At 73.1% G+C, this 57,223-nt stretch carries 48 protein-coding genes (1 of these 48 cut by a window edge); 16 read left to right on the top strand and 32 right to left on the bottom strand.

Features of this window, described 5'->3' with window-relative positions:
• From WN71_RS27680 to WN71_RS27665, 4 genes are all read right to left on the bottom strand, one after another.
• Positions 1-248: the 5' portion of an ATP-dependent DNA helicase gene (locus WN71_RS27680; protein ID WP_046591623.1), read on the bottom strand. Its footprint begins 1,762 nt before the window's first position; the window shows 248 of its 2,010 coding nt (coding positions 1-248); it begins with the start codon at positions 246-248; its stop codon lies beyond the left edge, outside the window.
• A gap of 226 nt (positions 249-474) precedes the next feature.
• Positions 475-1,269, bottom strand: coding sequence for a GNAT family N-acetyltransferase (locus WN71_RS27675; protein WP_046591622.1), 795 nt, complete (start codon positions 1,267-1,269; stop codon positions 475-477).
• Positions 1,270-1,306: 37 nt separating this feature from the next.
• Entirely contained in the window at positions 1,307-3,160 is a 1,854-nt protein-coding gene (locus tag WN71_RS27670) for an IucA/IucC family protein (RefSeq protein WP_046591646.1), read from the bottom strand.
• Positions 3,161-3,419: 259 nt separating this feature from the next.
• On the bottom strand, positions 3,420-5,054 hold the full coding sequence (locus WN71_RS27665; RefSeq protein WP_079178157.1) for a diaminobutyrate--2-oxoglutarate transaminase family protein: 1,635 nt from the start codon (positions 5,052-5,054) through the stop codon (positions 3,420-3,422).
• 349 nt (positions 5,055-5,403) lie between these two features.
• Between WN71_RS27665 and WN71_RS27660 the strand changes: the two genes are divergently transcribed.
• Complete coding sequence (locus WN71_RS27660; protein ID WP_046591621.1) at positions 5,404-6,627, top strand: trypsin-like serine peptidase; 1,224 nt, start codon at positions 5,404-5,406, stop codon at positions 6,625-6,627.
• Positions 6,628-6,723: 96 nt separating this feature from the next.
• Here WN71_RS27660 and hflX read toward each other — a convergent pair whose 3' ends face one another.
• From hflX to miaA, 6 genes are all read right to left on the bottom strand, one after another.
• Positions 6,724-8,217: a GTPase HflX gene (hflX, locus tag WN71_RS27655; RefSeq protein ID WP_046591620.1), complete on the bottom strand. Its 1,494-nt coding sequence runs from the start codon at positions 8,215-8,217 to the stop codon at positions 6,724-6,726.
• A gap of 205 nt (positions 8,218-8,422) precedes the next feature.
• On the bottom strand, positions 8,423-9,946 hold the full coding sequence (locus WN71_RS27650) for a M1 family metallopeptidase (protein ID WP_046591619.1): 1,524 nt from the start codon (positions 9,944-9,946) through the stop codon (positions 8,423-8,425).
• A gap of 387 nt (positions 9,947-10,333) precedes the next feature.
• Positions 10,334-12,697 (bottom strand): RelA/SpoT family protein, encoded by a 2,364-nt coding sequence (locus WN71_RS27645; protein ID WP_052743184.1) that lies wholly within the window; start codon positions 12,695-12,697, stop codon positions 10,334-10,336.
• A gap of 283 nt (positions 12,698-12,980) precedes the next feature.
• Positions 12,981-13,850: a diaminopimelate epimerase gene (dapF, locus tag WN71_RS27640; protein WP_046591618.1), complete on the bottom strand. Its 870-nt coding sequence runs from the start codon at positions 13,848-13,850 to the stop codon at positions 12,981-12,983.
• Between the two features lie 137 nt (positions 13,851-13,987).
• Positions 13,988-14,533: a hypothetical protein gene (locus tag WN71_RS27635; protein WP_046591617.1), complete on the bottom strand. Its 546-nt coding sequence runs from the start codon at positions 14,531-14,533 to the stop codon at positions 13,988-13,990.
• Between the two features lie 108 nt (positions 14,534-14,641).
• Positions 14,642-15,580, bottom strand: a complete 939-nt coding sequence (miaA, locus tag WN71_RS27630) for a tRNA (adenosine(37)-N6)-dimethylallyltransferase MiaA (protein WP_046591616.1) — start codon at positions 15,578-15,580, stop codon at positions 14,642-14,644.
• A gap of 151 nt (positions 15,581-15,731) precedes the next feature.
• Between miaA and WN71_RS27625 the strand changes: the two genes are divergently transcribed.
• On the top strand, positions 15,732-16,055 hold the full coding sequence (locus WN71_RS27625) for an antitoxin (protein ID WP_046591615.1): 324 nt from the start codon (positions 15,732-15,734) through the stop codon (positions 16,053-16,055).
• Positions 16,056-16,092: 37 nt separating this feature from the next.
• Here WN71_RS27625 and WN71_RS27620 read toward each other — a convergent pair whose 3' ends face one another.
• The 5 genes from WN71_RS27620 to WN71_RS27600 form a co-directional block, all read right to left on the bottom strand.
• A complete protein-coding gene (locus tag WN71_RS27620) occupies positions 16,093-16,818 on the bottom strand; it encodes a class III extradiol dioxygenase subunit B-like domain-containing protein (RefSeq protein WP_079178156.1) in 726 nt (241 codons plus the stop codon).
• Between the two features lie 338 nt (positions 16,819-17,156).
• Positions 17,157-18,668: a tRNA (N6-isopentenyl adenosine(37)-C2)-methylthiotransferase MiaB gene (miaB, locus tag WN71_RS27615; protein ID WP_079178155.1), complete on the bottom strand. Its 1,512-nt coding sequence runs from the start codon at positions 18,666-18,668 to the stop codon at positions 17,157-17,159.
• A 97-nt stretch (positions 18,669-18,765) separates the two neighbouring features.
• Entirely contained in the window at positions 18,766-19,143 is a 378-nt protein-coding gene (locus tag WN71_RS27610; RefSeq protein ID WP_338058702.1) for a hypothetical protein, read from the bottom strand.
• Positions 19,140-20,879: an aa3-type cytochrome oxidase subunit I gene (gene ctaD, locus WN71_RS27605; protein WP_046591612.1), complete on the bottom strand. Its 1,740-nt coding sequence runs from the start codon at positions 20,877-20,879 to the stop codon at positions 19,140-19,142. Before ctaD ends, WN71_RS27610 begins: the two co-directional genes overlap by 4 nt.
• Before the next feature lie 202 nt (positions 20,880-21,081).
• Positions 21,082-21,615: a pyrophosphohydrolase domain-containing protein gene (locus WN71_RS27600; RefSeq protein WP_079178154.1), complete on the bottom strand. Its 534-nt coding sequence runs from the start codon at positions 21,613-21,615 to the stop codon at positions 21,082-21,084.
• 107 nt (positions 21,616-21,722) lie between these two features.
• Between WN71_RS27600 and WN71_RS27595 the strand changes: the two genes are divergently transcribed.
• On the top strand, positions 21,723-22,721 hold the full coding sequence (locus WN71_RS27595; RefSeq protein WP_046591611.1) for a TAXI family TRAP transporter solute-binding subunit: 999 nt from the start codon (positions 21,723-21,725) through the stop codon (positions 22,719-22,721).
• 170 nt (positions 22,722-22,891) lie between these two features.
• Here the strand turns inward: WN71_RS27595 and WN71_RS27590 are convergent, their stop codons facing one another.
• Together WN71_RS27590 and WN71_RS27585 are read right to left on the bottom strand one after the other, a co-directional pair.
• Entirely contained in the window at positions 22,892-24,304 is a 1,413-nt protein-coding gene (locus tag WN71_RS27590; protein WP_046591610.1) for a sensor histidine kinase, read from the bottom strand.
• Positions 24,305-24,313: 9 nt separating this feature from the next.
• Positions 24,314-25,000: a response regulator transcription factor gene (locus WN71_RS27585; RefSeq protein ID WP_046591609.1), complete on the bottom strand. Its 687-nt coding sequence runs from the start codon at positions 24,998-25,000 to the stop codon at positions 24,314-24,316.
• Between the two features lie 322 nt (positions 25,001-25,322).
• Between WN71_RS27585 and WN71_RS27580 the strand changes: the two genes are divergently transcribed.
• The 8 genes from WN71_RS27580 (at position 25,323) to WN71_RS27550 (ending at position 32,245) form a co-directional block, all read left to right on the top strand.
• A complete protein-coding gene (locus WN71_RS27580; RefSeq protein WP_046591608.1) occupies positions 25,323-26,099 on the top strand; it encodes an amino acid ABC transporter ATP-binding protein in 777 nt (258 codons plus the stop codon).
• Between the two features lie 158 nt (positions 26,100-26,257).
• Positions 26,258-27,091, top strand: a complete 834-nt coding sequence (locus WN71_RS27575) for a glutamate ABC transporter substrate-binding protein (protein ID WP_046591607.1) — start codon at positions 26,258-26,260, stop codon at positions 27,089-27,091.
• A gap of 99 nt (positions 27,092-27,190) precedes the next feature.
• A complete protein-coding gene (locus tag WN71_RS27570) occupies positions 27,191-27,859 on the top strand; it encodes an amino acid ABC transporter permease (protein ID WP_046591606.1) in 669 nt (222 codons plus the stop codon).
• Positions 27,856-28,767 (top strand): amino acid ABC transporter permease, encoded by a 912-nt coding sequence (locus tag WN71_RS27565; RefSeq protein WP_046591605.1) that lies wholly within the window; start codon positions 27,856-27,858, stop codon positions 28,765-28,767. The genes WN71_RS27570 and WN71_RS27565 overlap by 4 nt, the downstream gene beginning before the upstream one ends.
• A 298-nt stretch (positions 28,768-29,065) precedes the next feature.
• Positions 29,066-30,682: an FAD-dependent monooxygenase gene (locus WN71_RS27560; protein WP_046591604.1), complete on the top strand. Its 1,617-nt coding sequence runs from the start codon at positions 29,066-29,068 to the stop codon at positions 30,680-30,682.
• A 333-nt stretch (positions 30,683-31,015) separates the two neighbouring features.
• A complete protein-coding gene (locus tag WN71_RS43510) occupies positions 31,016-31,063 on the top strand; it encodes a hypothetical protein (protein WP_309506048.1) in 48 nt (15 codons plus the stop codon).
• 55 nt (positions 31,064-31,118) lie between these two features.
• A complete protein-coding gene (locus WN71_RS27555) occupies positions 31,119-31,739 on the top strand; it encodes a cupin domain-containing protein (RefSeq protein WP_079178153.1) in 621 nt (206 codons plus the stop codon).
• 134 nt (positions 31,740-31,873) lie between these two features.
• On the top strand, positions 31,874-32,245 hold the full coding sequence (locus WN71_RS27550) for a rhodanese-like domain-containing protein (protein ID WP_046591641.1): 372 nt from the start codon (positions 31,874-31,876) through the stop codon (positions 32,243-32,245).
• Positions 32,246-32,321: 76 nt separating this feature from the next.
• Here the strand turns inward: WN71_RS27550 and WN71_RS27545 are convergent, their stop codons facing one another.
• From WN71_RS27545 to recA, 3 genes are all read right to left on the bottom strand, one after another.
• Complete coding sequence (locus WN71_RS27545) at positions 32,322-33,284, bottom strand: sugar ABC transporter substrate-binding protein (RefSeq protein WP_046591602.1); 963 nt, start codon at positions 33,282-33,284, stop codon at positions 32,322-32,324.
• A gap of 360 nt (positions 33,285-33,644) precedes the next feature.
• Positions 33,645-34,475, bottom strand: coding sequence for a recombination regulator RecX (recX, locus tag WN71_RS27540; protein WP_046591601.1), 831 nt, complete (start codon positions 34,473-34,475; stop codon positions 33,645-33,647).
• A gap of 3 nt (positions 34,476-34,478) precedes the next feature.
• Entirely contained in the window at positions 34,479-35,597 is a 1,119-nt protein-coding gene (recA, locus tag WN71_RS27535; RefSeq protein ID WP_046591600.1) for a recombinase RecA, read from the bottom strand.
• Between the two features lie 326 nt (positions 35,598-35,923).
• On the opposite strand from recA, the gene WN71_RS27530 reads away from it, so the two are divergent.
• On the top strand, positions 35,924-36,778 hold the full coding sequence (locus tag WN71_RS27530; protein WP_240529786.1) for a hypothetical protein: 855 nt from the start codon (positions 35,924-35,926) through the stop codon (positions 36,776-36,778).
• Here the strand turns inward: WN71_RS27530 and WN71_RS27525 are convergent.
• Both WN71_RS27525 and WN71_RS27520 read right to left on the bottom strand, forming a co-directional pair.
• Complete coding sequence (locus tag WN71_RS27525; protein WP_079178152.1) at positions 36,772-38,037, bottom strand: AI-2E family transporter; 1,266 nt, start codon at positions 38,035-38,037, stop codon at positions 36,772-36,774. The two genes, WN71_RS27530 and WN71_RS27525, sit on opposite strands and share 7 nt — an antisense overlap.
• 60 nt (positions 38,038-38,097) lie before the next feature.
• On the bottom strand, positions 38,098-38,292 hold the full coding sequence (locus WN71_RS27520) for a DUF3046 domain-containing protein (protein WP_046591599.1): 195 nt from the start codon (positions 38,290-38,292) through the stop codon (positions 38,098-38,100).
• Positions 38,293-38,372: 80 nt separating this feature from the next.
• Between WN71_RS27520 and WN71_RS27515 the strand changes: the two genes are divergently transcribed.
• Complete coding sequence (locus tag WN71_RS27515; protein ID WP_046591598.1) at positions 38,373-39,311, top strand: hypothetical protein; 939 nt, start codon at positions 38,373-38,375, stop codon at positions 39,309-39,311.
• Positions 39,312-39,342: 31 nt separating this feature from the next.
• On the opposite strand, the gene WN71_RS27510 is transcribed toward WN71_RS27515, so the two are convergent.
• Genes WN71_RS27510 through WN71_RS27500 form a run of 3 tightly spaced genes read right to left on the bottom strand, consistent with a single transcriptional unit; the run spans position 39,343 to position 41,317 of the window.
• The gene (locus WN71_RS27510; RefSeq protein WP_046591597.1) at positions 39,343-39,651 is read right to left on the bottom strand and encodes an AzlD domain-containing protein; all 309 of its coding nucleotides are present in this window, start codon (positions 39,649-39,651) and stop codon (positions 39,343-39,345) included.
• On the bottom strand, positions 39,648-40,451 hold the full coding sequence (locus WN71_RS27505) for an AzlC family ABC transporter permease (RefSeq protein ID WP_046591596.1): 804 nt from the start codon (positions 40,449-40,451) through the stop codon (positions 39,648-39,650). Before WN71_RS27505 ends, WN71_RS27510 begins: the two co-directional genes overlap by 4 nt.
• Entirely contained in the window at positions 40,352-41,317 is a 966-nt protein-coding gene (locus tag WN71_RS27500; RefSeq protein ID WP_046591595.1) for an AraC family transcriptional regulator, read from the bottom strand. Before WN71_RS27500 ends, WN71_RS27505 begins: the two co-directional genes overlap by 100 nt.
• Positions 41,318-41,434: 117 nt before the next feature.
• Here WN71_RS27500 and WN71_RS27495 point away from each other — a divergent pair, with 117 nt between their 5' ends.
• The 3 genes from WN71_RS27495 (at position 41,435) to WN71_RS27485 (ending at position 48,282) form a co-directional block, all read left to right on the top strand.
• The gene (locus WN71_RS27495) at positions 41,435-46,555 is read left to right on the top strand and encodes an ATP-dependent helicase (protein WP_046591594.1); all 5,121 of its coding nucleotides are present in this window, start codon (positions 41,435-41,437) and stop codon (positions 46,553-46,555) included.
• Between the two features lie 78 nt (positions 46,556-46,633).
• The gene (locus WN71_RS27490; RefSeq protein ID WP_046591593.1) at positions 46,634-47,485 is read left to right on the top strand and encodes an Fpg/Nei family DNA glycosylase; all 852 of its coding nucleotides are present in this window, start codon (positions 46,634-46,636) and stop codon (positions 47,483-47,485) included.
• A 32-nt stretch (positions 47,486-47,517) separates the two neighbouring features.
• Positions 47,518-48,282 carry an SDR family NAD(P)-dependent oxidoreductase gene (locus tag WN71_RS27485; protein WP_046591592.1) on the top strand — a complete coding sequence of 255 codons (765 nt, stop codon included), beginning with the start codon at positions 47,518-47,520 and terminating at the stop codon, positions 48,280-48,282.
• 776 nt (positions 48,283-49,058) lie between these two features.
• Here the strand turns inward: WN71_RS27485 and WN71_RS27480 are convergent.
• The 7 genes from WN71_RS27480 to WN71_RS27450 form a co-directional block, all read right to left on the bottom strand.
• Complete coding sequence (locus tag WN71_RS27480; RefSeq protein ID WP_046591591.1) at positions 49,059-49,439, bottom strand: helix-turn-helix domain-containing protein; 381 nt, start codon at positions 49,437-49,439, stop codon at positions 49,059-49,061.
• A 109-nt stretch (positions 49,440-49,548) separates the two neighbouring features.
• Complete coding sequence (locus WN71_RS27475) at positions 49,549-50,094, bottom strand: CinA family protein (protein ID WP_046591590.1); 546 nt, start codon at positions 50,092-50,094, stop codon at positions 49,549-49,551.
• Positions 50,091-50,876: a CDP-diacylglycerol--glycerol-3-phosphate 3-phosphatidyltransferase gene (pgsA, locus tag WN71_RS27470; protein ID WP_046591589.1), complete on the bottom strand. Its 786-nt coding sequence runs from the start codon at positions 50,874-50,876 to the stop codon at positions 50,091-50,093. The genes WN71_RS27475 and pgsA overlap by 4 nt, the downstream gene beginning before the upstream one ends.
• The gene (gene rimO, locus WN71_RS27465; protein ID WP_079178151.1) at positions 50,873-52,360 is read right to left on the bottom strand and encodes a 30S ribosomal protein S12 methylthiotransferase RimO; all 1,488 of its coding nucleotides are present in this window, start codon (positions 52,358-52,360) and stop codon (positions 50,873-50,875) included. Before rimO ends, pgsA begins: the two co-directional genes overlap by 4 nt.
• Positions 52,361-52,477: 117 nt before the next feature.
• Complete coding sequence (locus tag WN71_RS27460; RefSeq protein ID WP_046591587.1) at positions 52,478-53,323, bottom strand: helix-turn-helix domain-containing protein; 846 nt, start codon at positions 53,321-53,323, stop codon at positions 52,478-52,480.
• A gap of 305 nt (positions 53,324-53,628) precedes the next feature.
• Positions 53,629-56,376, bottom strand: a complete 2,748-nt coding sequence (locus WN71_RS27455; protein ID WP_420856533.1) for a DNA translocase FtsK — start codon at positions 56,374-56,376, stop codon at positions 53,629-53,631.
• A gap of 177 nt (positions 56,377-56,553) precedes the next feature.
• On the bottom strand, positions 56,554-57,223 hold a 670-nt coding region (locus tag WN71_RS27450; RefSeq protein ID WP_071369887.1), incomplete at its 5' end, for a response regulator.

The following is a 57,223-nucleotide window of genomic DNA, read 5'->3' as shown; positions in this document are numbered from 1 at the left end:
CGCTCCACCAGCTGGCGCTGGAGGGCGAGCGTCGCGGTCGCGACGACCACCCTCTCCCCGTGCGCGAGCGCCGGCACGAGATAGCCGAGCGACTTGCCGGTGCCAGTGCCGGCCTGGACGAGCAGATGTGCATCGCCGTCGATCGCCTCCGCGACGGCTTCGGCCATGGTCACCTGGCCGGGGCGCTCCGTACCGCCGACGGCGGTGACGGCGGCGTGCAGGAGTTCGGGGAGTGAGGGCTTCGTCATAGCCCGACCACCCTACGGCGCGGCACTGACATCCGGGTGATCACGCCCCCGTCCACGGGAGCGCGGGGGCGCCTTCCACGGGGGCGCGCGGCGGCGTTCTCGGGGCCCGCGCCGGTGTTCTCGGGGCGCGCGACCGTGCTCTCGGGGTGTGCGGCAGTGTTCTCACGGCACGTGGCGCCGTTGTCCGGGCACGTGGCCGGTGGTTCCCGGCGACAAAGGCGCCTGTTCACAGCACATCACGCAGGGCGCGGTCGCGGATCATGAGGGCGGCCCTGCGCGGGGGCAAGTCGATCTCGATCTCGGCGGCGAAGCGGAACCCTCCGGTCAGGAAGGCCGCGACGGAGGGGACGTTGCGCAGGTCGGGCTCCGCGACGACCCGGCTGCAGGCCGGGCGGCGGTCCAGCACCAGGTCGGCGACGGCCCGCAGCAGCGCGGAGCCCAGCCCCCGGCCCCGGTCCTCGGCCCCACCGAGAAGGAGGTGGAGGCCGGTGTCGTGGCGCCGGGCCGGGTAGTGGCGGGCCAACGGGTCGAGATCGGCCCGGTAGACCTCCCAGTAGCTCATCGGGGCGCCGTCGAGCAGCCCCAGGCAGGGGACGCTGCGGCCGTCGCCGTCCAGCTGGGCCTCCAGGTGCGCGGCGGTCCGCGACGGGGGGCCCGCCAGCTCCCAGAACTCCGCCACCGCGGGGTCGTTCATCCAGCGGGCCACGAGCGGGAGATCGCGGTGCGGCACCACGGGCACCAGCTGGAAGGCGCCGACGGGCGTCGCGACCGGGCCCCAGCCGGCGACGCCGTCCAGATGTTCGGCCGCGCGGGCGGAGCGGAGCGCGCCGCCGGTGTAAGTGTCGGTGTCGGCGTCGGCGTAGGTGTCGGCGTCGGCGTGCCGGACGCGGTCGCGGGAGGCGCGTCGGCCGCCGCGGCCGGGCGCGCCGGGCAGGCGCAGTTCCAGCGTGTCCTCGCTGGTGCCTCCGGGCCCGGAGGGGTCCGGCTCGACGGTGGCGGCACCGGCGTCGATGGGCGGCACGCGCGCTCCTCTCAGAAGGCGGGGTGGGGCAAGGTCCTCAATGCAGCGGGTTGGCGACGGTGACGTAGACGGACTGGGTGTCGACCGGGCCGACGAGCTCGTCGAGGCCGTGCAGCCGGGTCAGCAGGTTGGCCTTGCAGCGCAGGACGGGTGTGTCGAGCAGCCGCGCGGGCAGCGGGGACCGCATCCGGGCCGGGCCGGACGCGGCCTCGGTCAGGAAGCGGCGGAAGGCCGCGAGCAGCAGGCGTTCGTCGGCCAGCCGCTGCGACCCGAACGCGCCGATCAGGCCGAGGACGTTGTTGACGCCCAGGTAGTAGGCGAACCGCTCGTCGGTGACCTCGTCGGAGACGAAGGTGTCGCTGCGCTCGCCGATCCCGGACAGCCGGGCGTCGAGTTCGTCGCGGCGGGAGGTGCGGAAGTAGTAGCCCTGGTTGTCGCGGTAGCGGCCGCCCGCGGGCCAGCCGTCGGCGTCGAGCAGGAGCAGGGTGTTCTGCTGGTGCGCCTCCAGCGCGATGCCCGCCTCCCCGTCCAGCCACAGCACGGGGCGCACGACGTGTTCGAGGTAGCGCAGGAACCACTCGGCGGCGACCGCGCCTCGCGGGCGGCCGGTCCGGCCGGCGAGCCGCGTGACGACCCGCGCGAGCCGGGAGCCCGTCGTGCCGCCGGACAGGGGCCGCGGCGCGACGAGTCCGGCGACGCAGCTCACGTCGTCGGCGGGCGCGAAGGGGTGGTGCCGGATCATCACGTCGAGACCGGGAACGGGTGTGCCCGACCGGTCGTCGACGCCGAGCCAGGCGGGGTCGCGGACGATGTCGAAGTCCGGGTGCGCGGCCCGCCACTCCTCGGCCAGACCGGCCCGCAGCAGCCGGTGCACCTCGACGCCCCGGTGGAGTTCCTTGCGCAGGTTCTCGCGGCGGGAGTTGGTGATGCGCAGGCCCAGCGACAGCTTCAGCATGGCGGGCCCGCCAGGGCGGTAAACAGTGCGCACCGAGGAGGTGGGGTGCCAGGCCTCGCCGAACGCACCGAGGTCGCGCAGCAGTCCGGCGTCGAACAGCGCCCCGATCGCGGGGCGGTGGTGGATCTCGCGGGCCTGCCACGGGTGCAGCGGCAGCGCCGCCCAGCCGTCGGGGAGCGGCAGCCCGGCGCCGGCGAACCGGGCGGTGAGCAGCTCGGCGGGCACCGGCCGGCCACGCTCGGTCCAGGCGGAGTCGGCGGCCAGGACGGAGGGGGCGACGGCCAGCCAGTGCAGCGGGAAGGAGCCGCGCGTCTCGGGCGAGTACCGCGCCGTCTCGGCCTCCGAGAGACCCTCGCGGCTCTTGGGGGTGGGGTGGAAGGGATGCCCGAACACGAGGGCCTGCTCGGCGGCGAGGAAGCGGTCGGAGCGGGCGTCCGGGGCGGCGGCTGCCGGGACGGCACCGGGGACGGTGGGACGGCCCCCGGCCGCCACGGCACCGTCGCACCGAAGGCCGTCCCCCTCGGTTTCGTCGAACCACTCCCCCGGCTCCCGCCGCCGCTCGCGCAGGAACGCGGCCGTACGCCGGACCGAGTCGGCCACCCGCCCGACGAGATCCGTGGCCTCGCCGCCCGGATCGGCCCCGGCCGGCCGGCCCGGGGTCTCGCGGGCCAACAGCGCCGCGACCGTCACCGCGTCGGCGGGCGGCGCGCCCTCGGCGAGGCGGGGCGCGCCGAAGCGGTGACAGCCCGTCGGGGACCAGTACCGCACCGGCACCAGCAGGGCGGTCCGGCTGGCGGGCAGCGGTACCCGCAGGATGCCGTCGACGGGCGCGGTGCGGCCGGTCTCCCGCACCCAGCAGCGCAGCAGGCTCTCCACGGCCGCGGCCTCGGCGGCGACACGCGGGTCCGGATGGTCCAGGAGATCCAGGACGTGCATCGGATCCAGAAAGCCGGACGGCCGCACGCCGTCGGCGGTCCGCGATCCGTCCGCGGCTCGCACGCCGTCCGCGATCCGCGATCCGTCCGCGGCTCGCACGCCGTCCGCGGTCCGCGCGTCCGGCACCGCCGTGCGTTCACGCGCGGGCTCTCGCTCCGGCTCCCGCTCACGCTGCGGGGGAACCGTCTCGGTCCGCGGGAGGGCGCTGTCGCTCCGCGGGGTGGCAGGGCTGTCGTTCAAGGGTGGTCCTAGTCGGTGATCAGTTCGGTCGAGCGGGTACGGCGGCGGACCGGCCGGTTGCCGGTCGCTCCCGGGCCACCTCCGCCACCGCGTCGGTGAGCCGGTCCAGTACGGCCGCGGTCTGTTCGTCGCTGATGGTCAGCGGCGGCAGCAGCCGTACGACGCTTGCGTGGCGGCCGCCGAGTTCGACGATCAGGCCGCGGCGCAGGCAGGCACGCTGGACGGCGGCGGCGGTTTCGGGGGCGGCGGGCCGGGGCGGCCGCTGGGACCACGCGTCGGCGGCCTCCGCCGCGGAACCGGGCGCCACCCTGTCCAGCTCGAAGCCGGGCACCATTCCGCCCGCCCCGAAACCCAGGACGCTCCCGGCGGCCCTCAGACCCAGCCCAGCCACGTCCACGTCCACGTCCACGTCCACGCCCGCACCCGTGCCCAAGCCGAGCGCAGCCCCCTCGTACATCACCGGGTCCGCCACCGAATCCGCCCCGAAGTCCGCCCCCGACACGAACTCCACCCCCAGCATCAGCCCCCGCCCCCGCACCTCCCCCACGCACGCGAACTGGGCCAGATCGGACCGGAGTCGGCGCAGCATCCGCGCGCCCAGGTCCGCCGCCCGCTCGGCGAGCCGGTGCTCGCGGACGTACGCCAGCGTGGCCGTCCCCGCCGCCATGGCGAGCTGGTTGCCGCGGAACGTGCCCGCGTGGGCGCCGGGTTGCCAGACGTCGAGGTCCTCGTGGTAGACGACCACGGCGAGCGGGAGGCTGCCGCCGATGGCCTTGGACACGACCATCACGTCGGGGGTCACCCCGCTGTGCTCGACCGCCCAGAACGCGCCCGTGCGCCCGACGCCGGTCTGGACCTCGTCGGCGATCAACGGGATCGAACGGGCCGCGGTGATCTGCCGCATACGGCGCAGCCAGGCGTCCGGCGCGGGCAGGACGCCGCCCTCGCCCTGGACGGGTTCGAGGATCATCCCGGCGGGCTGCGGGACGCCGGACTTGGGGTCGTCGAGGAGCGATTCCGTCCAGCGGGCGGCGAGTTCGGCGCCGCGCGGGCCGCCGACGCCGAACGGGCAGCGGTAGTCCTGCGGGTACGGCAGCCGCGCGACCCGTACCTCGCTCGCCCCGCCCGAGGCTTCGAGCGCCCCCGCGGTCATGCCGTGGTAGGCCCCGGTGAAGGCGAGGACGCCGCTGCGGCCGGTGGCGGCGCGGACGAGTTTGAGCGCGGCCTCGACCGCGTCGGTGCCGGCCGGCCCGCAGAACTGGACGCGCGCGTGGGCGGCGAGACCGGCGGGCAGGGTGCGGAACAGCTCGGTGGTGAAGGCGTCCTTGACGGGGGTCGCGAGGTCGAGGACGTGCAGCGGGGCGCCGGAGTCGAGGACCCCGCGGATCGCCTCCAGGACGACCGGGTGGTTGTGGCCGAGGGCGAGCGTCCCGGCGCCGGAGAGGCAGTCGAGGTAACGGCGGCCGTCGGCGCCTTCGATGGTGAGACCGCGGGCCCGCACGGGGACGATCGGCAGGGCGCGCGCATAGGTGCGGGCCGCCGATTCGCGCGCCGACTGCCGTCGCAGGATCCCCTCGTGCGCGCCCCGCGCCGCTCCTGCCACGGCGGCCTCCGCCTCCGCCTGCACTGTTCCCACCGGCTCGGTCACGGCCACGGCTTCCTGTTCTCCCTTCCGCTGCGGGCGAGTCGATGTCTCGCGGGCCCGGGCGGAACGCCGTCTCGCGTCGTCGGTCGAGTCGGCGCCCCGTGTCCCTCGGGCACCGGGTCCAGGCACGGACAGCGGACCCCCCACCGCTACCAACACCGCACGGCGCACGGGGTTACGGGTCGCACCAAGATCCTTGCCGTGACGGAACCGTTGCCGTTCCGTCGGCAGTCCCCCACAGCGAGCACATAGTGTGTGATGCCGTTCCGGGACCCGTGGCGGCGCCAAGGCCGTCAGGAACACCGGGACTTCCGGCGCCGCTCTCACAACCGTCTTCACAGCAGGGGGAATCAAGACCATGCGATCCATACGGCCGTCCACCGCCGCTCGGCGCGGGAGGAGTGCCTCCCGCCGAACCTCCCCCGTGCTGGCGGCCGTCGCCCTCGCCTCCGCGCTGGCGCTGACCACCACCGCGTGCCAGTCGAACGACACCAAGGCGGACGGTCAGGCGTCCGCCTCCGCCTCCGCGTCCTCCGGCGACGGCAAGATCCAGATCCCCGACGACATCAAGAACAAGCTCAAGGAACACGGGATCGATCTGGACAAGTGGAAGCACGGCGCCTGGAAGAACTGGGACAAGGACGACTGGCTGCGCGAGGCGAACGACTTCGTCAACCCGATCATCAAGGGCCTGTGGAACACGGACCGGATGCGCAAGGCCGACGACCCGGACAAGGCCGTCGCCAACGACATCGCCGGTGACCAGGGCGTGACCGACCCGACGCCGGCCCCGGTGCGGGCGCAGACCGTAGCGGCGCCGTACCACCAGAACGCCGCGACCTCGGGGAAGGTGTTCTTCGACTCCCCGCAGGGCACGATGGTCTGCTCGGCGACGGTCGTGGAGGACCCGGCGCATCCGGGCAAGTCCAACCTCATCTGGACGGCCGGTCACTGCGTGCACGCGGGCAAGGACGGCGGCTGGTACCGCAACATCGCCTTCGTGCCGTCGTACAACAACGCGGCCGCGTCGTCGGACCAGTTGCAGGGTGCCACCCGGGACCAGGTCGCGCCGTACGGCGTGTGGTGGGCGGACTGGGCGCAGACCTCGCAGCAGTGGATCCAGCAGGGCGGCGAGACCGGCGGCGCCGGTGCCTCGTACGACTACGCCGTCATCCATGTCACCCCGGAGCAGGGCGGCAGCGGCAAGTCCCTGGAGGAGACGGTCGGTTCGGCGCTGAAGGTGAACTTCGACGCCCCGGCGGTGCCGAAGGTGCAGAGCATCACCGCGAAGGGCTACCCGGCGGCGCCGCCGTACGACGGGCAGAAGCTGTACCAGTGCCAGGACAAGCCGGGGCGGCTGTCGCTGAACACGGGCGACCCGACGATGTACCGCATCGGCTGCACCATGACCGGCGGCTCCTCGGGCGGCGGCTGGACGGAGACCGGCGCGGACGGCAAGCCGGAGCTGGTGTCCAACACCTCGATCGGCCCGGTGACCTCGGGGTGGCTCGCGGGCCCGCGTCTGGGTGACGTGGCCAAGGGCGTCTACGACTCGGTCAGCAAGAAGTTCGCCGGGCAGTAGCCGCACGGCGTACACGCGCAGGCCCTCCTCCCGCGTCGAGCGGGAGGAGGGCCTGCGCGTTCGAGCGGGGTGCGGTCCGCTCCGGGTCTCCCGGGCTCAGAGCGCCGGGGCCGGGACGTACGGCGCGAGGTCCGCGGCCAGCTCGGCGTGGACCCGGACCTTCAGCAGGGTGCCCTCCGCGGTGTGCTCCTCGGAGATCACCTCGCCCTCGGTGTGGGCGCGCGCGACCAGCTTGCCGTGGGTGTACGGCACCAGCGCCTCGATCTCGACCGACGGCCGCGGCAGCTCGTTGTCGATGAGCGCGAGCAGCTCGTCGATGCCGAGCCCCGTGCGGGCGGAGACGGCGATCGAGCGCTTCTCGTTCCGCATGAGCCGCTGGAGCACGAGCGGATCGGCCGCGTCCGCCTTGTTGATCACCACGATCTCCGGCACCTCGGTGGCGCCGACGTCGCGGATCACCTCGCGCACGGCGAGCAGCTGCTCCTCCGGGGTCGGGTGCGAGCCGTCCACCACGTGCAGGATCAGGTCGGAGTCGCCGACCTCCTCCATGGTGGAGCGGAACGCCTCGACCAGGTGGTGCGGCAGATGCCGGACGAAGCCGACGGTGTCCGCCAGCGTGTACAGCCGGCCGCTCGGGGTCTCGGCCCGGCGCACGGTCGGGTCCAGGGTCGCGAACAGCGCGTTCTCGACCAGGACGCCCGCGCCGGTGAGACGGTTGAGCAGGGAGGACTTGCCGGCGTTGGTGTATCCGGCGATGGCGACCGAGGGCACCTTGTGGCGCTTGCGCTCCTGGCGCTTGATCTCGCGGCCGGTCTTCATCTCCGCGATCTCCCGGCGCATCTTCGCCATCTTCTCGCGGATCCGGCGCCGGTCCGTCTCGATCTTGGTCTCACCGGGGCCACGGGTGGCGAGGCCGCCGCCCTTGCCGCCGCCCATCTGCCGGGACATCGACTGACCCCAGCCGCGCAGCCTCGGCAGCATGTACTGCATCTGCGCGAGCGCGACCTGCGCCTTGCCCTCTCGGGACTTCGCGTGCTGGGCGAAGATGTCGAGGATCAGGGCCGTACGGTCGATGACCTTGACCTTGACGACGTCCTCGAGGTGGATCAGCTGGCCGGGGCTCAGCTCACCGTCGCAGACGACGGTGTCCGCGCCGCTCTCGACGACGATGTCGCGCAGCTCCAGCGCCTTGCCGGAGCCGATGTAGGTGGCGGCGTCCGGCTTGTCGCGGCGCTGGATGACGCCGTCGAGGACCAGCGCGCCCGCGGTCTCCGCGAGGGCGGCGAGCTCCGCGAGGGAGTTGTCCGCGTCCTGAGCGGTCCCGGTGGTCCAGACGCCGACGAGCACCACGCGCTCCAGGCGGAGCTGACGGTACTCGACCTCGGTGACGTCCTCGAGCTCGGTGGACAGGCCGGCGACGCGGCGCAGGGCCGCGCGCTCGGAGCGGTCGAACTGGTCGCCGTCGCGCTCTCCGTCGATCTCGTGGCTCCAGGCGACGTCCTCTTCCATCAGGGCATCGGCCTTGAGACCGTCGCGGTAGGACTGCGCGAGGCGCTGGCTCGCCTGGGAAGAGGAAGAAGAGGAGGTCATTGGGTCCTTACGTCGATGAGGATGCCGTCCGGCGGGTCCGGGACCGGAGGTTCACCGGCCGACCTGTACAACGCGCGAGTGCCCCGGGAGATTCCCGGCGTACCGTGCCGCGCCGACCCCACGATGGTCGCACGGCACGGCCCGCCACGTCACCGTGTTATCCAGGGGCGGAACCGGCTCCCTGCGACAGGCCCCGCTCCCGCCGTCAGCGGGTCGGCCGCTTCGGCGCCGGCGCCGTCTTCCAGTCCGGGTGGCCGGGCATCGGAGGGGTCTTCGCGCCGTAGAGCCACGCCTTGAAGAACCCGCTCAGGTCGCGTCCGGTGAGGTCCGAGGCGAGCTGCTCGAAGTCGGCCGTGCTCGCCGTTCCGTCCTCGTGGTCGGCGACCCAGAGCCGCTCCAGGCGTTCGAAGGCGTGCGTGCCGATCTCCTGGCGGAGCGCGTAGAGGACGAGCGCGGCGCCGTCGTAGACGCTGGGGCGGAAGATGCTGATCTTCTGGCCGGGGGTGGGGAGCTTGGGCGCGGCCGGGGGGCCGCCGGCGGCGCGCCAGGCGTCGGAGGCGCTGTAGGCGGCCTTCATCCGCTTCTCCATGGGCCGCTTCGCCTTCTCTTGTGCGTACAGCTCCTCGTACCAGGTGGCGTGTCCCTCGTTGAGCCACACGTCCGACCAGCTGCGCGGGCTGACGCTGTCGCCGAACCACTGGTGGGACAGCTCGTGCACCATGATCGACTCGATGTACCACTTGGGGTACGCGGGCTCGGTGAACAGGTCCTTCTCGAAGAGCGAGAGCGTCTGCGTCTCGAGTTCGAAGCCGGTGGACGCCTGCGCCATGAGGACGCCGTAGGTCTCGAAGGGGAAGCGGCCGACCTTGCTCTCCAGCCACGCGATCTGGTCCGGCGTCTTGGCCAGCCAGGGTTCGAGCGCCTTGCGGTCCTTCGCCGGTACGACGTCGCGGATGGGCAGGCCGTGCGGCCCCGTGCGGTGCAGCACGGCGGACCTGCCGATGGAGACCTGGGTCAGCTCGGTGGCCATGGGGTGCTCGACGCGGTAGGTCCAGGTCGTGTTCCCGGCCGCCCGTTCCCTGGCGACGGGGAGCCCGTTGGCGACGACGGTGTAGGCGTCGGGCGCGGTCACCCGGATGGTGAACATCGCCTTGTCCGACGGGTGGTCGTTGCACGGGTACACCAGGTGCGCGGCGTCGGCCTGGTCGGCCATGGCGAGCCCGTCCACCGTGCGCACCCAGCCGCCGTCCTGGTGTTCGGCGGGCACGGGGTCGCTGGTGTGCCGCACGGTGATCCGCGTCCAGGTACCGGCGGACAGCGGCGTCTCCGGCGTGACCACCAGGTCTTCCCCCGCGCGCGTGAACGCGGCGGGGCGTCCGTCGACGTCGACGGACTGCACGGTCCCGTGCGCGAAGTCGAGATTCAGCCGGTCCAGGTCGCTCGTGGTCACCGCGCGGATGGTGGTGACGGCCTGGAGCGGCTTGCTGTTGCTGCCCGTGTAGGTGAAGTCGAGGTGGTACGACGCCACGTCGTAGCCCGGGTTGCCGAGGTGCGGGAAGAGGCGGTCGCCGATGCCGAGCGGGGCCGGGGGCGCGCTCGCGCCGAGCAGGCACAGGGCGGCGGCGGAGGCGACGAGACCGGCCGCCAGACGACGCCCGCGCGGGCGCGGGTGGGGGCGGGTCGTACGGAGACGGGGCTGGTGGGCGCCGGTGCGCGGTGTGAGCGGCATGGGTCACCGCTATCAGCGCGCCCGTACCCCGTGGTGCCGACGCGCGACGTTCCCACTCGAACGGGGGCATGGGGGCGCCCATCGGGCCATGCACGCCGGGCGCGCACGCGGTGCGCGCGGGGGGCGGGATGTGTGCGAGTGGCGCGCGCGGGGGCCCGATGCACGTGGGCCGGGTGTGCGCGTGGGTGGGGCCTGGGTGGGTGTGGGGCGCGTGGGTGTGGGGCGCGTGAGCGGGGGCGCGTGGATGGGGCGCGTGGGCTCGCCGTGCGCGCGGGCCCGGCGTGCGGATCGCGCGCGGGCGCGGGGACACAGGGGTGCGCGCGGGGCGCTCGATGATCGCTTCACGCGGGGGCGTGCGAGTGGGTCCTCCACTCCGGCCCGCGGGTCTCAGGGGCTCGTCGGCTGCGGCTGGGCACGGCTCACGTCGTACACGCCGGGCACGTCGCGCATGGCGCGCATGAGGGACTGGAGATGCGCCGCGTCGGGCAGTTGCAGGGTGTAGGTGTGGCGGACGCGCTGCTGGCTCGGCGGTTCGACGGTGGCCGAGACGATCGCGACGCCCTCCAGGGCGATCGCCTCGGTGAGATCGGCCAGCAGATGCGGGCGGCCGAACGATTCGGCGACCAGGGTGACCCGGCACTCGGTGATGTCGCCCCAGCGCACTTCGACCTCCGGGCGCCCCACCCCGGTCATGCGCGCCACGGTCGGGCACTCGACGCGGTGCACGGTGACCACGCCGCCGCGCACCGGGAACCCGGTGATCTCGTCCGGCGGCACGGGGGTGCAGCAGCCGGCCAGCCGTACGGAGGCACCGGGCCGGTCCACCACGGCGGACGCCGGGGCGGGGTGCACGGGCCGGGATGCGGGACCGGCGGCGGAGCCGTTCGCGGCGGGGATCTCCCGGGCGGGCGCGCCGGGGCCGACGCCGGCCAGGTCCGCGGCCCGCGCCCCTGCCTCCGCACGCGCCCCTCCCTCAGTGCGCGCCCCTGCCTCCGCACGCGCCCCCTCCTCGGTACGCGACCTCTCCTCGCCCTCCTCGCCGCTCTCCCCGGCGCCCGCCGGGTGGGCCGCGAGCCAGCGCTGGATGGCGATGCGGGCGGCCGGGGTGTGGGCGTGGTCCAGCCACTCCCGGGAGGGTTCGGAGGCGGGGTCCTGGCCCATGAGGAGCTGGACGCTGTCGCCGTCGCGCAGCACCGTGCTGAGGGTCGCGAGCCGCCCGTTGACGCGGGCGCCGATACACGCGTGGGCGTCCTCGCCGTACTGCGCGTAGGCGGCGTCGACGCAGCTCGCGCCCTCGGGCAGGCCCAGGCTGCGGCCGTCGGGCCGGAAGACGGTGATCTCGCGGTCCTGGGCGAGGTCCTCGCGGAGGGTGGACCAGAAGGTGTCGGGGTCGGGCGCGGCCCGCTGCCACTCCAGCAGCCGGGACAGCCAGCCGGGACGGGTGGGGTCGGCGCGCTCGCCGTCGCCCGAGAGCGGCTCGCCGGGGGCCGACGGCCGGGCGCCGGAGGCGGCCTGTCCGGCGGCGGAAGCGGGGCCCGGCGGCTCGTCCGCGGGCGCCGTGTACGGGTTGCCGAGGGCGATCACGCCCGCCTCGGCGACCCGGTGCATCCGGTGGGTGCGGATGAGCACCTCGGCGACCTGGCCGTCGCCGCGCGCGACCGCGGTGTGCAGCGACTGGTACAGGTTGAACTTGGGGACCGCGATGAAGTCCTTGAACTCCGAGACGACGGGCGTCATGCAGGTGTGCAGCTCGCCGAGGACGGCGTAGCAGTCGGCGTCCTCGTTGACCAGGACCAGCAGCCGCCCGAAGTCGCAGCCGCGCAGCCGGCCGCGCTTGCGGCCCACCCGGTGCACGGAGACGAAGTGCCGTGGCCGGATGAGGACTTCGGCCGGGATGTCGGCGTCGCGCAGCACCGTGCGCACCTCGTCGGCGATCTCGGCGAGCGGGTCGTCCGTGCGGGCCGCGTTGTCGACGATCAGCTCGCGGGTGTGCGCGTACTCCTCGGGGTGGAGGATGGCGAAGACCAGGTCCTCCAGATCGGTCTTCAGGGCCTGCACGCCGAGCCGTTCGGCGAGCGGGATGAGGACGTCCCGGGTGACCTTGGCGATGCGGGCCTGTTTCTCGGGGCGCATCACGCCGAGGGTGCGCATGTTGTGCAGCCGGTCGGCGAGTTTGATCGACATCACGCGGACGTCGTTGCCGGTGGCGACGAGCATCTTGCGGAACGTCTCGGGCTCGGCCGCGGCGCCGTAGTCGACCTTCTCCAGCTTGGTGACGCCGTCGACGAGGTAGCAGACCTCCTCGCCGAACTCGCGGCGCACCTGATCGAGGGTCACGTCGGTGTCCTCGACGGTGTCGTGCAGCAGAGAGGCCGTCAGGGTCGTGGTCTCGGCGCCGAGTTCGGCGAGGATCAGGGTGACCGCGAGGGGGTGGGTGATGTAGGGCTCGCCGCTCTTGCGCATCTGGCCGCGGTGCGAGGACTCGGCCAACAGGTAGGCGCGGCGCAGCGGTTCGAGGTCGGCGTCGGGGTGGTGGGCGCGGTGGGCCTCGGCGACATGGCCGATGGCGTCCGGCAGCCGGTCGCGGGAGACGGGGCCGAGCAGGGCCACGCGGCTCAGCCGGCGCAGGTCGATGCGCGGGCGGGGCTTCCTGCGGGGCGACGGGGGCGCTTCCGGATCGAGCGGGGCGGAACGCTCGGGGGCGGGCGCGACCGGGGCAGGCGTCGCAGGGTTCGTGGCCTCCGCACTCATGGGGCACCTCCGGCTCGTGACCGGTGGACGGGGCCCCAGGGCATACGCGGCTCAGGGTTGGCGACGTTCCCCCGTCCGTGCCGGTGCTTGATGCTACCGACCCCATCACGCTCCACCGACCGCCTCTCGCCGAGCGTGAAACGGATCACCCATTCGAGCGACGAATTCGAGGTTTACGGTTTTGCGCCACCGTTCGCGCGGCGAACCATGGTTTCTCGCGGGGCTGGCCGCCGCCGGCCACGGATCGGTGGGTCCGGGGGCGCGGCGGCCACGGTTCGCGTGTTCAGCGGAGCGCGTTTTCCAGCCAGTCGGCTTCGATCTCCCCTGTGGCGACGATCACGGCCGGACCGGTCATCTCGATCTGGCCGTCGGGGTGTTCGGTGATGAGCAGGCGGCCGCCGGGCAGGTCCACGGTGTAGGTCACGGGGGTGCCGGTGACGGCGGGGTCGGCGCCGTCCCGGCGGGCGGTGGCCACCGCGACGGCGCAGGCGCCGGTGCCGCAGGACCGCGTCTCGCCCACTCCGCGCTCGTGGACGCGCAGGGCGACGTGGCGGGGGCCGCGGTCGGCGACGAACTCGACGTTGACGCCGTCCGGGTAGGCGGCGGCCGGGGTGAAGGGGGGCGGCGTGAACAGGTCGCCGGCGTGCGCGAGGTCGTCGACGAAGGCGACCGCGTGCGGGTTGCCCATGTTCACGTTGCGCGCGGGCCAGCTGCGCTCGCCGACGCTCACGGTGACCTCGCCCTCGGGCAGCCGGGCGCGGCCCATGCCCACGGTGACGTCGCCGTCCTTGGCGATGTGCACGGCCTTGACGCCGCCGCGGGTGGCGACGGCGAGGTCGCCCTCGCCGACATGGCCGGCGTGCTGGAGGTAGCGGGCGAAGACGCGGACGCCGTTGCCGCACATCTCGGCGATCGAGCCGTCGCCGTTGCGGTAGTCCATGAACCACTCCGCCTCGGACGCCATCGCCTTCGCCTCCGGGTGCGCGGCGGAGCGCACCACGTGCAGCAGGCCGTCCCCGCCGATGCCGGCGCGGCGGTCGCACAGGGCGGCGACGGCGGCCGGGGAAAGGTCCACGGCGTTCTCGGGGTCGGGCACGATCACGAAGTCGTTCTCCGTGCCGTGACCCTTGAGGAAGGCGATCCGCGTGCTCATGACTCGATCGTACGGGGTGGGTACGACACTCCGTCGCGACGGCCTCGGCCGGCACGGCGGCACGGGATGGGTACGGGTACGGCAACACGGTCCGGGAGCGGTGCGGCGCGCCGGTGGCGCTCGTGGCCCCGGAGGGGTCAGCGCAGTCGGGCCACGCGCAGGACGGCCAGGACGGCGACGACGGCCACCACGAGGACGTAGCCGAGGACGACCCGCCAGTCGGGGCGGCGGCCGGAGCCGCGGGGCGGCAGGCCGGGCCAGGTGTAGCCCACCCTGCGCGCCGCCATCATTCCCCAGCCGGCCGCGCAGCAGCAGATCAGCAGCCCCAGCATGGCGATCACGGCACCGCTGTCGCCGAAGTCGAAGGCGAGCGGGAAGGCGAACATCAGCGAGCCGACGGCCGCCAGACCAACGATGGGTGCGAGCTGCCACAGCCGCAGCCGGCGCTGCGGGCGCAGCTCGACCTCGACCTCGGGTCCGGCGTACATCTCGTCGGGCCCGGGTCCGTCGTCCGTGACACCGCCGTCGATCTCGTCGGGGCCGTCGGAGCTCAGACCGCCCTCGATCGGCTCCGGCTCGCCGAGACCGGCACCCAGGGGCTCGGAGTTCAGGGACTCGGAGCTCAGGGGTTCGGTGCTCAGGGGTTCGGTGCCTTGTGCGGTGTCGCGAGGGCCGGCCTCCATCGCCACGCGCCCTCCCAACTAGGACTTCATCTGGTCGATCGCAGCACGATGATGGCACGGCGCCGGAGGCCCCGATGACGGCCGGAGCATCCCGATGCCATCACGTGATCAGGCTGTGACCGGTCGTTCGAGCAACGCCAGCGCGAGCCGCGGAAGTTCTGTGATGTCCGCCGCAGCCCCACTGAGCCAGTGCACCCGCGGGTCGCGTCTGAACCATGAATCCTGGCGGCGCGCGAAGCGCTTGGTGGCACGGACGGTCTCCGCGCGCGCCTCCCCCATCGTGCACTCCCCCGCGAGCGCCGCGAGCACCTGCTGGTAGCCGAGCGCGCGGGAGGCCGTGCGCCCCTCGCGCAGCCCCCGCTCCGCCAGCTCGCGCACCTCCTCGACGAGCCCCGCCTCCCACATGCGGTCCACGCGGCGGGCGATGCGCTCGTCCAGCTCGGGGCGCGCCACGTCGACGCCGATCTGCACGGTGTCGTAGACGAAGTCGTGGCCCGGCAGATTGGCGGTGAACGGGCGGCCGGTGATCTCGATCACCTCGAGGGCCCGGACGATACGGCGTCCGTTGCCGGGCAGGATCGCGCGCGCGGCCTCCGGGTCCGCGGCGGCGAGGCGGGCGTGCAGGGCGCCGGACCCGCGCAGCTGGAGTTCCTCCTCCAGACGGGCCCGGACCTCGGGGTCGGTGCCGGGGAACTCCAGGTTGTCGACGGCCCCGCGGACGTACAGCCCGGAGCCGCCCACCAGGACGGGCCAGCGGCCGGCGGCGAGCAGGGCGTCGATCCGCTCCCGGGCGAGCCGCTGGTACTCGGCGACGGAGGCGGTGACGGTCACGTCCCAGATGTCGAGGAGGTGGTGCGGCACGCCGCCGCGCTCCTCGGGCGGCAGCTTCGCGGTGCCGATGTCCATCCCGCGGTAGAGCTGCATGGAGTCCGCGTTGACGACCTCCCCGCCGAGCTGCTGGGCCAGATGGACGCCCAGGTCGGACTTGCCCGCGGCGGTGGGGCCGACGACGGCGATGACTCGGGGGGCGGAAGGTGCGCTGCTCACCCCTTCAGTCTCCCAAACGCCGGGCACTCTTCACGCACGGGCCGGGCACCGGGCGTGACGCGAACGGCCCCGGCGGCGGGCCGGTCCTCCACCCGTCCGAGTACCGTTTGTCGCATATATAGGCGATTTCCTACGGTTTCCGAGGTGGATCATGGGTCTTCTGCACAACCTCAAGGACCGGCTGGGGCCGGCCAAGGAGAAGGTCTCGGACCTGGCGCAGCAGCACGGCGGCAAGATCGGGCACGGGCTGGACAAGGCCGCGCGGATGGTCGACGACAGGACCAAGCACAAGTACAGCGACAAGATCCACGCGGGCACGGGCAAGGCCAAGGGGGCCGTGGACCGGCTCGCGCAGAAGAGCGGCAACGGGTCCGGTACGGCGTCGGGTCCCGGCGGCGCGGACGGCCACGGCGGGATGGCGGGCGGCGCTCCGGAGCCCACGGACACGGACACCCCGCCGCCGCCGACGTCCTGACGGACCGTCCCGGGCGGCCGGGACGCGCCCGCGGCCGCTACGACCAGGCGGCGACCATGTAGCCCACGCCGTAGGGCGCGTCCTCGTACAGCAGGGAGCCGTTCAGGCCCGCGTCCTCGGCGGCGCCCGCGAGCACCTGCCAGGGGGCGCGGCCGGACGCCTTGAGGGCCTGGGCCAGCTCCGCGTCGAGCGCCTTGAGGGCCGGTACGTCCGCCGCCCCGAGCGCCCGCGCGGCCTCGGAGTCGAAGGGCGCGGCGCGCTCGTCGAGGTAGCCGGGCGCCTTGAGGGTGCGGCAGGCGCTGCCGTCGCCCATCACCAGCAGCGCGACGCGTTCGGCGCGCGCGGCGATCGACCGGCCGGTCTCCAGGCAGCGTTCGGCTTCGAGGGGCTCGCCCACGCCCAGGCCCTCGATCGGGGCGTCGGCCCAGCCCGTGCGCCCGAGCAGCCAGGCGGCGACGGCGAGCGACGGCGGCAGGGCGCGCGCGGCCGCGGAGCCCTCGGCCGTGCCGTCGCGGCTGCCCAGCGTGACGTCGGCGTCGACGCCGAACCCGCGGAACGACCCGGGGGTGCCCTGCGGGTGCGCGCCGCGCCCGCTGCGTTCGGCGGGGCCCACGACCACGAGCAGGTCGGGGCGGGCGGCGGCCAGCACGCCGAGCGCGTCCGCGCAGGCGGCACGGGCGGCGTCCAGCTCGGGAGCGGCACCCGCGGCGACCTCGGGCACGAGGAGGGGCGGGCAGGGGCAGACTGCGGCGGCGACAAGCATGATCGGCAGCGTAGCCCTGCCGGGGCCGGCGCTTGGTGTCCGACCGCGGCCCGGTGGGGGTTGACCGCGCAGTTCCCCGCGCCCCTGACGGGGGGCGCAGCTGCCCGGGCCCCTGAATGGGGCGCGAGGAACTGCGCGACCAGCCACGACGAGCCCGCACGGGGGCACCACCGCAAGGATCCGACTACCGGTCCGTGGGGGCTGAGCGCGCAGTTCCCCGCGCCCCTGACGGGGCGCACCTGCCCCGGCCCCTGAAAGGGGCGCGGGGAACTGCGCGACCAGCCACGACGCACCCGCACGGGGACACCACCGCCGAGTCCGCCGTCCCGCCCGGAGGGTCAGTCGCAGCCGCAGCCCGAAGCGACCGGCAGCGGAGCCGGCGCGCCGATCGTCGGGAGGCCCAGCATGACGCCCGCCGGCTGCGCGGCCTCCGCGGCGTTGCGCTTCTCCCACGCGTCGCCCGCGCGCGTACGGCGCATACCGAGGACGGCGCCCTCCGCGAGCAGGTGGTGCGGAGCGGCGTACGTGATCTCGACGGTGACGACATCGCCGGGGCGCACGTCCTCGTCGGGCTTGGTGAAGTGCACCAGGCGGTTGTCGGGCGCGCGCCCGGACAGGCGGTGCGTGGCGCCGTCCTTGCGGCCCTCGCCCTCGGCGACCATGAGGTCCAGCGTGCGGCCGACCTGCTTCTTGTTCTCCTCCCAGGAGATCTCCTCCTGGAGGGCCACCAGGCGTTCGTAGCGCGCCTGGACGACCTCCTTGGGGATCTGCCCCTCCATGGTCGCGGCCGGGGTGCCGGGCCGCTTGGAGTACTGGAAGGTGAACGCCTGCGAGAAGCGCGCCTCGCGGACGGCGTGCAGGGTCTGCTCGAAGTCCTCCTCGGTCTCGCCGGGGAAGCCCACGATGATGTCGGTGGTGATCGCCGCGTGCGGGATGGCCGCGCGGACCTTCTCGATGATCCCGAGGTAGCGCTCCTGCCGGTAGGAGCGGCGCATCGCCTTCAGGACCGTGTCCGAGCCGGACTGCATCGGCATGTGCAGCTGCGGCATCACGTTCGGCGTCTCGGCCATGGCGGCGATGACGTCGTCGGTGAAGTCGCGCGGATGCGGGGAGGTGAAGCGGACCCGCTCCAGCCCCTCGACGTTCCCGCAGGCCCGCAGCAGTTTGCTGAACGCCTCGCGGTCCCCGATGTCGGAGCCGTAGGCGTTGACGTTCTGGCCGAGCAGGGTGATCTCGGAGACGCCCTCGGCGACCAGCGCCTCGACCTCGGCGAGGATGTCGCCGGGGCGGCGGTCCTTCTCCTTGCCGCGCAGCGCGGGGACGATGCAGAAGGTGCAGGTGTTGTTGCAGCCCACGGAGATCGACACCCATGCCGCGTACGCGCTCTCACGCCGCGTCGGCAGCGTGGAGGGGAACGCCTCCAGCGACTCGGCGATCTCGACCTGCGCCTCCTCCTGGACGCGGGCGCGCTCCAGCAGCACGGGCAGCTTGCCGATGTTGTGCGTGCCGAAGACGACGTCCACCCAGGGCGCCTTCTTCACGATGGTGTCGCGGTCCTTCTGCGCCAGGCAGCCGCCGACCGCGATCTGCATCCCGGGCCGGGACGCCTTCCTCGGCGCGAGCCGGCCGAGGTTGCCGTAGAGCCGGTTGTCGGCGTTCTCGCGCACGGCGCAGGTGTTGAAGACGACGACGTCGGCGTCGCCGTCGGAACCCTCGGGGGCGCGGACGTAGCCGGCCTCCTCGAGCAGCCCGGAGAGCCGTTCGGAATCGTGGACGTTCATCTGACACCCGTAGGTGCGCACTTCATATGTTCTGACGTCCACTGCCTGGCCCCGGTCGATGCTGCTCATGGGACAAGGGTAGGCGCTCCCCGGAGTGGGTCCGGTCCGCGCCGTCGCGCAGCGCGGACCGGGCGGCCCGACGTCACGTGTCGGTGACGCTCGGCGATCAGCGGGCCAGCAGCGCGGTCGCCGAACCGGCGCCCGTGCAGAACGTCACCAGCAGGCAGGCGCCGAGGGTGTGCCGGATCCGCAGGGCGCGACGGAGCTCCGCGTAGCGGGCCTCGTACTCGCCGCGCAGGCGCGTGGCCCGGTCGGCGGTGACCTGGAGCGCCTGCCTGGTCAGGCCGAGACGCTGCTCGGTGAAGTGCCGGGTGAGGTCCTCGGCCTGACCGGTGGTGAGCCAGGGCAGGCGCGCGCAGAGCGCTTCGGCCTCGCGCTGCGCCTGCTCCCGTTCCGACCGCGCCAGCAGATAGCCCTCGACCTCTTCGGCGAGTGCGCCGTCCGGCCGGTGCGGCGGGGTTCCTCGGCGGCTCGACGGGGTCAAGACCGGCCGCTCTCGGATCCCGGCGTCGGCCGCGCGCCCGGTCCGCCCGCGTGGACGCCGGACTCGAGCTGGGCGATCTCGGGGTGGTGCAGGTCGAACGCCGGGGACTCGCTGCGGATCCGCGGCAGGGTGAGGAAGTTGTGCCGCGGCGGCGGGCAGGAGGTCGCCCACTCCAGGGAGCGGCCGTAGCCCCACGGGTCGTCGACACCGACCGGCTTGCCGTACTTGGCCGTCTTCCACACGTTGTAGAGGAACGGCAGCATGGACATGCCGAGGACGAACGAGCCGATCGTCGAGATCGTGTTCAGGGTGGTGAAGCCGTCGGCCGCGAGATAGTCCGCGTAGCGGCGCGGCATCCCCTCGACGCCCAGCCAGTGCTGAACCAGGAACGTGGTGTGGAACCCGACGAACAGTGTCCAGAAGGTGATCTTGCCGAGCCGTTCGTCGAGCATCTTGCCGGTGAACTTGGGCCACCAGAAGTGGAAGCCGGAGAACATCGCGAAGACGACCGTGCCGAAGACGACGTAGTGGAAGTGCGCCACCACGAAGTACGAGTCGGAGACGTGGAAGTCCATCGGGGGCGAGGCCAGGATCACACCGGTCAGACCGCCGAAGAGGAAGGTCACGAGAAAGCCGGTGGCCCACAGCATCGGCGTCTCGAAGGACAGCGAGCCCTTCCACATGGTGCCGATCCAGTTGAAGAACTTCACCCCGGTCGGGACCGCGATCAGCAGGGTCATGAAGGAGAAGAACGGCAGCAGCACACCGCCGGTGACGTACATGTGGTGCGCCCACACGGTCACGGACAGACCGGCGATCGAGATCGTCGCGGCGATCAGACCCATGTAGCCGAACATCGGCTTGCGGGAGAAGACCGGGATGACCTCACTGACGATGCCGAAGAACGGCAAGGCGATGATGTACACCTCTGGATGGCCGAAGAACCAGAAGAGGTGTTGCCACAGCAATGCCCCGCCGTTGGCGGCGTCGAAGATGTGCGCCCCGAACTTGCGGTCCGCCTCCAGGGCGAACAGCGCGGCGGCCAGGACCGGGAACACGAACAGGACCAGCACGGCCGTCAGCAGCACGTTCCAGACGAAGATCGGCATCCGGAACATGGTCATGCCCGGCGCGCGCATGCAGATGATCGTGGTGATGAAGTTGACCGCGCCGAGGATCGTGCCGAAGCCGGAGAAGGCCAGGCCCATGATGCCCATGTCCGCGCCGATACTCGGGGTGTAGACCGCGCTCGACAGGGGCGCGTACATGAACCAGCCGAAGTCGGGGGCGCCGTCGGGGGTGAGGAAGCTGGCCGCCGCGATCAGCGAGCCGAACAGGTAGAGCCAGTAGGCGAACATGTTCAGCCGCGGGAAGGCCACGTCCGGGGCGCCGATCTGGAGCGGCATGATCCAGTTGGTGAAGCCCGCGAACAGCGGCGTCGCGAACATCAGCAGCATGATCAGGCCGTGCATGGTGAACGCCTGGTTGTACTGCTCCTTCGAGACGATCTGGAGCCCCGGGCGGGCCAGCTCGGCCCGCATGACGAGCGCCAGCACGCCGCCGACCAGGAAGAACGCGAACGACGTACCGAGGTAGAGCGTGCCGATCGTCTTGTGATCGGTGGTCGTCAGCCACTTCACCACGACACTGCCGGGCTGCTTGCGCCGGAGCGGGAGCTCGCTCTCGTACGACTCCTCGGCGGCCGTGACACCGTGGGATTCGTTGTGGATGGTCACAAGTGGGTGTCTCCCGACGCTCGCGGTTCATGTCCCCTGCCAGCCGCCATCCTTGCGCCACCAGGGGCGACGCCGCCTTCATGAAGGGGCCGGGATACAGCCGTTCGCCTGACAGTCGGCCACGGACGGAGCAGCGACGGCGCGGCGCCGGGACCGGACGGGACGCCTGTGGGAGGAACCTCGCGGACTTCCCGTGGAGCTGTCAGGCGTCGCCCGGTATCCACCCCTGCCGGCGCAGGACGGCCGCGACGTCGGGTGCCTCGTAGTGCTCACCCTTGAGGACCTTGCCGTCGGCGCGGCGGGCCACCTGGCCGTCGGGGCCGAGCTTGGTCATGTTGGAGCGGTGGATCTCGGCGATCACCGCGTCGAGGTCGATGCCGTGCACCAGAGCGGTGCCGTACGCGACGTAGACGACGTCCGCGAGTTCGTGCGCCAACCGGTCGAGCGGGCCGCCGGCCGAGACCTCGGCGACCTCCTCGGCCTCCTCCCTGAGCAGTTCTCCCCGGTGCGCGCCGACGGCGGGCGGGACCTGCGTGGGGGTGTCCCGGGCGTCCAGGCCGAAGGCCCGGTGGAACTCCCGGACCAGAGCCGCGGGGGACCCACCGGCGGGCCCGGAGGGCGCGGCGACGGGGGCGCCGCCCGGGGCGGCAGAACCGCCGGCGAGGGGACCGGGGTCGGCGGAACCGCTGACGAGGGGGCCGGGGTCGGCGGAGCCGGTCGGCCGGGAAGTGCTCATGCGCCGACACTAACCGTCACCACTGACAACGCCCCCGGCCCCGGAATCCGCTCCCGGCGGGAAACCTCCCTGGCGGCGGCCCCCGGCTCCCTGGCAGGATCGCGCGCATGTCCAAGGTCCTCCCCCGCGTCCGCGGGCGCCGCGCGTTCCAGCTCGGCGCCGCCTGCCTCGTGGCCCTCGGGCTGCTGCTGTGGTGGCTGCTGCCGCTGGGCGAGCGCCCGCCGAGCGGGACGATCACCTTCAGCACGGGCGCGCCGCAGGGCGTGTACCAGGAGTACGGCCGCCTGCTGCGCAACGCGCTCGACAAGGACATGCCGCAGCTGAAGGTGCGGCTGGAGACCAGCGACGGCTCGCAGGAGAACGTCGCGCGCGTGGCGAGCGGCGACGCCGACTTCACCATCGCTGCCGCCGACGCGGTGGAGACGTACGAACTCGACCACGGCACGGGCGCGGGCGGGCTGCGCGGGGTCGCGCGGCTCTACGACGACTACGTGCAGCTGATCGTGCCGCGCGACTCCCCCGTCACGTCCGTCGCCGACCTGCGGGGCAAGCGGGTCGCGATCGGCCCGCAGGACTCCGGTGTGCGGCTGATCGCCGACCGCGTCCTGAAGGCCGCCGGGATCGACCCGCGCAAGGACATCACACCGGAGGCCGACGGCATCGACACCGGCCCGGACCGGCTGCGCACGGGCGCGATCGACGCGTTCTTCTGGTCCGGCGGGCTGCCGACCCGTGGTCTGGAGAACCTGGCCGAGAAGTACACCTTCCGGTTCGTGCCGATCGAGGCCGGCCTCGTCGCCAAGCTGCACGCCGAGAACGACGCGACGCGCTACTACCGGGCCACCGACATGCCGGAGTCGGCGTACCCGACGATCCAGAACGGCCAGGCGGTGCCGACGATCGCGGTCGCCAACCTGCTCATGACCCGCAAGGACATGGACCCGCGGCTCACCGAGTGGGTGACCCGGACGGTGATCAGGAGCCGCGACAGCATCGGCCGCAACGTCCACTCCGCGCAGCTGGTGGACCTGCGGACGGCGATCTACACGGACCCGCTGACCCTGCACGAGGGCGCGCGGCGCTACTACCGCTCGGTGAAGCCGTAACGCTGCCGCGCGGGCACCCGGACCGCGCTCGGTGAAGCCGTAACGCTGCCGCGCGGGCACCCGCGCCCGACCGGGACCGACCACGCGGAGGAAAACCGCCGCACCGCCACCCCCGCCGCACCGCCGCCCCCGCCGCACCGCCGCCCGCGCTGGGCCGCCCCAGCGCCCCCTCACTCCGACGGCCGCGACCTCGGCAGCGTGACCCTGACCTCCAGGCCGTGCGGCTCGTGGCGGTCGTAGGCGATCGTGCCGCCGCCCGCGGCGAGCAGGGTCCGGGTGATGGACAGACCGAGGCCGGAGCCCTTGATGTTCTGGTGGCGGCCGCTGCGCCAGAAGCGGTCGCCGACGCGGGCGAGTTCGTCGTCGGTGAGCCCGGGGCCGGTGTCGGTGACGGTGACGGTCGAGGTCTCCCCGCCGGCCAGCACGGCGACCTCCACCAGCCCGTCCTCCGGCGAGAACTTCACCGCGTTGTCGATCACCGCGTCCAGCGCGCTGGAGAGCGTGACCGGGTCGGCCCACGCGGTCACCGCCGGGCATCTGCCCTCCAGCCGTACGCCCTTGGCCGCGGCGGCGGGCGCCCAGGCCGCGACGCGCTCCGCGGTCAGCGCGCCGATGTCGGTCACCCGCAGCTCCGCCTCGGCGTGTTCGGCCAGCGCGAGGTCCAGCAGGTCGTCGAGAACCTCGGCGAGCCGCTTGCCCTCGGTGCGGACCGAGGCGATCTCCTCGTTGCCCTCCGGCAGTTCGAGGGCGAGCAGTTCGATCCGCAGCAGCAGCGCGGCCAGCGGGTTGCGCAGCTGGTGGGAGGCGTCGGCGACGAAGGCGCGCTGCTGCTCCAGGACGTCCTCGACGTTGTCCGCCATCTCGTTGAACGCACGGGCCAGCCGTCTGAGTTCCGGCGGGCCGCCGGCGACCACGACCCGCGACGTGAGCCGTCCGCTCGCGATCGCGTGCGTGGTGGCGTCGAGCACGCGCACCGGCCGCAGCACCCAGCCGGTCAGCCGCAGCGCCGCGCCGACGGCGAGCAGCATGGCGCCGGTCTCGCCCGCGGCGATGACCAGCCAGCCGTGCAGGATGCGCGAGCGCATCGCGTCGGTGGGCGAGTCGGTCACGACGACCGCGACGACGTCGCCGTCCCGGATGACCGGGGAGGCGACGATCAGCCGGTGGTGCTGCCAGGGCCAGACCTGCCGGGGGTCGTGGCTGCGCCGGCTGAGCAGCGCCTCGTCGAAGGCGTCGCGCATCTCGCCCTCCGCGGGCAGGAACCAGTCCTGGGGGGCGTGCGCCATCGGCGTGTCGGTGCGGTAGTAGACGCCCGCGCGGATCCGGTAGACCCGGTGGTAGCTGGCGAGTTCGCGCTCCAGGGTCTCCAGGCGCTCGTCGGGGTTGGCGGTCTCGGGGCGGGCGCCGGCGGGCGATTCGGTGACGTACTGCGCGAGCGCGGCGAACCGCGCCGTGTCGTCGATGCGGTCGACGACCACCTTCTGCTGCTGCGCCTTGGCCACGCTGATGGCGAGCGGCACGCCGAGCGCGAGCAGGACGGCCGCCAGGAGGACGATGAGCAGCGGCAGGAGGCGAGTGCGCACCCGGCCCCGCTACCCGGCCGGGGCGACGAGCCGGTAGCCGACGCCGCGTACGGTCTCGATCAGCGCGGGCATGCGCAGCTTGGAGCGCAGGGAGGCGACATGCACCTCCAGCGTGCGTCCGGTCCCCTCCCAGCTGGTCTGCCACACCTCGCTGATGATCTGCTCCCGGCGGAAGACGACCCCGGGCCGCTGGGCGAGCAGCGCGAGCAGGTCGAACTCCTTGCGGGTCAGCTGGACCACCGCGCCGTCCACGCTGACCTGGCGGGTGGGCAGTTCGATGTGCACGGAGCCGAGGCGCAGGGCGGTGTCGCCGCCGCCCGCCGCGTCCTCGTGGACGGTGCGCCGGCTGACGGCGTGGATCCGGGCGAGCAGCTCGCCGGTGTCGTAGGGCTTGACGACGTAGTCGTCGGCGCCGAGGTTGAGGCCGTGGATGCGGGAGCGCACGTCGGAGCGGGCGGTGACCATGATCACCGGGGTGCTGGTGCGCTTGCGTATCTTGCCGCAGACCTCGTAGCCGTCCTGGTCGGGCAGGCCGAGGTCGAGCAGCACGACCCCGAAGCAGTCGCCCTCGGGGACGAGGGCGCGCAGGGCCTCCTCGCCGCTGCGGGCGTGCGTGACGTCGAACCCGTGCCGCGCCAGCACGGCGGACAGGGCCGCGGCGACGTGGTTGTCGTCCTCGACGAGCAGCAGTCTCATTCCCGGCCCCCTCCGGTTCTTCGGTCGCGGTCCGCCGGCACGTGCTCGCGCGCCGTCGGCCGTCGTACGGTCATGTGGTCGTACGGCCGTACACGCGTACGGCACCGAAGCAGTCACGCTGATGGACGTCGGCGGAGTCAAGAGGGTTCCCCGTGCGCGCCGCTTCCGTTACGGGGCCGATACGCACTGCTGTGACGGGTGCTACGAGGTGTGTCCGGCCGCTGCCGGATCGTGATGCTCAGATCTCCCTCAGATGTAATGACGCTGGTCATGGCGCGTCACTACTGTCCTCCGAAACCGAGGAGGACGGAGCCCGAAAGCGATGACCGAGGTATCGACGGCCGAGAAGGACGTGGTCCGGCCCTCAGAACTGGTCGTGCTGAAGAGCGTCAACAAGCACTTCGGTGCGTTGCACGTGCTCCAGGACATCGATCTGACGATCGCCCGCGGCGAGGTCGTCGTGGTGATCGGGCCCTCCGGGTCCGGCAAGTCGACCCTGTGCCGCACCATCAACCGCCTGGAGACGATCGACTCGGGCACGATCGCGATCGACGGGAGTCCGCTGCCGCAGGAGGGCAGGGCGCTGGCCCGGCTGCGGGCCGACGTCGGCATGGTCTTCCAGTCCTTCAACCTCTTCGCGCACAAGACGGTGCTCGAGAACGTGATGCTGGGGCAGCTGAAGGTGCGCAAGGCGGACCGGCGGGCCGCGGAGGAGAAGGCGCGCTCGCTGCTCGACCGGGTCGGCGTGGGCACGCAGGCCGACAAGTACCCGGCGCAGCTCTCCGGCGGCCAGCAGCAGCGCGTGGCCATCGCCCGCGCGCTGGCGATGGACCCGAAGGTCATGCTCTTCGACGAGCCGACCTCGGCGCTGGACCCGGAGATGATCAACGAGGTCCTGGAGGTCATGCAACAGCTGGCCCGGGATGGCATGACCATGATCGTCGTGACCCACGAGATGGGGTTCGCGCGGTCCGCCGCGAACCGGGTGGTGTTCATGGCGGACGGCCGGATCGTCGAAGAGGCCGCGCCCGACCGGTTCTTCAGCAACCCGCGCAGCGACCGCGCGAAGGACTTCCTCTCCAAGATCCTGCACCACTGAGCCAAGCCATCGCACCACGACGGCGGTCGCACCGCGCCTCCGCCGTCTCCGCAGCGCGCCCATGGCGTACCCGTTGTGCGCCACTTTGACCCGATGCGGACGCCCGCGCGCACGCGCGCGTGGCGCCCCGCGTCTCCCCCACTCGAAGGATGTCTCTCATGAAGCTCCGCAAGGTCACCGCCGCCTCGGCCGCCGTGCTCGCCCTCGCCCTCGCGGCCACCGCGTGCGGCTCCGGCAACGACGACGACTCGTCCGGCGGCGGCAAGAAGATCAAGATCGGCATCAAGTTCGACCAGCCCGGCATAGGCCTGAAGCAGCCGGACGGCACCTTCGCCGGCTTCGACGTGGACGTGGCGACGTATGTCGCGGGACAGCTCGGCTACAAGCCCGACCAGATCGAGTGGACCGAGACCAAGAGCGCCGACCGCGAGAACGCCATCCAGCGCGGCGACGTGAAGTTCATCGTCGCCAGCTACTCGATCACCGACGAGCGCGAGCAGAAGGTCGACTTCGCCGGCCCCTATCTCCTCGCCCACCAGGACCTGCTGGTCAAGAAGGACTCCACGATCAGCAAGGGCACCGACCTCAACGGCAAGAAGCTGTGCTCGGTGACCGGCTCGACCTCGGCGCAGAACGTCCACGACACGATCGCCCCGAAGGCCCAACTGCGCGAGTACAGCGGCTACTCGGAGTGCATCGCCGGCCTCCAGAGCGGCGCCGTCGACGCGGTGACCACCGACGACTCGATCCTCGCGGGCTTCGCCGCACAGGACAAGTACAAGGACCAGTTCAAGCTCGCGGGCCTCAAGCTCAGCAACGAGAACTACGGCATCGGCCTCAAGAAGGGCGACGCCGACCTCAAGAAGAAGATCGACGACGCCATCGAGAAGATGGAGTCCGACGGCTCCTGGAAGAAGGCCGTGGACAAGAACTTCGGCCCGGCGAACTACCGGAACGAGCCGGCCCCGCAGATCGGCCACATCGTCAAGTAGCCGTCCCACGCGGGCGGCTAGCCAGTCCCCGGAGGGCGGCGCGCCGGACCTGACACCGGCGCGCCGCCGCTCCGGCACACGTGGAAGCGCGGGAGAAGCGTGTTCGACTTTCTGCAAGGTTACGACGTCCTCGGGGCGTTCTGGATGACGGTGAAACTGACCCTGCTCTCCGCCGTGGGCTCCCTCGTCTGGGGCACCCTGCTGGCGGCGATGCGGGTCAGCCCGGTCCCGCTGATGCGCGGATTCGGCACCGCCTACGTCAACATCGTCCGGAACATCCCCCTGACGGTCATCATCGTCTTCACCTCGCTCGGCCTCGCCGACATCTTCGGCGTGACCATGGGCGCCTCCGACGACTTCAAGGCTCAGGGCTTCCGGCTCGCGCTGCTCGGCCTGGTCGCCTACCACGCCGCCTTCGTGTGCGAGGCGGTGCGCTCCGGCATCAACACCGTGCCCGTGGGGCAGGCGGAGGCGGCCCGCGCGATCGGCCTCAACTTCAGCCAGTCGCTGCGGCTCGTCGTGCTGCCGCAGGCGTTCCGCGCGGTGATCGCCCCGCTCGCCAACGTCCTGATCGCGCTGACCAAGAACACCACCGTGGCGGCCGCCATCGGCGTGGCCGAGGCCGCCAGCCTGATGAAGCAGATGATCGAGAACGAGGCCCAGACGATCGCCGTCGGCGCGGTCTTCGCCCTCGGGTTCGTGGTCCTGACCCTGCCCACCGGCCTGCTCCTCGGCCGGCTCGGCAAGCGACTGGCGGTGAAGCGATGACCTCCGTCCTCTACGACGCCCCGGGGCCCCGCGCCCGGCGCCGCAACGCGGCCCTCGCGGCGGTCTTCGTCGCGCTGCTCGGCCTGCTGGCCTGGTGGGTCTGGCGCACCATGGACGACAAGGGCCAGCTCAAGTGGGCGCTGTGGCAGCCGTTCACCACCTCCGAGGCGTGGACGACGTATCTGCTGCCGGGACTCGGCAACACCCTGAAGGCCGCGGCGCTCGCCATGGTGATCGCGCTGCCGCTCGGCGCGGCCCTCGGCCTCGCGCGGCTGTCCGACCACCGCTGGGTGCGCGTTCCGGCCGGCGTGGTCGTGGAGTTCTTCCGCTCCCTGCCGGTCCTGCTGCTGATGCTGTTCGCCAACGAGTTCTACGCCCGCTCCACCGGCGTGGGCAGCGAGGACCGGCCGCTCTACGCGGTCGTCACGGGCCTGGTGCTCTACAACGCCTCGGTGCTCGCCGAGGTGGTCCGGGCCGGTGTGCTCGCGCTGCCGCGGGGCCAGGCGGAGGCGGCGTACGGCATCGGACTGCGCAAGGGCCAGACGATGGTGAGCATTCTGCTGCCGCAGGCGGTGGCGGTCATGCTGCCCGCCATCGTCAGCCAGCTCGTGGTCATCGTGAAGGACACCGCGCTCGGCGGCGTGATGATCGGCTACGCCGAACTGCTGACCGCGCGCAGCACGCTCGCGGCCAACTACGCCAATGTCGTACCGAGCTTCATCGTCGTCGGCGTCGTCTTCATCCTGGTGAACTTCGCCCTGACCAGCTTCGCCGGCTGGCTGGAGGGCCGGCTGCGGCGCAGCAGGCGCAGCACCGGCGCGGTCGTCGGCGTCCAGGACGCCGAGGAGCTCAACCCGGCCGAGATCCGCGGGGGGTTCGGCACCGGGGCGGGCGGCGGTGGCGTCTGACGGGGCCGCGTCACCGGGGCGGCCGACGGGGCGCGCCACCGCGGGGCGGCCGGGCAGGGCGCCGCTCGGCGGAGGCCGGCCGTGCCACCTCGGCGAAGGCCCGTCGGCGGCCGTTCATCTGACGATCGATCAGTCGATGGCGGGGAACGGGGAGGCAGTGGCATGATCGCCACTGCCTCCGTCACTTGACGCAAACTCCGGCAGTGGGTTGCATACGTTCTGTGATCGTGCACCCTGCTCCAACCTTCTGTTCACACGCGTCCCCGGGGACGCCGTCGCGGGCAGGGGGCGCCACGCCGTGGACCCGGTGATCATCGTCGGGGCGGGGCCCGTCGGGCTGACGCTCGCCCTGGCACTGGCGCGCCACGAGGTGCCGTCCGTCGTCCTCGACGAGGGGCCGGGCAAGGACGAACCGCGGCCCGCGCGCACCGTGGTGCTGCGCGAGGACACCGCGGGCCTGTCGGCCCGGATCACCGGCGTCCCGCTCGACACGGCCGGAATGCGCTGGGCCGGATGGCGGTCGCTGCGGCGCAAGCAGGTGATGCGGGAGATCACGTTCGAGGCCGACGAGCCCGCCCCGCTGCACGTCGCCCAGCATGTGCTGACCGGTGCCCTGCGCCAGGCCCTGGCCGGGGAGCCGCTCGTCAGGGTCGTCCCGGACAGCCGGGTCGACGCCGTCGAGCAGGAGGTCTCGGGCGTCACGGTCCACACCCGCGGCCCCCGGGGCACCTGGTGGCGCGGCAGCCATCTGGTCGGCTGCGACGGCCCGCGCTCCACCGTGCGCAAGCTCGTCGACATCCGCTTCCCCGGCCGTACGGCGGTCGAACGGCACGCCGTGGCCGCGCTGCGCACCGAACTTCCCTGGCCCGGCGAGGCGTTGCTGCACCGGACGCCGCCGTGGCGGACGTCCGGGCCGTCCGCCGGGGAGGTCATCGCCCGCCCGCTGCCGGACGGCGTGTGGCGGCTGGACTGGCTGCTGCCGCCCGGCAAGGACCTGGTCACGCCCGACCTGCTGGTGTCCCGCATCCGCGAGACGCTCAGCGGCTGGACGGGCAGCGCCACACCGACGTACGACCTGCTCGACACCGGAGTGCACACCGTCCACCACCGTCTCGCGCGCCGCTGGCGGGTCGGCAGGGTCTTCGTCGCGGGCGACGCGGCGCACCTGCTGGGCGCGCTCGGCACCCAGGGCCTGGACGAGGGCCTCCGGGACGCCGACAACCTCGCCTGGAAGCTGGCCCTGGCCTGGCACCACGGGCAGCACGAGGCGCTGCTCGACAGCTATCAGGCGGAGCGGCGGGCGGCCGTCGCCGCCCGGCTGCGCGCCGCCGACCAGGCGCTGCCCCTGGTCCGCGGCGGTGGCGGGCTGCGCTCCTACGTCCCCGGCTCGGCCCGCGGCCACGACGCGCTGCTCGTCGAGGGCCACCTCGGGCTCGGCGCCCTGGGCGGCCCGGGGACGTACGCCCACTCGCCGCTCGCGCCCGGCCCCCTGGAGGCGGAGGTGCCCGTCGGGACCGCGCCGGGCGCCCCGGTCGCCGATGTCCGGGTCACGGCCGAGGACGGCTCGTTCGTACGGCTGCGGGACCGGCTGGGGCGCGGCGCGCTGCTCGTCGTCCTGGTCGCGCCGGGCACGGTCGTCTGGGAGCGCAAGCACTGGGTGACCGCCGGGGTCATGCCCCGGCTGGCCGCCGCCGTGACCGCGCTCCCGCACCCCGCGGAGCTGCTGGTCGCCGAGAGCTACCCGGGCGCCGCCGCCCACACCGTTCTGCTCGTACGGCCCGACGGGCATCTCGTGACGGCGCTGAGCGGCGTCCGCCCGGCCGACCTGTACGCCGCGGCCGAGGCGGCCCTGGGCGGGCCCGCACCGGCCAGGACCACGGAGGGGACGGGGGCGGCCGCGGGGTCGGCTTCCTGAGGGGGCCGGGGGCCGCCGTCGGCCGGCCAAGGTGTTCAGGGGGCCGCACGAGGGGCGGTCCGGGGGTCCGACGCGGCCCCCACGGGGGGTCCGGGGGTCCGACGCGGCCCGCACGGGGGGCGGTCCGGGGGTCCGGCGTGGGCCGCACGGCGGGTGGCCCGGGGGTCCGGCGCGGCGGCCCGCCGGAGCGGTTCTCGGCGTGTCCTCGCGCGGCGCTCGCACACACGGTCACCCCACCGTCCACATGGTGACAGTCAGTTGACCGCCCTCCATGGTCATGGTGTACTCCGAACCGTGACCGACACCGATGTGCGCCTGTGGCGGAGGGTCCATATGGACCTCGTCCGCTACGCGGGCTGCGTGTGTCGCCCGTCCTGCTGATCTCGCATCCCTCTCTCCTCCACCGCGCGCGCCGCCGATGTGCCGCCGCGGCCCCATGCGAACGCTCATCAGGACGGTGCACGTGTCTGCCTCCCCTTCCTCCCTGCCTCCGGCTCCAGCGGCTTCCGCCTCCCCGGCGGCCCCCGTGTCCCCGGCTGCCGCCTCGTCCGCGGTGCCCGCCTCGGCGCCCACCCAGGCCGACCTGCTCGACTTCGCGCGGCGCACCGCCGCGGACGCCGCGCTGATCGCCTCGCTCCCGCTCGACCCCGAGGGCCGCACCTGGGTACGGCTCGACGGCCCCAAAGGCAGTGAGGCATGGCTGATCGGCTGGCCGCCCGGCACCGGAACGGGCTGGCACGACCACGCCGAGTCCGTCGGCGCCTTCGTCACCGCGGCCGGTGAGCTCAAGGAGAACTCGCTGGCCGCGCGACTGCCCGCCGACGGCTGGAAGACCCTGGAACTCGACGACGGCGTGGACCGGCAGCGACGCCTGCCGGCCGGCACGGGCCGCGCCTTCGGCCGCCACCACGTCCACGAGGTCCTCAACGTATCCGCGGACACGCACGCGATCTCCGTGCACGCCTACTTTCCGCCGCTGCCGCAGATCCGCCGCTACAGCCGCACCGGCCCGGTGCTGCGCCTGGAGCACGTCGAGCGCCCGGAGGACTGGCAGTGAGCGCCACCGGCCACGAACCGACCGCCGCCAAGGAATCGCGGGGCATCGGGCAGGGACCCGGCACCGGGGAAGCGTCCGGCGTCGGAGAACCGCCGCGGACCGAAGAACCGCCGCGGACCGAAGAGCCGCCCGGTATCGACGAGTTGCTCGAACGGGTTCGGGTGCGCTACGCCCGCGTCGAGGCGCACGACGCCTTCCGCGCGGCCCAGGCGGGCGAGGCGCTGCTCGTGGACATCCGCTACGCCGCCCTGCGCGAGCGGGACGGACTGATCCCCGGCGCGCTCGTCGTCGAGCGCAACGAACTGGAGTGGCGGCTCGACCCCCGGGGCAGTCATCGCGTCCCGGAGGCCACCGGCCACGACCTGCGCATCGTGGTGATCTGCAACGAGGGTTACGCCTCCAGCCTCGCAGCGGCCTCCCTGCACCAGCTCGGGCTGCGCCGGGCGACGGATCTCGTCGGCGGCTTCCAGGCATGGCGGGCGGCCGGGTTGCCGGTGACGCCGTAGCCGGAGGCCGGGGTGGGCGGCCGGCCCGTCGCTCTCCCGCGGGCCGGCCGCCCATCGTGCGCGGGGGCGGCGGGGTTCACTCCGTGGGGCAGTACATCGGAGCCGTGTCCGCGTTGGCCTTGGTGACCAGGCGGATGGGCGTGTTGGCGATCTTGTGCGCGCCCTTCTGCTTGCGCAGCAGGGCGATGGTGTTCTCGATCGCCAACTGACCGGTGTCGGCGGCCGAGTTGGAGACGGTGGCCGCGAACCGGCCGTCCTTGAGGGCGGCCAGCGCCGCGTCGGTGCCGTTGACGCTCACTATCTTCACGCCGGGGGCGCCCGCCGCCACGAACGCCTTGCGCGCCGCGAACGCCATCTCCTCGTTGGCCACGAACACGTATTCGAGGCTTGGGTGCGCCGCGATCATGCTCGCGGCGACCGCCTTCGCCTTGGCCGCGTCGAACATGCCGGGCTTGTTGGCGACCACGTGGACATTGGCCTCCAGCGCCTTGGTGAATCCGCCGACCAGCAGGTCGGAGGCGGCACCCGGGGCACCCGCGATGACACCCGCCTCGACGGTCGCGCCGCCGGCGTCGTCGTTGATCCACTGCGCGTCCAGCTTGCCGACCTGCTTGAGGTCGACGACGACCGCGCCGAGGATGTCGGACGGATCCGCGCTGACCGAGGTCAGGAAGAGCGGGATGTGCGCGGCCTTGGCCTCGGCGATGTCCTTCTTGAGCGCCTGGGTGTCGACGGTCTGGAGGATGATCGCGCTCACCCGGCGGTCGATCATGTCCTGGATGTTGGACAGTTCGTCGTCCGCGTCCTGGTGCGAGTTGGCGGTGACGAGACTCACCAGATTGCTGGAGGCGGTCTCCTCCATGGACTTCTGGAGGCAGGTGTGGAACTCGGTGCTGCCCCCGTTCACGAACCCGATCGTGAGGTGCCCGCTGCCGGAGCTGTCCGCGGTGCTGTCCGTCAGACCACAGCCGCTCAGCAACAGGGACGAGCCGAGCAGCGGGACGAGCACGATTCTTCGGCGGCAGGCGGTCGAGGGCATGGCGGGGCGCCTTTCAGACGTACTGGTACGCGACGGACCGGGCGAAGCTACCGCCGCCCCAAACCCGTGCACCCTCCCCGTCACGCACACTAAGCGTGCGCAACGGGTGACCCTGGGGCACCACCGGACACTGCCGCCCCGCGCAGCGCTCCCCACACAGAAGCGCGGGTCTCTGATCGGCACCTGACGTACTGCCAGATACCGGTCAGAGACCCGCGCCATCACGCTCGGACACGACCCGCCATCAGCCTCGGAGACCCGTGCCATCCCGCTCGGAGACCCGTGCCGTCACACCCGGGGAGGCTCCGCCTCGCGCTCGGACAGACTCACGCTCGCGATCCGAGAGCCTTGCCCTCGCGATCAGTGACCCCCCTCATCCAGGAAGTCCGTCTCCTCACCCTCGTCCGCCAGCGCCTGCCGGACCACGCGCAGGGCCATGCCCTCCGCATAGCCCTTGCGGGCCAGCATCCCCGCGAGGCGCCTCATGCGCTTGTCGCGGTCGAGGCCGCGGGTGGCACGCAGCTTGCGGGCGACGAGTTCGCGGGCCGTCTCCTCCTCCTGGTCGGAGTCGAGCCGGCCGACGGCCTCGTCGATCAGGGCGGAGTCGACGCCCTTGGTCCGCAGTTCCTGGGCGAGCGCCCGCCGCGCCAGGCCCCGGCCGTGGTGCCGGGACTCCACCCAGGCGTCCGCGTACGCGCCGTCGTCGATCAGCCCGACCTCCTCGAACCGCGACAGCACCTCCTCGGCCGCCTCGTCCGGGATCTCCCGCTTGCGCAGGGCGTCGGCCAGTTGCTTGCGGGTGCGCGGGGTCCCGGTCAGCAGACGCAGACAGATCGCCCGCGCCCGCTCGACCGGGTCCGCCGGGGGTTCCTCCTTCTCGGCCCTCGACGAGGAGGAAGAACCGCCGTTCTCACCGGCCGGTCCGCCGAGACCCCGGCGGCCCCGGCCCCGACGCCGGCCTCCGCCCGCGAAGCCCTCGCTCCCGGACTCGCCGGGCCCCTCGCCCGCGCGGTCCGGCCGGGCGCCGTACTGGTCGTCACTCCGGTCCGGCTCCCCGCCGTACGAAGCACCGGTTCCGCCCGGCCCGGCCCCGTACGGACCGTCCTCCCCGGTGGGGCCCGTGCCCCCTGCGTCGCCCCGGCCGCGGGCGGCGGCGGGGACGTACTCGGGCCACTCGGTTCGTCGCGTCACGGGTTACTTGGCGGCCGGGGCCTTGGCCTTGCTGGCCTTGGCAGCCGGGGCGGGGACCGTCTTCGCGTCGTCGGCGGGGGTGGCGACCGCCGCGTCGGCGCCCGGCTCCGCGCTGGGCTCCTCCGGACGCACGCCGACGCCCAGCTTCTCCTTGATCTTCTTCTCGATCTCGTTGGCCAGGTCGGGGTTGTCCTTGAGGAAGTTGCGCGCGTTCTCCTTGCCCTGGCCGAGCTGGTCGCCCTCGTACGTGTACCAGGCGCCGGCCTTGCGGACGAAGCCGTGCTCCACGCCCATGTCGATCAGGCCGCCCTCACGGCTGATGCCCTGGCCGTAGAGGATGTCGAACTCGGCCTGCTTGAAGGGCGGCGCGACCTTGTTCTTGACGACCTTGCAGCGGGTGCGGTTGCCGACCGCCTCGGTGCCGTCCTTCAGGGTCTCGATACGGCGGATGTCGATACGCACCGAGGCGTAGAACTTCAGCGCCCGGCCACCGGTCGTGGTCTCCGGGGAGCCGAACATCACGCCGATCTTCTCGCGGAGCTGGTTGATGAAGATCGCGGTGGTCTTCGACTGGTTGAGCGCGCTGGTGATCTTCCGCAGGGCCTGGCTCATCAGACGGGCCTGAAGACCCACGTGACTGTCGCCCATCTCACCCTCGATCTCCGCGCGCGGGACGAGCGCGGCGACCGAGTCGATGACGATGAGGTCGAGCGCACCGGAGCGGACCAGCATGTCCACGATCTCCAGCGCCTGCTCGCCGTTGTCCGGCTGGGACAGGATCAGGTTGTCGATGTCGACGCCGAGCTTCTTCGCGTACTCGGGGTCGAGTGCGTGCTCCGCGTCGACGAAGGCGACCTGGCCGCCGGCCTTCTGCGCGTTCGCCACGGCGTGCAGGGTCAGGGTCGTCTTGCCGGAGGACTCCGGGCCGTACACCTCCACCACGCGGCCACGCGGCAGACCGCCGACGCCCAGGGCGACGTCGAGTGCGGTCGACCCGGTGGGGATGACCTCGATGGGCTCGTTCGGGCGCTCGCCCAGGCGCATCACCGCGCCCTTGCCGAACTGCCGTTCAATCTGTGCGAGCGCGGCGTCGAGCGCCTTCTCGCGGTCGGTTCCTGCCATGGGTTCCACCCGGTTTGCTTGAGTCGATCGCTTCACGTCAAAGACGCTAACGCCTGCCACTGACAACGCGCCCCGACGCCGGTCCGGCCTGTGGATAACTCGGGTACCACTCCATACGAAACGGGGCAAAGCACCCGACGAGAGCCTCACCGGTTCCCCTATAAGAATGGATGTTCGATTTTCGTGTCAAGCTCACCACTCGGCATGTCCGAGCCTACGTTCGCGGCCGGGTGAGGGGCCGGGGGTCTGCGTTACTCCCCTCGGCGTACGCCGGGTCACTCCGGCCGGACGACGACCGCGCGGGGCGTGCCCGGCACTCTGGGCGGATGGAAGAGCAGCCACCCCTGTCCGCGCCGCCTGCGCCCTCGCCCTCCGCGCCTTCGCCGTCCGTGCCCTCTCCGTCCCTGCCCTCGCCGCGGCCTGCCGTCCCCCCGTGGTGGACCGGGCTCCGTCCCGTCGAGCGGGCCGCTGTCGCGACCGGTGCGGTGCTGATCCTCTCGGGGCTCGCGCACCTGGTGGTCTTCGCCGTCGACGGCGGTCCCTGGTTCGGGCCGGTCTCCTGGCGCAAGCCGGTCACGTTCGGGTTGTCGTTCGGCGTGACCCTGATCGCGGTGTGCTGGGTCACCTCGTACGTACGGGTGCGCCCGCGGCCGCGCGCCGCGCTGCTGCTGGTCCTCGCCGCCGACTGCGTCCTGGAGGTCGGCGGCATCACCCTCCAGGCGTGGCGCCGGGTGCCCTCGCACCTCGACATGGAGACGCCGTTCGACACGGTGGTCTCCATGGCGCTCGCGGTGGGCGGGGCCGTCCTCGTGGTCGTGCTCACCCTGTTCGCCGTGGCGTCGTTCCGGCAACGGCCCACGGGTCCCGTGGGGATGGCACGCGCGGTGCGTTCGGGGTTCGCGATCCTGCTCGTGGCGCTGGTCTCGGGGGCGGCGATGATCGCGCGCGGGGTGTTCCTCGTCCGGACCGGTCACCAGCAGGCCGCCTACGCGTCGACGGCCCCGCTCAAACCGCTGCACGGGGTGAGCCTGCACGCGGTCCTGGTCCTGCCCGTGCTGGCCTGGCTGCTGTCCCGCACGTCCTGGAGCGAGCGCACGCGGATGCGTGTCGTGACGGCGGCGGTGGGCTGTTACGCGGTGGCGGTGGTCGCGGCCGGCGTGTGGGCGGTCGTCGCCTACTGACGCCCGCCCTGGCCCTGCCCGTGCCCCCGTCCCTCGCCGTCGCCGCCCGTGAACCGCTGTCGCAGGCGGGCGAACGGGCCGGGCCCGGAGGTGCCCCCCGGGTGGCCCTCGACCCGGGGGTCGTCCTCGACGTCGTAGCGCTTCACGTACGCCCCCAGGAACGCCTGGAGCGTGGCTACGGCGGGGATCGAGATGAGCGCGCCCACGGCGCCCAGCAGGGCGGTGCCCGCGACGACCGAGCCGAAGGCGACCGCGGGATGGATGTCGACGGTCTTCGAGGTGAGCTTGGGCTGGAGCACGTAGTTCTCGAACTGCTGGTAGATCACGACGAAGATCAGCACCCACAGCGCGTACCAGGGGTTGACCGTGAACGCGATCAGCATCGGCAGGGCGCCCGCGAGATAGGTGCCGATGGTGGGGATGAACTGGGAGACGAAGCCCACCCAGACGCCGAGCACCGGCGCGTAGGGGATGCCCAGCGCCTGGAACAGGATGTAGTGGGCTATCCCGGAGATGAGGGCCATCAGGCCGCGCGAGTACAGGTAGCCGCCGGTCTTGTCGATGGCGATCTGCCACGCGCGCAGCACTTCGGCCTGCCGGGCGGGCGGCAGCACGGAGCACAGCGCCCGGCGCAGCCGGGGCCCGTCGGCGGCGAAGTAGAAGGAGAACAGGCCGATCGTCAGCAGCTGGAACAGGCCGCCGAGCACCTGGGTGGAGACGTCCAGCACGCCGGCGGCGCTGTTCTGCGCGTACTTCTTCAGCCAGTCGGAGCGGAGCAGCCCCTCCTGGATGTCGACCCGTCTGAGTTTGGTGTGGAAGGTCGAGTTGACCCAGTGGATCAGCGAGTCGAGGTAGTCGGGGAAGCCCTCGACCAGCTTGATGATCTGCCCGGCCAGCATCGAGCCGAGCAGGGTGATGAAACCGGCGACGACGATCACGAGGCCGAGGAAGACCAGGAAGGTGGCGAGCCCGCGCCGCATCCCCCGGGCGGACATCCGGGCCACCGCGGGCTCCATGGCGAGGGCCAGGAAGAACGCGATCAGGATGTTGATCAGCAGCCCGGTCAGCTGGTGGAAGGCCCAGCTGCCCAGCTGGAAGGCGGCGACGAGGGCGAGCGCGAGCACCATGGCGCGGGGCAGCCAGCGCGGCATCCCCGCGCCCCGCGCGGCGGTGTCCGCGGCCGGGGGCCCGGCGGGCGGCGTCGTGCCGAACGGCGATGGGTGCGCGGGGACCTGCCCGGTCTCGTCAGTGGGTGCCACGGACCAAGTCTCGCCCACGGCAGTGACAGCGGTACCGCTGCCCCCGGTCTTCGCGCGGACTCAGTGCCGCTCGCGCGGAACGTTCATGACCGAGCAGACGACGCGCCACACGTCCTTCGCGTCCCAGCCGTCGGCCAGCGCCTCGACCACCGTCCGCCCGCCGAGTTCGGACATCACGTGATCGCGCGCGAACATCTCGGCGTAACCCGCCCCGAAGTGCTCCGCCATCCGTTCCCAGAAGACCGTCAACCGCATGACCCCAGTATCCCGCTCCTGAGAGTGGCCCCGGCCCGTGGCCCCTTGCGGGGGCCGCCGCGCGCCCTACGGTCTGACGCATGTCCGAAACAGGAGCCGCACCTCCGCCGCCCCCGGCGCACTCCGCCCTCTTCCGTGCCGAGCAGTTCGTCTGGCTCACCGCGCGCGTACTGGAGCAGCGCCTCTTCGCCCATCACTTCCTGCACGCCGACCCCGACCCGGTGGAGACGGCGCTGGACGCGTACCGCAACGAGGACGGCGGCTACGGCCACGCCCTGGAGCCGGATCTGCGCGGCCCGGTCAGCCAGCCGCTGCACACCGCGCACGCCCTGCGCGTCCTGGACGGCATCGGGCGCTGCGCCGGTCAGCGGGTGGAGCGGGTGTGCCGCTACCTGACCTCCGTGTCCACGCCGGACGGGGCGCTGCCGGCGGTCCATCCGAGCCAGCGGGGCTACCCGGCGGCGCCGTTCGTCCCCGTCGTGGACGATCCGCCCAGCGAACTGCTGACGACCGGGCCCGTGGTGGGGCTGCTGCACCGCAACGAGGTGTGGCACGCGTGGCTGTTCCGCGCGACCGAGTTCTGCTGGCGGGCCGTCGACTCCCTGCGCGAGTCGCATCCGTACGAGATCGAGGCCGCGGTCGCCTTTCTGGACGCGGCGCCCGACCGCCCGCGCGCGGAGGCGACGGCCGACCGGCTGGGCCGCCTGGTGCGCGAGCACCGGCTGGTCGCGCTGGCCCCGGACCGGCTGGAGGAGTATCCGGTGGCCCCCGGGTACGCGCCGGGCGAGCACCACTTCCCGTACGACTTCGCGCGGACGCCGCACTCCCTCGCGCGCGCGTGGTTCACCGACGAGGAGATGGAGCGGGCGCTGGACCACCTCGCGGACGAGCAGCGGGAGGACGGCGGCTGGCCGATCCGCTGGCGCCAGTGGGCACCGGTGGTCGCTCTGGAGGCGCGCCCCATGGTGACGATCGAGGCGCTGCGCACCTTGCGGGCGTACGGCCGCTCCGTCGGCTGAACGGGCGGCCGGTCGCCGCCGATCGGGACGTTCAGCCGCTCATGGCGCGCACGCCGGCCGTCACGAGCACGGCCGCGGCGACGACGAGCAGGAACGGGGCGCGGAGCAGCAGCGCCACGGCGGCCGCGCCGAGGCCCGCGGCCCGCGCGTCGAGCGCGAGCGCGTGCCCGTCGGCGAAGGTCTGCTGGGCCGTGAGCGCGGCCAGGAGGGCGACGGGCAGCAGGGCGGCGAGCCGCTTGACCAGGGGGCGTTCGAGCACGCCCGCGGGCACGAGCAGCCCGGCGAGCTTCACGGCGTAGCAGCCGACGGCGGTGAGGGCGATGGCGATCCAGAAGTTCATCGGTCGTCCTCCGACGGGTGGGCGGGGGCGGTGGCTCCGGCGGGGGCGGCGGACTTCTCGGGGCCGACGCCGCGCCCGGTCGCCTCCGGGCCCTTGCCGCGTCCCTGGAGCCACAGCACCGCGGGCGCCGCCAGGGCGGCCACCAGGACCGGGACGCCGGACGGCAGCAGCGGCAGCAGGCCGAGGCCCAGCAGGACGGCGAGGGCGGCCGTCGCGCGCTCGGTGGTGGTCTTGAGCATGGGGGCGAGCAGCGCCAGGAAGACGGCGGGTCCGGCCGCGTCGAGGCCCCAGGCGTCCGTGTCGCCGATGGCGCGGGCGCCGAGCGCGCCGAGGACGGTGGTGAGGTTCCACAGCACGTACAGGGTGAGCCCGGTGACGGTGAAGCCGATGCGCGCGCTGCGCCGGGTCGGCTGGGCGAGCGAGACGGCCGTCGTCTCGTCGATGACCCACTGGGCGGCGAGGGGCCGTACCGCGCGCGGGAGGGCCAGCAGCTGGGACAGGCGAAGGCCGTAGAAGGCGTTGCGTACGCCCAGGAAGAAGGCGCCCGCGGCGGCGGTGTACGGGTTGCCCCCGGCGGCGAGCGCGCCCACCAGGGCGAACTGGGAGGCGCCGGTGAACACCAGGAGGCTGAGCGCGCAGGTCTGCCACAGGGTGAGGCCGCCACCGGCCGCGGTCACCCCGAAGGCGAACCCGGACAGCCCTACGGCGACCCCGACCCCCAGGGCGTCCCGGACGACGGCGGAATCGGGTTTCTCTCCGCCGTCGGCGCGTATGTCTTCGTAGACGATCTGTTCTGCCACGCCCCGGACGGTACGAGAAGGCCGGGCGGCGTGTCTTGTACGTTCTTGCGCTCGCGCTGGTAGGCGCCGGGCGGGACGCCCACGATACGGGCGAAGTGCCGGTTGAGGTGGGGCTGGTCGGTGAAGCCGACGGCGACGGCGGCCTCGGCGGGTGCCATGCCGGTGTCCAGGAGCCGGCGGGCCCGGCGCACGCGGGCGTCGGTCAGCCAGGTGTGCGGCGGCATCCCGTAGACGTCCCGGAAGGCCCGCAGCAGGGCGAAGGGACTGGTCCCGAACCGGGCGGCCAGCTTCTCCAGGGTCGGCGGGTCGGCCATGCGGTCCTCCAGCACGGCTCGCGCGCGGGCCGCGGTCCTGGCCCCGGCGGTGCGCACCTCCCGCTGGGGCAGCGGTCCGCCGTTCAGCCGGAGCAGCCGGGTCACGGCGACCCGCAGCAGGGTGTCGGCGGCCAGCGCGTTGCCCTCGTCGGCGGCCCGCAGGACCTGGTGGACGAGGTCGACGGCGTACGGGTCGTCGAGTACCGGGCTGACGAAGCCGGGCGTGCCGCGGATCGCCGTGGTCTCGGCGGCGATCTCGGCGACCACGTCGGGCGAGGGGTAGACGGCCCCGTAGCGCCAGCCCTCGGGGACGCCCGCCCGGCCGGTGTGGACGGTGTCGGGGTTGACCAGCGCGAGCGTTCCCGGTCCGGCGGAGACGTCGGCGCCGTGGTGGTGGAAGACCTCGACGCCGCCCGCGATGGCGGCGATCACGAAGTTCTCGTGGGTGTGGCGGACGAAGGTCTTGCGGATGTAGCGGGCGCGCAGCAGGTCGACACCGGGCAGATCGTCGTACTGCCAGTGCCGTGCTCGTTCCCCGCCGGTGCCCGCCATGTGCTCATTGTCCGCCCATGGACCCGCCCGCTCCCCGCCCGGACCGCCCCGATGGGGCGTTTGTCAGCATTCGTGCAGGTCAGCGACTTTGTCAGTGGGCGGGTGCAGGATGGACGCATGGTCAGCTCAGCCCACCGGGCCCTCGACGGCTTCTCCCCCGCGACCCGCGGCTGGTTCACGGGGGCCTTCTCCGCGCCCACCGCGGCGCAGGCGGGCGCGTGGCAGGCCATCGGCGCGGGGTCGGACGTGCTGGTGGTGGCCCCGACCGGTTCCGGCAAGACGCTGGCCGCCTTCCTGGCCGCGCTCGACCAGCTCGCCTCGACACCGCCCCCGGCGGACCCGAAGAAGCGCTGCCGGGTGCTGTACGTGTCGCCGCTGAAGGCCCTCGCCGTGGACGTGGAGCGCAATCTGCGCAGCCCGCTGACCGGCATCCGCCAGGAGTCCGTGCGCCTCGGCCTGCCCGAGCCCGAGGTGAAGGTCGGCATCCGCTCCGGCGACACCCCGCCCGCCGAGCGCCGGGCGCTGGCCACCCGGCCGCCGGACATCCTGATCACCACCCCCGAGTCCCTGTTCCTGATGCTGACCTCGGCCACCCGCGACGCGCTCGCGGGCGTGGAGACGGTGATCCTGGACGAGGTGCACGCGGTCGCCGGCACCAAGCGCGGGGCGCACCTCGCGCTCACCCTGGAGCGGCTGGACGAGCTGCTGCCGCGCCCGGCCCGCCGCATCGGCCTGTCCGCGACGGTCCGCCCGGTCGACGAGGTGGCCCGCTTCCTGTCCCCGCGCCGCAAGGTGGAGATCGTCCAGCCGGAGTCGGGCAAGGAGTTCGATCTCTCCGTCGTGGTGCCCGTGGAGGACCTCGGCGAGCTGGGCGGCTCCCCCGTCGCCGACGGCTCCGAGGGGGCCGAGCGGCCGTCGATCTGGCCGCATGTCGAGGAGCGCATCGCCGACCTTGTGCAGGCGCACCGCTCGACGATCGTGTTCGCCAACTCCCGGCGCCTCGCGGAGCGCCTGTGCAACCGGCTCAACGAGATCGCCTACGAGCGGGCGACCGGCGAACCCCTCGACGAGCACCACTCCCCGGCCGAGCTGATGGGCGGATCCGGCGCGGCGATGGGCGCGCCCCCGGTCATCGCCCGGGCGCACCACGGCTCGGTCTCCAAGGAGCAGCGCGCGCTCGTCGAGGAGGACCTCAAGGCGGGCCGGCTGCCCGCGGTGGTCGCCACCTCCAGCCTGGAACTGGGCATCGACATGGGCGCGGTGGACCTCGTGATCCAGGTGGAGTCGCCGCCGTCGGTGGCCTCCGGGCTCCAGCGCGTCGGCCGCGCCGGGCACCAGGTCGGCGCGGTCTCCACGGGCGTGGTCTTCCCCAAGTACCGGGGCGATCTCGTGCAGTCGGCGGTGGTCACCGAGCGGATGCGCACCGGCTCCATCGAGTCCCTGCGGGTCCCCGCGAACCCCCTGGACGTCCTCGCGCAGCAGCTCGTGGCGATGACGGCGCTGGACACCTGGCAGGTCGACGACCTGCTCGCCCTGGTCCGCCGCGCCGCGCCCTTCGCCTCGCTGCCGGAGTCCGCGTTCACGGCGGTCCTGGACATGCTCGCGGGCCGCTACCCCTCGGACGCGTTCGCCGAGCTGCGTCCGCGCGTGGTGTGGGACCGCGTCGCCGGCACGATCACCGGCCGCCCGGGGGCGCAGCGCCTCGCGGTCACCTCCGGCGGCACCATCCCCGACCGCGGCCTGTTCGGGGTGTTCCTCGCCGGTTCCGACCCCAAGAAGGGCGGCGGCCGGGTCGGCGAGCTCGACGAGGAGATGGTCTACGAGTCCCGCGTCGGCGACGTCTTCACGCTCGGCACGAGTTCGTGGCGCATCGAGGACATCACCCGTGACCGCGTACTCGTCTCGCCCGCCCCGGGCGTGCCGGGCCGGCTGCCGTTCTGGAAGGGCGACCAGCTGGGCCGGCCGCTCGAACTGGGCCGCGCGGTGGGCGCGTTCCTGCGCGAGGTCGGCTCCCTCTCCAAGGAGGACGCCCGGCTGCGGCTGGTGGCCGCGGGCCTGGACGCCTGGGCCTCGGACAACGTGCTGGCGTATCTGGACGAGCAGCGCGAGGCCTGCGGGCACGTGCCGGACGACCGGACGATCGTCGTGGAGCGCTTCCGCGACGAGCTGGGCGACTGGCGGGTGGTGGTGCACTCGCCGTTCGGCGCGCAGGTGCACGCGCCGTGGGCGCTCGCCCTGGGTGCCCGCCTCTCCGAGCGCTACGGCATGGACGCCCAGGTCATGCACGCCGACGACGGCATCGTCCTGCGCCTGCCGGACGCCGACCTGATGGGCCTGGACCTGCTCGACCAGGAACCCGCGCGCGCGGGCACCGAGTACGACGCCGACCAGGCCCCGGTCGGGGCGGGCGACGTCTCCTTCGACAAGGGCGAGGTCGATCAGATCGTCACCGACCAGGTCGGCGGCTCGGCGCTGTTCGCCTCCCGGTTCCGCGAGTGCGCCGCCCGCGCGCTGCTGCTGCCGCGCCGCAGCCCCGGCCGCCGCACCCCGCTGTGGCAGCAGCGGCAGCGCGCGGCGCAACTGCTCGAGGTGGCAAGCGAGTACGGATCCTTCCCGATCGTCCTCGAAGCGGTCCGCGAGTGCCTCCAGGACGTCTTCGACGTGCCCGGACTCGTCGAGCTGATGGGCGACATCGAGTCCCGCAAGGTGCGCCTCGTCGAGGTCACCACGCCCGAGCCGTCGCCGTTCGCGCGCTCCCTGCTGTTCGGGTACGTCGCCCAGTTCCTGTACGAGGGCGACTCACCGCTCGCCGAGCGGCGCGCCGCGGCCCTGTCGCTGGACTCGCGGCTGCTGGCCGAACTGCTGGGCCAGGCCGAACTGCGCGAGCTGCTCGACGCCGAGGTGCTCACCGAGCTGGAGCGGGAACTCCAGTGGCGCACCGAGGACCGGCGGGTGAAGGACGCCGAGGGCGTCGCCGACCTGCTGCGCCTGCTCGGACCGCTCACCGACGCCGAACTCGCCGAGCGCGGCGCCGAGGCGGGCTGGGCCCGGGAGCTGGCCGGGGCGCGCCGGGCGATCCTGGTGCGCATCGCGGGCGCCGAGCACTGGGCGGCGATCGAGGACGCGGGCCGGCTGCGCGACGCCCTCGGCACCGCACTGCCGGTGGGGGTGCCCGAGGCCTTCACCGAGCCCGTCAAGGACCCGCTCGGCGATCTTCTCGCGCGCTACGCGCGCACCCACGGCCCGTTCACCTCCGCCACCGCCGCGGCCCGCTTCGGTCTGGGGGTGGCCGTCACGGACGGCGCGTTGCATCGGCTCGCCGCGGGCGGCCGTGTCGTGCAGGGCGAGTTCCACCCGGCGGGCATCGGACAGGAGTGGTGCGACGCGGCGGTGCTGCGCCGGCTGCGCCGCCGCTCGCTGGCCGCCCTGCGGCACGAACTGGAACCGGTGCCGCCTGCGGCCCTCGCCCAGTTCCTGCCCCAGTGGCAGCACATCGGCAAGGGTCACGGGCTGCGCGGGATCGACGGACTGGTGCGCGCGATCGAGCAGTTGCAGGGCGCCTCCGTTCCCGCCTCCGCCCTGGAGAAGCTCGTCCTGCCGTCCCGGGTCACCGGCTACGCGCCGTCCCTGCTCGACGAACTGACCTCGGCGGGCGAGGTGGTGTGGGCCGGAGCGGGCTCGCTGCCCGGCAAGGACGGCTGGGTCTCGCTCTATCTGGCGGACGCGGCACCGCTGTTGCTGCCCGCCCCACACCCGTTGGAGCTCACCCCGCTCCACCGGTCCGTCCTCGAGGCCCTCTCCGGCGGGTACGGCCTGTTCTTCCGACAGATCGCCGACCAGATCCGCGCCACCACCCACCCGGACGCCACCGACCCCCAACTGGCCGACGCCGTATGGGACCTGGCCTGGTCCGGGCGGCTCACCAACGACACCCTGGCGCCGATGCGCTCCCTGCTGGGCTCCGGCCGCACCGCGGGCTCCACGGCGCACCGCGCCAGACGCACGGTCCCGCGCGGCCGTTACGGCTCCCTGACCGCGGCCGCCCGCACCGCCTCCCGGACCGGCCCGCCGACCGTCGCGGGCCGCTGGGCGCTGCTCCCCGAACCGGAGCCGGACGCCACGGTGCGGGCGCACGCCCTGGCCCGCACCCTGCTCGACCGGCACGGCGTGGTCACCCGCGGGGCGGTCGCCGCGGAGGGCGTGGAGGGCGGCTTCTCGGCGGTGTACCGGATCCTGGCGGCCTTCGAGGAGAGCGGCCAGGCCCGCCGGGGCTATGTGGTCGAGGGGCTCGGCGCGGCGCAGTTCGCGATGGACGGCGCGGTGGACCGCGTACGTGCGGTGGCCAACGCCCGCGAGCGCGGCGAGTCCCCGCCGGCCCCCGTGGACGCCGTGCCCGGCGCCTCCCCACGCTTCCCCGGCGACCTCGGCGGCCTCGGCCCGCTCGGCGACTTCGGAGCGGCGGGCGACCTCGGCGGGTTCGACGGCTCCGGAGCCTTCGGCGGGTTCGGCGACTCCGACGGGCCCGGGACGATCGACGGACCCCGGGCGATCGACGGCTCCGGACCGATCGACGGTCCCGGACGGTCCGACGGCTTTGGCGACGGCACCGCCTCCGACGGCCCCTCCGGATTCCCCGGCCCCTCCCCCTGGGGCGACCCGTCCGGCTTCGGCGATCCCGCCGGGCGAGGCGGCCCCCGGGGCCGCAGGGCCCGCGACGAGTACGTCTCCCCGCGCGACCACCACGGGTCCGGGACAGCCGGCTTCAACAGGAACGGCAGCGGTGACGGCGGCGGCCGCGGATTCGCCCCCGGCCACGGACTGCCGAACCGCCGTACGACCCCCGCGGGACCCCCGGCGGTCATACTCGCCGCGGCCGACCCGGCGAACGCGTACGGCGCCGCGCTGCCCTGGCCCGAGCCGCCGACCGGTGCCGGGCACAAGCCGGGCCGCAAGGCGGGCTCGCTCGTCGTGCTCGTCGACGGCGAGCTGACGCTCTACATGGAGCGCGGCGGCAAGACCCTGCTGGCCTGGCCCGCCGCCCCGGACACCGCTCCCTACGAGGACCCGCGGCTGCGCCCGGCCGCCGAGGCGCTCGCGGCCGCGGCCCGCGCGGGCACGCTCGGCACGGTCACCGTGGAACGGGTCAACGGCGCCTCCGCGCTGACCTCGCCCTTCGGCACCCTCCTGGAAGGAGCGGGCTTCATCGCCACCCCGCGCGGCCTGCGCCTGCGGGCATGACCCCGCTCACCCCGGCCCCGCCCGCCCCGGTCGCTCCGGCCGCCCCGGCTCCGGTCACCGTCGTGTCACCCTGGACCCATGCCCGAAGGTGACACGGTCTGGCAGGCCGCGAGACGGCTGCACGACGCGCTCGCGGGCCATGTGCTGACCCGCGGCGACCTGCGAGTGCCCCGGTTCGCCACCGCCGACCTCACGGGCCGTGGTGTGCTGGACGTCACCCCGCGCGGCAAGCATCTGCTGACCCGTCTCGAGGGCGGGCTGACCCTCCACTCGCATCTGCGGATGGAGGGCGCCTGGAAGGTGTTCGCGAACGGGCAGCGCTGGAGCGGCGGCCCGGCGCACCAGATCCGCGCGATCCTCGGCACCACCGACCGCACGGCCGTCGGCTACCGCCTGCCCGTGCTGGAGCTGATCCGCACGGCCGAGGAGAGCCGAGTCGTCGGACATCTGGGCCCCGATCTGCTGGGCCCCGACTGGGACCCGGGCACAGCCCTCGCCAACCTCCTGCGGGACCCGTCCCGGCCGCTCGGCGAGGCCCTGCTCGACCAGCGCAACCTGGCCGGTGTCGGCAACGTGTACAAGAGCGAGATCTGCTTCCTGCTCGGCGTGACGCCCTGGCTCCCGGTGGGCGCCCTGCCCGCCGACCGCGCCGAGGTGCTGCCCGTCCTCGCCCAGCGGCTGCTGGAGGCCAACCGCGAACGCCCGGTGCGCGGCACCACGGGCCTGCGCGGCCAGGACCTCTTCGTCTACGGCCGCGCGCCGCGCCCCTGCCTGCGGTGCGGCACGTCGGTCCGCAAGGCCGACCAGGGCGACGGCTCACGGGAGCGCCCCACCTACTGGTGTCCGCGCTGCCAGGCGGGTCCGGCCCCGGCCCCCGGCGCACCGCGCGCGGGCCGGGCGGCGCCGACCCGGCACCGTACGACCAATTGACGACCCGTCAGATCTGCTCGTACGGTCCTTGCATGCCCGTCTCGGCGTACGACCTCACCGGACGCACCGCATTCGTCACCGGCGCCGCCGGCGGTATCGGCCGGGCCTGCGCGCTGCTGCTCGCGGAGGCGGGGGCGAGCGTGCACTGCGCGGACCGGGACGCGGCCGGGCTGGACGAGACCGCCGCCCTGGTCGAGAAGCGGGGCGGCGCGGCCCGCGTCCACCGGCTCGACGTCACCGACCGCGACCGGCTGCGGCAGGCCATGGCGTCCTGCGAGCGGCTCGACGCGCTGGCCGCGGTGGCCGGGATCATGCATCGCAGCACGGTCCTGGAGACCCGGGACGAGGACCTCGACCGCGTGCTGGCCGTGAACTTCAAGGGCGTGCTGTACGCCTGCCAGGAGGCCGCCCGGCGGATGCTCGCCGAGGGGACGGCGGGCAGCATCGTCACGATGGCCTCGGGCGCCGTCGACACCGGCGGCCCGGGGCTGCTCTGCTACGGCGCCGCCAAGGCCGCCGTGGTCCAGCTCACCAAGACGCTGGCGACGGAGCTGGGCGGGCACGGCATCCGCGTCAACGCGGTGGCGCCGGGCTGGACCCGTACGCCCATGACCACCCGCGACGACGCGGCGGCGCAGACCCGCACGGAGGCGGCGATGGCCCGTCTGTCGCCGCTCGGCAGGGTCGGGGAGCCGGAGGACGTGGCGCACGCGGTGCTGTATCTGGCGTCCGACGCGTCGTGCTTCACCACGGGTCAGATTCTTCGCCCGAACGGGGGTGTGGCGATGCCGTGGTAGACGGTTCCGCAGGGTCGGCGAACGGCGGCGAGGCGGTCGTGGCACCCGAGGCGCCCGGCGACGGGGAGGCGCCCCGCCCGTCCGGGCCGACGGCGGACACCGGGCCCACACCCCCGGCCACCGGCTCCCCCGAACCCTCGATCTCGGCCACCGGCCTCCGCGAACCCTTGACCTCGACCCCGGCCACCGGCCCCCGCGAACCCGGGCCCCCCACTCCAGCCCCCGGCTCCCCCGAAGCCGAGCCCGGCCCCTCACCCGAGCCCAAGACCCCAGCCCATGGTGTCCCCGCGAACTCTCCCCGCCTCCGCCCCCGAAGCCGCGCCCCCACCGCTCGTGCCTTGGGCACGCAGTGCACCGGCAGCAGGCTCACGCTCCAGCCGCCGACGACGACCGCGCCCTCCAGCGCGCCGGCCCGCGGGGTCAGGGCGAGCCGCAGCGCGGCCCACCACCACACCGCCCCGAGTCCCAGGGCGGCCGCCCTGCGCACTGTCCGCCCTGCCATGGCCCGCCACCTCCACCCGGACGTTAGAGCGCCGCCCGGACGCCCGGACAGGGCGCACCGACGGCACACGGACGCATCCGGCGGAGCCGGCGGGTCACGTCGTCCCTCCACGATGACCGCGCGGGACCGCTCCGGCAACGCGGGCCGCCCGGACCTGCGGGAACACCGTCCGGGCAGGAAAAAACCCCGACCGCGCCTCCCCGGGGAAGTCCCGGAGAGGCCCCGGCCGGGGCCTCACAGATGCACGTCGGCCCGACGGCCGATGGTGTGCGGGTCAGGCGGCGACGACGTCCACGGCCTCGGCGGGCGCCTTGATGGTCACCCGCTCCGGCGGCACGCCGGTCACCGACACGGAACCCAGCATCGGACGGACCGGCGTGGGTACTGGCTGGCTGGGGGTGGCCGCAGCGGACTGGGCCAGCTCGGCGAGGGCGAGCTCGTCGCTCACTTCTCGCATGAGCTCGGACATCCGTACGTCCAGCGCGTCGCAGATGGCGGAGAGCAGCTCGGAGGATGCCTCCTTCTGCCCCCGCTCCACCTCGGAGAGATAGCCGAGTGAGACTCGGGCGGACGAGGAGACTTCGCGCAGAGTACGGCCCTGGCGCTGGCGCTGCCGACGCAGCACGTCACCCAGCAGGCGACGGAGCAGAATCATCGGTGGCTCCCTCCTCGGACCGTGTAACCGCATCCTTCTCGCCCCACCGTACCGCCTTGCGCCGCGGCCGTGCGGGGAGCGATGTCGTGTTCACTCAGGGCTGCAAACATCAAAACCCCCCGTTCCGTTCCGTATCCTGTGCCCGCTCATTCCCGGTCTGTTCGCTCGTCAGCTCCGCCAGAAGCAGGGCGAGCACGCTCCGTACACTCTCCATACGAATTTCCGCGCGGTCGCCGTTCAACCGCAGGGCCTCCACTTTTCCGCCACCGGCGGAACCTCCGCCAGGGCCGGACGGCCCCTCCACGGCCACGAAGACCGTCCCGACGGGCTGTCCGTCCTGGGCGTCGGGGCCGGCCACTCCGGTGGTCGCGAGACCCCAGTCGGCGCCGAGCGCCTTCCGGACGCCGGTCGCCATCTGGGCCGCGACCTGCGCGTCCACCGCGCCGCGGGCGGCCAGCAGGTCGCCGTCGACACCCAGCAGTTCACGCTTCAGCTCGGTTGCGTAGGCGGTCACCGACCCGCGGAAGACCTGGGAGGCCCCGGGGACGGCGGTGATCTCCGCCGCGACCAGGCCACCGGTGAGCGACTCCGCGACGGCGAGGGTCCCGCCGTTCACGGTCAGTAGTCGCACCACTTCGGTGGCCGTGGAATTCACGCTTCCGACTCCTCCAACGCGGCTTTTCGTTCGGCGATTCCCTTACGCCGCAGGACAATGGCCTGTCTCACATAGTCGAGGCCGGTGACCACGGTGAGGACGACCGCCACACCCATCACCCAGAACCTCAGGGTCGCCAGCCATCCCGTCAGCGGCAGCACGTACATCCCGACGGCGACGCCCTGGGTGAGCGTCTTCAGCTTGCCTCCGCGGCTCGCCGGGATCACGCCGTAGCGGATGACCAGGAAACGCAGGAGGGTCACGCCGAGTTCCCGGCCGAGGATGACGATCGTGACCCACCACGGCAGATCGTCGAGCGCGGAGAGACAGATCAGCGCCGCACCCATGATCGCCTTGTCGGCGATGGGGTCGGCGATCTTCCCGAAGTCGGTGACGAGGTTGTAGGTGCGCGCCAGATGCCCGTCGAACAGGTCGGTGATCATGGCGATTGCGAACGCCGCCCAGGCCAGGGCGCGCCAGGCCGGGTCGTATCCGCCGTCGGCCAGCATCAGCGCGACGAACCCCGGCACGAGGATGAGCCGGAGCATCGTCAGCAGGTTGGCGATGTTCCAGACGCTGGCCTGGTTGACGGCCGCGGCGGCGATCTTCTTGCCGCGCGGGGCCTTCGTGCCGTCGGTCTCGACCGTGCCGTCGGCCTCGACGGTCTCGGCGGGGGCCGTGACGGCGGAGCCGGCATCAGACATGTCCGGGGCAACCTCGTCGCCGGGCGCCTGTCCGGCCGGGGAGGAGCCGCCCGCGGCGGATGCCGGAACTCCGGTCATCTGGCGGCCTCCTCACTGATCATGGCCGAGCCGGTCACGGCCGGGCCGGGAAGCGGTTCGGCCACCAGGTCGACGCCTTCCGTACCGACCACCTTCGCCTCGACCATACGTCCGACCGCGAGACCCGCGCCGCTCGTGAGGAGGACCTGGCCGTCGGTCTCGGGGGCCTGGTGCGCGGCGCGGCCGCGCACGCCCTCCTCCTCGTCCACGGACTCCACCAGCACGTGCACGCTCTCGCCGAGGCGCTCCTCGGCGCGCTGCGACACGAGCTGCTCGGCCAGCCGGGAGACCCGGGCGAGCCGCTCGGCGACGACGTCCTCGTCGAGCTTGGTGTCGTACGTCGCGGCCTCGGTGCCCTCCTCGTCGGAGTAGCCGAAGACGCCGATGGCGTCGAGGCGTGCGTGGGTCAGGAAGCGCTCCAGCTCGGCCAGGTCGGCCTCGGACTCGCCGGGGAAGCCGACGATGAAGTTGGAGCGCACGCCGGCCTGCGGGGCCTTGGTGCGGATGGTGTCCAGCAGTTCCAGGAAGCGGTCGGTGTCGCCGAAGCGGCGCATCGCGCGCAGCACGTCGGGCGCGGAGTGCTGGAAGGACAGGTCGAAGTAGGGGACGACCTTCTCGGTGGAGGTCAGCACGTCGATCAGGCCGGGGCGCATCTCGGCCGGCTGGAGGTAGCTGACGCGGACCCGCTCGATGCCGTCGACGTCGGCGAGCTCGGGCAGCAGGGACTCCAGCAGCCGGATGTCGCCGAGGTCCTTGCCGTAGGACGTGTTGTTCTCGGAGACCAGCATGATCTCCTTCACACCCTGCTCGGCCAGCCAGCGGGTCTCGTTGAGCACGTCGCTCGGGCGGCGCGAGATGAAGGAGCCGCGGAAGGACGGGATGGCGCAGAAGGTGCAGCGCCGGTCGCAGCCGGAGGCGAGCTTCACCGAGGCGACCGGGGCGCCGTCCAGGCGGCGGCGCAGCGGCGCGCGCGGGCCGGAGGCGGGCGCGACGCCGTCGGGCAGGTCGCTGGGGCCGTGGCCGGGCAGCGCGACGTCCGCGGCGGACTCCTGACGCTCGGCGGGGCTGATCGGCAGCAGCTTGCGCCGGTCGCGGGGGGTGTGGGACGCGTGGATCCCGCCGTTCAGGATGGTCTGGAGGCGGTCGGAGATGTCGGTGTAGTCGTCGAAGCCGAGCACGCCGTCGGCCTCGGGCAGGGCCTCGGCGAGCTCCTTGCCGTACCGCTCGGCCATGCAGCCGACCGCCACCACCGCCTGGGTTCTGCCGTGGTCCTTGAGGTCGTTGGCCTCCAGGAGGGCGTCGACGGAGTCCTTCTTGGCGGCGTCGACGAAGCCGCAGGTGTTGACGACGGCGACGTCTGCGTCCGCGGCGTCCTCGACGAGCTGCCAGCCGTCCGCCTCCAAACGGCCTGCGAGCTCCTCCGAGTCCACCTCGTTGCGGGCGCAGCCAAGAGTGACGAGTGCGACGGTACGGCGTTCAGGCATGGGCTCTAGAGTACTTCGTCCCGCTGACACCCCACGTCGACGGGGTTGGCCGATCTTGGCCAACCCCGTGCGCACTTACCCGTCCGGCCCCCTGTCACCGGGATCCGAGGCCTTCGGCTAGCCGACCTCGGGGTCGCCCTTGGTGTACGTCAGGCGCTCCACGGCGCCCGGCTGGAAGTCGTCCTCGATCTTCTTGCCGTTGACGTAGAGCTGGATCGCGCCGGCGTCGCCGAGGATCAGGTTGATCTTCGAGCTGTCCTGGAAGGTCTTGGACTCGCCCTTGGCGAGGAGTCCGTCGAACAGCATCCGGCCGTTGTGGTCCTTCGCGGAGATCCAGCTGCGTCCGTCGACCGCGCTGACCCGGACGGTGACCTTGTCCTGGGGCGCGGCCGCGATGGCGCTGTCGGACGGCTCCGGGGTCTGCTCGGCGGACTTGCTGATCTTGGGGGTGGGCGTGGCGGGCGAGCTCGTCGTGGGCGTGGAGCCCTCGGCGACCTGCGTCTTGTCGTCGCTGCCGGAGTCCCCGCCCTTGACGGCGGTGAAGCCGACGAAGCCGACGACGGCGACGATGGCGGCGACCATGGCCGCCGTCCAGTTGGGGCCGCGCCGTTCGGGGCGGATGCGCTCCGCCTCGAAGAGGGGTGCGGCCGGGGTGGGTGCGGGACGTCCGCCGTGGGCGGCGTCGTACTGCTGGAGCAGTGGTTCCGGAGCGATGTGCACGGCCCTGGCCAGGGTGCGGATGTGGCCGCGGGCGTAGACGTCACCCCCGCAGGGGGCGAAGTTGTCCGCCTCGATGGCGTGCACGATGGCGATACGGACCCGGGTGGCGGTACTGACGTCGTCGACGGTCAGCCCGGCCGCGATGCGCGCCTGCTGCAGGGCGCGGCCGATGGAAGTGCTGGCTTCCTCGCGATCGTCTTCGAACGGACGCTCGTCTTCAGGGGAGTTGCTGCCGATGGACACGGGGGCGCCTTTCGAGCGTTTAGCCGCCTGTGCTGGAGGTTCAGTGTAGGGGGGGTGCGAAAGGGTGAGGCAACCGGGCGGTACGACTTGATACGCCATCGGAATGGCCGGTCACGCCGATGGCGGGACGGACCCGAACCCCATTGTGGGACCCGTATCCGTCCTTTCGCTCAACTTGACGTACGACGCAGGGAAACGGTTGCTCGTTGATCCCTAACGGGTGAGTCACGTTCGACCGCGGACCAGTCCTGTTCGATCCTGGCCCACCCGCATCGGGCAACCGCTTCCCGCGCGCCGTCCTCGTCTCACGCTTCCCCGCGAATCACCGCGATCACGCCGTCGAGTTCGTCGCCCTTCACAAGAACGTCACGTGCCTTGGATCCCTCGCTGGGTCCGACGATGCCGCGGGACTCCATCAGGTCCATCAGACGGCCGGCCTTCGCGAACCCGACGCGCAGCTTGCGCTGGAGCATGGACGTCGAGCCGAACTGGGTGGAGACCACCAGTTCGGCGGCCTGGCACAGCAGGTCGAGGTCGTCGCCGATCTCCTCGTCGATCTCCTTCTTCTGCTTGGTGCCCACGACGACGTCGTCCCGGAAGACCGGGGTCATCTGGTCCTTGCAGTGCTGGACGACCGCGGCGACCTCCTCCTCGGTGACGAAGGCGCCCTGCATGCGGGTCGGCTTGTTCGCCCCCATCGGCAGGAACAGCCCGTCGCCCTTGCCGATGAGCTTCTCCGCGCCGGCCTGGTCGAGGATCACGCGCGAGTCGGCGAGCGAGGAGGTGGCGAAGGCCAGCCGGGAGGGCACGTTGGCCTTGATCAGGCCGGTGACGACGTCGACCGAGGGGCGCTGGGTCGCGAGCACCAGGTGGATGCCGGCCGCGCGCGCGAGCTGCGTGATGCGCACGATGGCGTCCTCGACGTCGCGGGGGGCCACCATCATGAGGTCGGCGAGCTCGTCGACGATCACGAGCAGATACGGGTACGGGCTGAGTTCCCGTTCGCTGCCCTCGGGCAGCTTCACCTTGCCGTCGCGGATGGCCTGGTTGAAGTCGTCGATGTGCCGGTAGCCGAACGCGGCGAGGTCGTCGTAGCGCAGGTCCATCTCGCGCACCACCCACTGCAGGGCCTCCGCGGCCCGCTTGGGGTTGGTGATGATCGGCGTGATCAGGTGCGGGATGCCCTCGTAGGCGGTCAGCTCGACGCGCTTGGGGTCGACCAGGACCATGCGGACGTCCTCCGGGGTCGCCCGCATCATGACCGAGGTGATCAGGCAGTTGATGCAGGACGACTTGCCGGAGCCGGTCGCGCCGGCCACCAGCATGTGCGGCATCTTCGCCAGCGAGTGCATGACGTAGCCGCCCTCGACGTCCTTGCCGAAGGCGACCAGCATCGGGTCGTCGTCCTCGGCGGACTCGGCGAGCCGCAGCACGTCGCCGAGGTTGACCATCTCGCGGTCGGTGTTGGGGATCTCGATGCCGACCGCGGACTTGCCGGGGATCGGGCTGATGATCCGCACGTCCGGGCTGGCGACGGCGTACGCGATGTTCTTGGTGAGCGCGGTGATCCGCTCGACCTTCACGGCGGGGCCGAGCTGCACCTCGTAGCGGGTGACCGTCGGGCCGCGGGTGAAGCCGGTGACGGCGGCGTCCACCTTGAACTCGCCGAAGACCTTGCGCAGGGAGTCGACGACGACGTCGTTGGCGGCGCTGCGCGCCTTGCCTGGGCCGCCCCGGGTGAGCAGGTCCAGCGAGGGCAGCGCGTAGGTGATGTCGCCGGACAGCTGGAGCTGCTCGGCGCGCGGCGGCAGGTCGCGGACCTCCTCGGGCGCCGACTTGGTGAGGTCGGGCACGACGGAGTCGACGGGGAGCTTCTGCTGCCGGGGGCGGCCGGGCGCGATGTCCTTGGCCGGGGCGGGCTGCTCGGGGCGGGCCGCCGGTACGGGCGTCGGCGTGGTGTCCTCGCGGTCGCGGTCCCCGACCCGTACGCCCTGGGTGAGGTCGGCGACGATCGGTGACGGGGGCATCCCGTGCAGGACGGCCCCGTCGAGCGCCGCCGCGGCGGCCGCGGCGACGTCCACCGCGTCCATCTGCCGCTCCATGTCGGGCTGCGGGACCGCGGAGCGCCTGGGGCGGCCCCGGCGCCGCGAGAGGGCCTCCTGCTCGGCGCTGTCGGGGTCGTACGGCTCCGCGCCACCGCGGCGTCCGCGGGGACGCTCGGGCAGCCCCTCGCGCCACTGCTCGTCGTACCGCTCGTCGTCGTCGGGGAACTCCCCCTCGGCCACCACCGGGTCGTGCACGACCCCGAGGCGCACGCCGAGCGCCCGCAGCCGCTGCGGGATCGCGTTGACCGGCGTCGCGGTGACCACGAGCAGTCCGAAGACGGTGAGCAGCACGAGCAGCGGTACGGCGAGGACCTCGCCCATGGTGTACGTCAGGGGGGTCGCCGCGCCCCAGCCGATGAGGCCGCCCGCGTCCCTTATGGCCTGCATCCCGTCGCTGCGGGCGGGCGCGCCGCAGGCGATGTGCACCTGGCCGAGCACGCCGATCACGAGCGCGGACAGCCCGATGACGATCCGGCCGTTGGCCTCCGGCTTCTCGGGGTGCCGGATGAACCGCACGGCGATCACGGCGAGCAGTATCGGCACGAGCAGGTCGAGGCGGCCGAACGCGCCGGTCACCAGGATCTCCACCAGGTCGCCCACGGGCCCCTGGAGGTCCGCCCAGGTTCCGGCGGCGACGATCAGCGCGAGACCGAGCAGGAGCAGGGCGACGCCGTCCTTGCGGTGGGCCGGGTCGAGGCCCTTCGCGCCGTTCCCTATGCCGCGGAACACCGCGCCCACGGCGTGCGCCACGCCGAGCCACAGGGCGCGCGCCAGCCGGTAGACACCGCTGGTCGGGTTCGGCGCGGGCTTCGGGGGCGGGGCCGCCTTCTTCGCGGCCGCCTTCTTCGCCGGTGCCTTCTTCGCCGCGGCCTTCTTCGCCGCAGCCTTCGCGGGAGCGGCCGCCTTCTTCGCGGGCTGCTTCTTGGCTGCGGAGGAACGTGAGGCCATGGGTGTGAGGTTACCGGTGGAGACGACAGCGGACACGTGTGCCCACAGCTTCACCCGTTCGTGTCGCCCGCACCGGGGCGGTCGGCTGACGGCTGGTCATGGTCCGGTTTGCGACGGCGGATTCCACGCCCCGCACCCCTCCACCCGGCGCCGCACCGCGCGCCGGGCGCCCGGCCGTCAGCCCTGTGACGACACGGACGGTGCGCTGCCCGTGCCCGGCTCCAGGGCGTCCAGCGCCCGGCGCAGGCCGGTCAACTTCCGTTCCAGATGCGCCGCGGTGGCGACCGCCGCCGCGTCCGCGCTGTCGTCGTCCAGCTGCTTGGACAGCGCCTCGGCCTGCTCCTCGACGGCCGCGAGGCGCGCGGACAGCTCGGCGAGCAGTCCGGGCGACTCCTTCGCGCCGCCGGCGGCCTGCCTGCCGCCGCCCTCCAACTGGAGCCGCAGCAGCGCCGCCTGCTCCCGCAGCTGGCAGTTCTTCATGTACAGCTCGACGAAGACGGAGACCTTGGCGCGCAGCACCCACGGGTCGAACGGCTTCGAGATGTAGTCGACCGCACCCGCCGCGTAACCCCGGAAGGTGTGGTGCGGGCCGTGGTTGATCGCGGTGAGGAAGATGATCGGGATGTCCCGTGTCCGCTCCCGTCGCTTGATGTGCGCCGCGGTTTCGAAACCGTCCATGCCCGGCATCTGGACGTCCAGCAGAATGACCGCGAAGTCGTCCGTGAGCAGTGCCTTGAGCGCTTCCTCCCCGGACGATGCCCGCACCAGCGTCTGATCGAGCGCGGAGAGGATGGCCTCCAACGCAAGCAGATTCTCCGGCCGGTCATCGACCAGGAGGATCTTGGCC

The organism is Streptomyces mangrovisoli, assembly GCF_000974985.2.
Taxonomy (GTDB): Bacteria; Actinomycetota; Actinomycetes; order Streptomycetales; family Streptomycetaceae; genus Streptomyces; species Streptomyces mangrovisoli.
Note: the sequence above shows the minus strand (reverse complement) of the source record. Positions and strands in the feature narration are given on the sequence as shown.

What these genes read in the sequence shown, in the direction of transcription:
- WN71_RS27625 (WP_046591615.1), top strand. Translation starts at nt 15,732, where the DNA reads ATGGGTCTTCTGCACAACCTCAAGGACCGGCTGGGGCCGGCCAAGGAG.
- WN71_RS27565 (WP_046591605.1), top strand. Translation starts at nt 27,856, where the DNA reads ATGACCTCCGTCCTCTACGACGCCCCGGGGCCCCGCGCCCGGCGCCGC.
- WN71_RS27595 (WP_046591611.1), top strand. Translation starts at nt 21,723, where the DNA reads ATGTCCAAGGTCCTCCCCCGCGTCCGCGGGCGCCGCGCGTTCCAGCTC.
- WN71_RS27660 (WP_046591621.1), top strand. Translation starts at nt 5,404, where the DNA reads ATGCGATCCATACGGCCGTCCACCGCCGCTCGGCGCGGGAGGAGTGCC.
- WN71_RS27580 (WP_046591608.1), top strand. Translation starts at nt 25,323, where the DNA reads ATGACCGAGGTATCGACGGCCGAGAAGGACGTGGTCCGGCCCTCAGAA.
- pgsA (WP_046591589.1), bottom strand. Translation starts at nt 50,876, where the DNA reads ATGACCGGAGTTCCGGCATCCGCCGCGGGCGGCTCCTCCCCGGCCGGA.
- WN71_RS27495 (WP_046591594.1), top strand. Translation starts at nt 41,435, where the DNA reads ATGGTCAGCTCAGCCCACCGGGCCCTCGACGGCTTCTCCCCCGCGACC.
- WN71_RS27485 (WP_046591592.1), top strand. Translation starts at nt 47,518, where the DNA reads ATGCCCGTCTCGGCGTACGACCTCACCGGACGCACCGCATTCGTCACC.
- rimO (WP_079178151.1), bottom strand. Translation starts at nt 52,360, where the DNA reads ATGCCTGAACGCCGTACCGTCGCACTCGTCACTCTTGGCTGCGCCCGC.
- miaB (WP_079178155.1), bottom strand. Translation starts at nt 18,668, where the DNA reads ATGAGCAGCATCGACCGGGGCCAGGCAGTGGACGTCAGAACATATGAA.
- WN71_RS27670 (WP_046591646.1), bottom strand. Translation starts at nt 3,160, where the DNA reads ATGCACGTCCTGGATCTCCTGGACCATCCGGACCCGCGTGTCGCCGCC.
- WN71_RS27635 (WP_046591617.1), bottom strand. Translation starts at nt 14,533, where the DNA reads ATGGAGGCCGGCCCTCGCGACACCGCACAAGGCACCGAACCCCTGAGC.
- WN71_RS27500 (WP_046591595.1), bottom strand. Translation starts at nt 41,317, where the DNA reads ATGGCGGGCACCGGCGGGGAACGAGCACGGCACTGGCAGTACGACGAT.
- dapF (WP_046591618.1), bottom strand. Translation starts at nt 13,850, where the DNA reads ATGAGCACGCGGATCGCCTTCCTCAAGGGTCACGGCACGGAGAACGAC.
- recA (WP_046591600.1), bottom strand. Translation starts at nt 35,597, where the DNA reads ATGGCAGGAACCGACCGCGAGAAGGCGCTCGACGCCGCGCTCGCACAG.
- WN71_RS27600 (WP_079178154.1), bottom strand. Translation starts at nt 21,615, where the DNA reads ATGAGCACTTCCCGGCCGACCGGCTCCGCCGACCCCGGCCCCCTCGTC.
- hflX (WP_046591620.1), bottom strand. Translation starts at nt 8,217, where the DNA reads ATGACCTCCTCTTCTTCCTCTTCCCAGGCGAGCCAGCGCCTCGCGCAG.
- WN71_RS27645 (WP_052743184.1), bottom strand. Translation starts at nt 12,697, where the DNA reads ATGAGTGCGGAGGCCACGAACCCTGCGACGCCTGCCCCGGTCGCGCCC.
- WN71_RS27510 (WP_046591597.1), bottom strand. Translation starts at nt 39,651, where the DNA reads ATGAACTTCTGGATCGCCATCGCCCTCACCGCCGTCGGCTGCTACGCC.
- WN71_RS27530 (WP_240529786.1), top strand. Translation starts at nt 35,924, where the DNA reads ATGGAAGAGCAGCCACCCCTGTCCGCGCCGCCTGCGCCCTCGCCCTCC.
- WN71_RS27520 (WP_046591599.1), bottom strand. Translation starts at nt 38,292, where the DNA reads ATGCGGTTGACGGTCTTCTGGGAACGGATGGCGGAGCACTTCGGGGCG.
- WN71_RS27650 (WP_046591619.1), bottom strand. Translation starts at nt 9,946, where the DNA reads ATGCCGCTCACACCGCGCACCGGCGCCCACCAGCCCCGTCTCCGTACG.
- WN71_RS27455 (WP_420856533.1), bottom strand. Translation starts at nt 56,376, where the DNA reads ATGGCCTCACGTTCCTCCGCAGCCAAGAAGCAGCCCGCGAAGAAGGCG.
- WN71_RS27545 (WP_046591602.1), bottom strand. Translation starts at nt 33,284, where the DNA reads ATGCCCTCGACCGCCTGCCGCCGAAGAATCGTGCTCGTCCCGCTGCTC.
- WN71_RS27555 (WP_079178153.1), top strand. Translation starts at nt 31,119, where the DNA reads ATGCGAACGCTCATCAGGACGGTGCACGTGTCTGCCTCCCCTTCCTCC.
- WN71_RS27620 (WP_079178156.1), bottom strand. Translation starts at nt 16,818, where the DNA reads ATGCTTGTCGCCGCCGCAGTCTGCCCCTGCCCGCCCCTCCTCGTGCCC.
- WN71_RS27490 (WP_046591593.1), top strand. Translation starts at nt 46,634, where the DNA reads ATGCCCGAAGGTGACACGGTCTGGCAGGCCGCGAGACGGCTGCACGAC.
- WN71_RS27480 (WP_046591591.1), bottom strand. Translation starts at nt 49,439, where the DNA reads ATGATTCTGCTCCGTCGCCTGCTGGGTGACGTGCTGCGTCGGCAGCGC.
- WN71_RS27585 (WP_046591609.1), bottom strand. Translation starts at nt 25,000, where the DNA reads ATGAGACTGCTGCTCGTCGAGGACGACAACCACGTCGCCGCGGCCCTG.
- WN71_RS27575 (WP_046591607.1), top strand. Translation starts at nt 26,258, where the DNA reads ATGAAGCTCCGCAAGGTCACCGCCGCCTCGGCCGCCGTGCTCGCCCTC.
- WN71_RS27515 (WP_046591598.1), top strand. Translation starts at nt 38,373, where the DNA reads ATGTCCGAAACAGGAGCCGCACCTCCGCCGCCCCCGGCGCACTCCGCC.